This window comes from Streptomyces thermocarboxydovorans (assembly GCF_039524635.1).
Classification (GTDB): domain Bacteria; phylum Actinomycetota; class Actinomycetes; order Streptomycetales; family Streptomycetaceae; genus Streptomyces; species Streptomyces thermocarboxydovorans.
This window is the reverse complement of record NZ_BAAAGU010000029.1, coordinates 44,148-85,115: the sequence shown is the minus strand read 5'-3', so window position 1 is coordinate 85,115 and position 40,968 is coordinate 44,148. Positions and strand designations below refer to the sequence as shown.

Sequence of the window (40,968 nt, the reverse complement as noted above, 5' to 3'; positions counted from 1 at the left end):
GGTCTGGTGCGTGCAGCTGCAAGGCGGAGGAGGGCGCCGATGCGGAGCATCGGCAACCGGTGACAACGCCGCAGATGGGCGTGCCAGACCCCGCGTCCGCGGGCTGATCCAAACGACCTAGACCCCTGGGCTCAGGAAGCCGGCGGTCCCGGCGCTTGTGCAGGACCTCCACCCCCTTTTATAGTCGTCATGACCATAAAGGGGGGTGGAGGTCTTTCCCATGGACGGCTACGACAAGTACGCCTTCGAGCCCTTCGCCGTCACCGTGGACCTCGCCGTCTTCACCATCCGCGACGGCGCGCTGCACGTCCTGCTCGTCGAGCGTGGCCAGGAGCCCTACGCCGGCCGGTGGGCGCTGCCCGGCGGCTTCGTGCAGCCGGAGGAGTCCGCGGATACGGCCGCCCGGCGCGAACTCGCCGAGGAGACCGGGCTGAAGGACGTCTCCGGACTGCATCTGGAGCAGCTGCGCACCTACAGCGAGCCCGGCCGCGACCCCCGGATGCGGGTGGTGTCGGTCGCCTTCACCGCGCTGCTCCCCGACGCCCCCGAGGCGCACGGCGGCAGCGACGCGGCGAAGGCCCGCTGGACGCCGTACGACACCGCGCGGAACCTCGCCTTCGACCACGACCGGATCCTGGCCGACGCCCACGAGCGGATCGGCGCCAAGCTCGAGTACACCTGCCTCGCCACCCGCTTCTGCCCGCCCGAGTTCACCCTCGGCGAGCTGCAGCAGGTCTACGAGACGGTGTGGGGCACGACCCTGGACCGGCCCAACTTCCGGCGCAAGGTGCTCGCCACGCCGGGGTTCGTCGAGGCCGTCCCGGGCGGCGCCCGGCTCACCGGCGGCCGCGGCAAACCGGCCGCGCTCTACCGCGCCGGCCCCGCCACCACCCTGCACCCGCCCCTGCTCCGGCCGACGAGTGAAGGACGCCCCGCATGACCGTCACCGCCACCAAGCGCGCCGCCACCGGGACGCTCACCGGACTCGCCCTCGGGGACGCGCTCGGCTTCCCCACCGAGTTCAACGACGTGCCGTCGATCCTCGCCAAGTGCGGACCCTGGCGCGAGATGCGGCTGCCCCGGCCCGCGATCGTCACCGACGACACCCAGATGACCCTGGCGCTGGGCCGGGCGCTGCGCACCGCCCTGGAACGGGGACCGCTCACCTTGGAGACGCTCGAGGGGCCGCTGCGCGAGGAGTTCGTGGCCTGGTACCGCTCGCCCGAGAACAACCGCGCCCCCGGCAACACCTGCCTGCGCGCCTGCTCCCTGCTGGCCGACCGGGACCGGGCCTGGCAGGACGCCAGTCAGGTCGGCTCCAAGGGCTGCGGCGCCAATATGCGGGTCGCGCCCCTCGGACTGGTCCCCGGCCTCGGTGACGAACAGCGCGCGGGCGCCGCCCAGTTCCAGGCCGCGCTCACCCACGGGCACCCCACCGCGCTCGCCGCGTCCGACCTCACCGCACACGCCGTGCACCTGCTCGCCGAGGGCGCCGAACCCACCGGGCTGGCCGGACTGCTGCGCTCCTACGCCTACGACAACCGCACCCGCTACCACGAGGCCTGGCTCGGCGACCTGTGGACCCGCACCCAGGACCCGAGTCCCGAGCACTTCATCGCCCGCGGCTGGGACGAGTGCCTGGAGATCCTCCGCCGCCTCCAGGACGCCGTGCGCACCGTCTCCCCGGAGACCGACCCGTGCCTGGCCACGGGGGAGGGCTGGATCGCGGAGGAGGCCCTGGCCACCGGTCTGCTGTGCTTCCTGCTCTTCGTCGACGAACCCCTCACCGCCCTGCGCCGCGCCGCCTGCACGTCCGGCGACTCCGACTCCATCGCCTGCCTCACCGGCGCCTTCGCCGGGGCCCACCTGGGCGCGGACGCCTGGCCGGCCGAGTGGGCGGAGCGCATCGAGTACCGGGAGGAGCTGACCGCGCTGGGGCAGCTCTGGGACACGCCCGCGTCCGCGGACTGACCCGATCCGACCGTTCCAGGAAGAGCCCAGGGCCGAGGTCCGGCGGACGCGGAACAGGAAGTCCTCGACGCGGCGGCGGTCCGGCTCCGCCGGCACCGGGCTGCGGTGGAGCGCCTCCTCCGCCTCGGCCTCAAGCCGGCTCAGCCGTGCCTCCACCCCGGCCCGCGGCACCTCGCCCCGCTTGACCGCGAGCAGCGGCTCGCGCTCCTCGCCCGCCTCGATCACCAGCCTGCCCGTGCGCAGCAGGTCGCGGACGCTGATCAGCAGACGCAGCAGATGCATCGCGTGCTTCCAGCGCGGGGCGCCGTGGTTGCGCAGGTCCGCCTCCAGCTTGCGGCGCTGGCCGCGGGCGTAGCCGGTGAAGGTCTCGTGGACCCGCCGGGAGAGGAACGCCCCGCGCAGCGACAGCAGCTCCCGGCCGGTGTCGTCGGCGTACTCCACGAGCGGGGAGTGCAGGCACTCCAGGATGTTCGGATTGGCGCGCAGCGCCAGCTCGCAGAAGCGCTCCAGCTCCCAGCTGAACTGGTCCTCGCCCGGACCCTCGACATGCGTCGGCGGCTTGTCCAGCTGCCAGAACAGGGCCGTGGGCGCGAGGAACACACCCCGGCGGTCGGTGTCGCTGCCCTCCGTGGCCGGCCCGAAGGCGCGCGATCCCATGACGCAGCTGTAGACGGTGTGATCGCGCACCAGCAGTTCGGGCGTCAGGGACGTCAGGGACGTGTCGGTGCGCATGCCCCGGATCGTAGAGAAGGGATCACGCGAGGCGGATCGAATTTCCGTCCACCGTGATCTTCTCCTCGGGCAGCGCCCGGGTCGCCGGGCCGTGCTCCACCGCGCCGTCGGTGATGGCGAACTTGCTGCCGTGGCAGGCGCAGTTGATCGTGCCGCCGGAGACGTTCGCCACGAGGCACTGCCGGTGGGTGCAGATCGCCGAGAAGGCCTTGAAGTCGCCCTGCTCGGGCTGGGTCACCACGACCTTCTCCTTCTTGAAGATCTTGCCGCCGCCCACCGGGATGTCGCCGGTCGAGGTCAGCTGATCCCCGGCGGGGTCGGTGTCGCCGCCGGGGGTCTCGGTCGTGGAGCTCTCTTCGTCGCCGCCCGAGCCGCAGCCCGCCGTGAGGGCCGTCGCGCCCGTCGCCCCTGCCGCGATCAGGACGGTCCGTCGTGTTGCGCCGTGGGTCATGTCGTCACTCCGAGAGGATCCGAGAGGGGAACCGAGGGAAAGAACCGAGGGAAAACCGAGGGAAAACCGAGGGATGTCCGAAGGGAAGGCAGCCCCCGGGGGCCGGCCCTGGCAGTTTCAGCATCCTTGCACCCAACCCGCCGAAGTGCCAGGAAACACGCATCTCGCCCGTCTCGGTGGACGGGCGCCGCACGCTCCGCACGTCCGGGCTGACTAGGCTGGACGCCCAAGCAGCCGATGACGTACGTCAGCAAGGAGCACGCCGTGGCGGTACGAGCGGTCAGGGGGGCCGTCCAGCTGGAGCGGGACGAGGCCGGTCACATGGAGGAGCAGGTCTCGGCGCTGCTCACCGCCGTACTTGAGCGGAACGGCCTGAGCACCGACGACCTGATCAGCATCTGGTTCACGGCCACGCCCGACCTGCACAGCGACTTCCCGGCCGCCGCGGCCCGCAAGCTCGGCATCGTCGACGTGCCGCTGATCTGCGCCCAGGAGCTGGACGTCGAGGGCGCCATGCCCCGCGTGGTCCGCATCCTCGCGCACATCGAGTCCGACAAACCCCGCGCCGATATCAACCACGTCTACCTCGGTGCCGCCGCGGCCCTGCGCAAGGACATCGCCCAGTGAGAACCGCACTCGTCATCGGCACCGGGCTGATCGGCACCTCCGCCGCCCTCGCCCTGTCCCAGCGCGGCGTCACCGTCCACCTCGCCGACCGCGACCCGGAGCAGGCCCGCACGGCCGCCGCGCTCGGCGCCGGCACCGACGAGGCGCCCGAGGGGCCGGTGGACCTGGCGATCGTCGCCGCGCCGCCCGCCCATGTCGCCGATGTGCTCGCCGACGCGATGCGGCGCGGCCTGGCCCGCGGCTACGCCGACGTCGCCAGCGTCAAGGGCGGACCCCGCCGGGAACTGCTCGCCCGCGGCCTCGACCTGTCCGCCTACATCGGCACCCACCCCATGTCCGGGCGGGAGAAGTCCGGGCCGCTGGCCGCCAGCGGGGACCTCTTCGAGGGCCGCCCCTGGGTGCTCACCCCCACCCGGGACACCGACACCGAGGTGCTGAACCTCGCGCTGGAGCTGGTCTCGCACTGCCGCGCCGTGCCGGTCGTCATGGACGCCGACGCCCACGACCGGGCCGTGGCCCTCGTCTCCCACATGCCGCACCTGGTGTCCAGCCTGGTCGCCGCGCGCCTGGAGCACGCCGAGGAGGCCGCCGTGCGGCTGTGCGGGCAGGGCATCCGGGACGTCACCCGGATCGCCGCCTCCGACCCGGGCATGTGGATCGACATCCTCTCCGCCAACCCCGGACCGGTCGCCGACCTGCTCAGCGACGTCGCCACCGACCTGGAGGAGACCGTGCGGGCGCTGCGGGCGCTGCAGTCCTCCGACGAGGACAAGCGCCGGGAGGGCACCACCGGCATCCGGGACGTGCTGCGCCGCGGCAACGCCGGGCAGGTGCGGGTGCCCGGCAAGCACGGGTCCGCCCCGCGGGTCTACGAGACGGTGGCCGTGCTCATCGACGACCAGCCGGGACAGCTGGCGCGGATCTTCGCGGACGCCGGCCGGGCGGGCGTCAACATCGAGGACGTGCGGATCGAGCACGCGACCGGGCAGCAGGCCGGTCTGGTGCAGCTGATGGTGGAGCCCAAGGCGGCCCCCGGCCTGGTGGCGGCGCTGCGGGAGCGGGGCTGGGCGATCCGGCAGTAGGCGCGGGCGGTGCCGTTGCTCACGTCCGGGCCGGGGCGCCGGGACGTGGGCCGAACGGGGGACCGGTACCCAGTAACCTTGTCGTGGGCCTTTGCGCCCCGTCCCCGCCCACCAGGTCCAGGAAGGTATCCCACAGTGGAAAGCGCCACGCCCGTGATTGTCGCCATCGACGGCCCCTCCGGCACGGGCAAGTCGAGCACGTCGAAGGCCGTGGCCGCGCAGCTCGGTCTGCGCTACCTGGACACCGGCGCCCAGTACCGGGCGATCACCTGGTGGATGGTGAACAACGGGATCGACGTCGAGGACCCCTCCGCGATCGCCGCCGTCGCCGGGAAGCCGGAGATCGTCTCCGGCACCGACCCCAAGGCGCCGACGATCATGGTCGACGGCGTCGACGTGGCCAAGCAGATCCGTGAGCAGGACGTCACCTCCAAGGTGAGCGCGGTCAGCGCGGTCCCCGAGGTGCGGGCGCGGATCACCGAGCTGCAGCGCAACATCGCCGCGGCCGCCGCCGAGGGCATCGTCGTCGAGGGCCGCGACATCGGCACCACCGTGCTGCCCGGCGCCGATGTGAAGATCTTCCTCACCGCCTCGCCGGAGGCGCGGGCCGCCCGCCGCAGCGGCGAGCTGAAGAACGCCGACCTGAACGCCACCCGCGAGGCCCTGGTCAAGCGGGACGCGGCCGACTCCAGCCGCAAGGTCGCGCCCCTGGCCAAGGCGGACGACGCGATCGAGGTGGACACCACCGAGCTGACCCTGCAGCAGGTCGTCGAGTGTGTCGTCACCCTCATCGAGGAGAAGCGAGCCGGGAAGTGACTCAGCTCCCCTCCGAGCGGGGCGCCGAGATCGGACGGCGCCTCGGCGTCGGTCTCATGTACGGACTGTGGAAGCCGCGGGTGCTGGGCGCCTGGCGGGTTCCGGCGAGCGGCCCGGTGATCCTCGCCGTGAACCACGCGCACAACATCGACGGCCCCATGGTCATGGGCGTCGCCCCGCGGCCGGCGCACTTCCTGGTCAAGAAGGAGGCGTTCGTCGGCCCGCTCGGCCCGTTCCTGACCGGCATCGGCCAGGTGAAGGTCGACCGCGGCAGCCCCGACCGCACCGCGATCTCCCAGGCGCTCGGCGTGCTGGAGCAGGGTGGTGTCCTCGGGATATTCCCCGAGGGCACCCGGGGCGAGGGGGACTTCGCCTCGATCCGCGCCGGGCTCGCGTACTTCGCGGTGCGCAGCGGGGCGCCGATCGTGCCGGTCGCCGTCCTGGGAAGCTCCGACCGGCCCGGACGGCTGATCAAGGCGCTGCCGCCGCTGCGGTCGCGCGTCGACGTCGTCTTCGGCGACCCGTTCGACGCGGGCGACGGCAGCGGGCGGCGCACCCGCAGGGCGCTGGACGAGGCCACCGAACGCATCCAGAAGCAGCTCACCGCCCATCTGGAGAACGCCAGGGCCCTCACCGGACGCTAGGGTCGGCCCCCGGTGTTGGTGCCGGTGCCGGCGCCGGGGTCGCGCCGCGCCGTGCAACGGATGCCGCCCGGAATTTCCCGGGCGGGCTCGGGGCGGACCCTGCGACACTGAGTAGTGGATCAGCTCCCTGGCCGGAGCGGACCCACCGACCACCACGAAGGAACGACGAGGTACGGACTTCATGAACGACCACAGCCAGCCCGACGGCTCGGCCGCGCACGAGCACGATCACGGGGCGCTCGGCGACGCCGAGTACGCGGAGTTCATGGAGCTCGCCGCGGAGGAGGGCTTCGACCGGGAGGACGTCGAGGGCGCGATCGAGGCGGCCGGTCACGGCCCGCTGCCCGTGCTCGCGGTCGTCGGCCGCCCCAATGTCGGCAAGTCGACTCTGGTGAACCGCATCATCGGCCGCCGGGAGGCGGTCGTCGAGGACAAGCCGGGCGTCACCCGCGACCGGGTCACCTACGAGGCCGAGTGGGCGGGCCGCCGCTTCAAGGTCGTCGACACCGGCGGCTGGGAGCAGGACGTCCTCGGCATCGACGCCTCCGTCGCCGCGCAGGCCGAGTACGCCATCGAGGCCGCCGACGCGGTGGTGTTCGTGGTGGACGCCAAGGTCGGCGCCACCGACACCGACGAGGCCGTGGTGCGGCTGCTGCGCAAGGCCGGCAAGCCGGTCGTGCTCTGCGCCAACAAGGTGGACGGCCCGAGCGGCGAGGCCGACGCCGCCTATCTGTGGTCCCTGGGCCTCGGCGAGCCGTACCCGGTCTCCGCGCTGCACGGCCGCGGCACCGGCGACATGCTGGACCAGGTCCTCGAGGTGCTGCCGGACGCCCCGGCGCAGACCTTCGGCACCGCCGTCGGCGGCCCGCGCCGGGTCGCCCTGATCGGACGGCCCAACGTCGGCAAGTCCTCGCTGCTGAACAAGGTCGCCGGCGAGGAGCGCGTCGTCGTCAACGAGCTCGCCGGCACCACCCGTGACCCGGTCGACGAGCTGATCGAACTCGGCGGCAAGACCTGGAAGTTCGTGGACACCGCCGGCATCCGCAAGCGCGTCCACCTCCAGCAGGGCGCCGACTACTACGCCTCGCTGCGCACCGCCGCCGCGGTGGAGAAGGCCGAGGTGGCGGTCGTCCTGATCGACGCCTCCGAGTCCATCTCGGTGCAGGACCAGCGCATCGTCACCATGGCGGTGGAGGCGGGCCGTGCGCTGGTGCTCGCCTTCAACAAGTGGGACACCCTCGACGAGGAGCGCCGCTACTACCTGGAGCGGGAGATCGAGACCGAGCTCGGCCAGGTCGCCTGGGCGCCCCGGGTGAACGTCTCGGCGCGCACCGGACGGCACGTGGAGAAGCTGGTCCCGGCGATCGAGACGGCGCTGGCGGGCTGGGAGACCCGGGTCCCGACCGGCCGCCTGAACTCCTTCCTCGGCGAGCTGGTCGCCGCCCACCCGCACCCGGTGCGGGGCGGGAAGCAGCCGCGCATCCTGTTCGGCACCCAGGCGGGCACCAAGCCGCCGCGGTTCGTGCTCTTCGCCACCGGCTTCATCGAGGCGGGCTACCGGCGCTTCATCGAGCGCCGGCTGCGCGAGGAGTTCGGCTTCGAGGGCACGCCCATCCACATCTCGGTGCGGGTGCGCGAGCGGCGCGGCAAGAAGAAGTAGCGCCAGGCCGTCAGGCTTTCAGGCAGTGAGGCGGGGCGGTCCCCAAGGGGAGCCGCCCCGTCGTCTGTGTGCTCGTCTGTGTGCTCGTCTGTGTGCCGCTGCCGGGTGGTCGTAGGCCGCTGCCCGGCTACAGGCCCCGGCGTGGCATCGGCGGCAGCCCGGCCGGCACCCGCTGCCACTGCGGCTGGGGGCCGGCGCCGCCCTGCCGGGCGCTGTTGGCCCCGGCGCTGTAGGCGCTGTACGCCCCGCCGCCCAGGGAGCCGCCGATGGAGCCCGAGCCATGACCGCCGTAGGAGCCCGTGCGGTGCGCGAGACTCCCGAAGGATTCAAAGCCGAGCCGCTCCTCACCGCTGCGGTCACCCGGCAGCGAGCGGCGGGACTCGACGTACTCGGCGTAGAGCGCGTCATAGATCGGCGTGGCCGAGGGGCAGCGCCGGGCGTCCCGGACCGGTCCCACGGGGGCGGGGACCGACGGGAGCGGCTGGCGGCGGGAAAGGTCATATGCGTGCACGTATGTGCAAACGACCCCGCCCGGCAAGGGATGCGGTTCCCTGCGGGGCTTTCGCCGGATGCCTGCCCGCGCCCCTTGGGTACCCGCGAGGGACGCTGCCCGCCCGCTGACCGCCGCTCAAGTGTGTTGGGCGTCGGCGGCGGCCGCGTGGCATCGGATGTGCTCCCGGCGCGGGCCACCGGTCAGTTGCCGTTCGCTTGGCGCGCCTCAGGTGTCGGCCAGCGGCAGCGACGGCGCGGCAGGGATGCGGTTCCCTGCGGGGCTTCGCCGGTTACCCGAGTCGCCGCTCAGCTGTCCGTCCGCAGGTCTACCCGCCCCCGGGTGCCCGCCCGCGGCTTGCCCTCGGGGCATGCGCGCGGGTCACCGCTCAGGGTGCCTGCCCGCAGGCCGCAGCTCAGCTGCCTGCCCGCGGGGCGCCGGTCAGTTGCTGCTCGTCTGCGGGGCGCCGGTCAGTTGCTGCCCGTCTGCGGGGCGCTGGTCAGGTGCCGGCGAGTGGCAGGGCGGCGCCGACCAGTTGGCCGCCCTCTGCCGCACGGTCCAGGGCCTCGCGGAGCAGGTCCTCGCGGGGCTGGCGGCCGATGGAGCCGACCGGGGCGGCGAACATCAGCACCTGCTGGTGCTTGTTGGCGGCCGCGCGCCAGCCGTCGGTCACCTGCAGCGGCTGGTGCGCCTGCCACCAGGCCACCGGGCGGCCGCCGTCGGGGCCCGGCTGGAGCACCGCGTGCAGCTGCCCCACGGCCAGCAGCACCGACCAGCCGTGCAGTACCGGCGGCACCGCCGACAGCTCGCTCAGCGGCATGAAGCCCTGCTCGATCAGCAGCGGCAGGAAGTCGTCGCCGGAGCCGTACGAACCGGGGCGGGAGACCGGCGCGGTCGGCTCCACGACCAGGGCCGGGTGCAACTCCCCGGCGATCAGGACCAGTCCGCTGGTCACCCCGAGCACGGCCTGCTGGGGCGCGTTCTGCTGCGCCGCCGGCTGCGGGGCGGGCTCCTGGGCCGCCTGGCCGCCGCTGATGGACCGCACGGCACCCCTCAGCTGCTCCTCGGTGACCTGGACGACCTGCGAGGGCAGACAGGTGGCGTGGGCGAAGGCGAGGACGGCGGTCTCCTCCCCGATGAACAGGACGGTGCTGGTGCGCTCCTGCTCCGGGTCGCCCGGGGTGCGGCACGAGGTGCAGTCGTAACCGCCCGGGGTGGTGTCTCCGGCGAGCAGACGGTCGGCTTCTTCGTCGCCGATCTCGGCGCGTACCTCGTCGCTGACGTCGAGCATGCGCGGCACGGGTGGCTCCCTCGGGATGCGGTGCGTGACGGGACCGGGTGGCTCCCGGCCCGTGGTCCGGGTGGGTCCCCGGCTCATGAAGAAGACAACGGACGATCTGTGGCGGTAGTCACGCCCTTGGACGAACGGAATCGAACCGACCGGCGCACACCGTCACGTTCGGCGCGGAATCGGGCACTCACCGTCAACTGGCCGCAGCTGTAAAGAAGTTGGCAGTGTGAGGTGGGTCACGGAGCGGCGGCCCGAGTGGTCGACAAATCAGGAAATCGGCTGATGAAATGGGTGGCCGAAATTCGCCGCTACCTCGGGTAATGCCCAACTGGCCTGCCCGGACGGGCCGTTGGTTGCTCCGCAGCCGCGAGGCTCCTTACATTCCTCCGCCGTGTGCACCGAGCACCGCCCGGGTACGTCCGCCGACCGCACCATCCCATGCTCCACCGCACCACCCCCCGACAGGCGGACGGGGCGAGCGCGGACCGTGCGCCCCATGGCGCGGCGGGCGGCGCGACGCCCAGGGGGCCCCGGGTTGTTCGAGAGGGAACTACATGTCCGAATGTGCCCATAACACCCACGACTCCCGCGACCCCGGCACCTCCCGCGACACCGGGAGCACCGGAGGCCGGGTCCGTACGACGGCCGTCCTGGCCGGTGCGGCGCTGCTCGCACCCCTGGGGCTGCTGGCCGGCGGCGGCACCGCCGCGGCGGCGGACGGCGGGGTGTGGGACCGCATCGCCCAGTGCGAGAGCGGCGGCAACTGGCACATCAACACCGGCAACGGCTACTACGGCGGGCTCCAGTTCTCCGGCGCCACCTGGCGCGCCTTCGGCGGCACGGCCTACGCGCCGACCGCCGACCGGGCCACCAAGGCCCAGCAGATCGCCGTCGCCACCAAGGTCCAGCGCGCCCAGGGCTGGGGCGCCTGGCCGGTCTGCTCGGCCCGCGCCGGGGCCTCCGGCAGCGCACCGGCGACCGGCCCGGTGAGCGCGAACCGGGCGCCGCAGAAGGCCGCCGAGCCGGCCAAGCCCGCGAAGCCCGCGAAGAAGGCCGCCGAGCCGTCGCAGTCCGCGGCGTCCGCGCGGTCCACCGGACACCCCGACCGTGACCACTCCCGCGGCGACTACACCGTCCGCGCGGGGGACACCCTCAGCGGCATCGCGGCACGGCACGGCACCACCTGGCAGCGGCTGTACGCCGCCAACAAGGCCGTCATCGGCGGCGATCCCGATGTGATCCTGCCGGGCCAGCGGCTCAAACTCTGAGAACAGCCGAGAACAGCCGAGAAACAGCTGAGAACAGCTGAGAACAGCTGAGAACAGCTGAGAACAGCTGAGAACAGCTGAGAACATCTGTGCGAACTGTGCGAACTCTGAACCCTCCGGCCGGGTTCAGATGCCGGGGAGGCGGGCGACCTCACCCGCCTCCCCGGCGAACACGACCGCCCCGCGGCGCAGTTCGTAGACGAACGCGGGACGGCCGTGCAGGGCGGGCGGCAGCCGCTGCTCCGCCAGCACCACACAGGCGTCCAGGGACGCCAGCAGCTCGTACGTGCGGGCCGCGACCGCGGGTGACATGCCCTGTGCCGGCTCGTCCACGAGCAGCACACGCGGCCGGGCCAGCAGGGCGCGGGAGATCGCCAGCATCCGCTGCTCGCCGCCGGAGAGCGTGCCCGCCCGGCGGTCCAGCAGCGGCCGCAGCGCCCGGTAGGCGTCCAGGGCGGGGGAGGGGTCGGGCGCGGCGAGGGCGAGATTCTCCCGCACCGTCAGGGAGCCGAACACCGCCCGCCGCTCCGGCACCAGACACAGCCCCCGGCGGGCCCGTTCGAACGCCGGCATCCGGGTCACGTCTGTGCCGTCCCACACCACCGCGCCGGCCGACAGCCGCACGGTGCCGGCCAGGGCGCGCAGCACGGTCGTGCGCCCGGACCCGTTGCGCCCGAGCAGCACCGTCAGGCCGGGCCCGGGCGCGACGAGGGTGACGCCGTGCAGCGCCTCCAGGGGCCCGTAGCGCACGCGTGCCCGGCGCAGCGCGACGGTGGTGGTCGTCGTCATCGTCCGGGCGCCTCCCCGAGGGTGTCCAGGACATGGCCCGGCGGTCCGGTGGCGACGATCCGGCCGGCCGTCATCACATGCACCACGTCCGCGAGGTCGGCGACCAGGTCGAGGTCGTGCTCGACCACCAGCAGCGCCATGCCGTCGGCGGCCAGCGCCTTCAGGATCCGCGCCAGCGCGGCCACTTCGGCGGTGTCCAGACCTGCCGCGGGCTCGTCCAGCAGCAGCACGCGGGGGCCGCCGGCCAGGGCGCGGGCGAGCTCGACGCGGCGCAGCGTGCCGGTCGGCAGACCGGCGGCGGGCAGCGCCCGCACCGGCCCGTCCAGCCCGAACAGCCGCAGCGTCCGCTCCACGGCGCCGGGATCGCTCACCCGGCCCTGCTCGGCGCCGACCCGCACGTTCTCCGCCACCGTGAGCGTCGGGAACACCGCCAGCTGCTGGAACGTCCGCGCGACGCCCAGCCGGGTGCGCGCGTGCGCGGGCAGCCGCGTGACGTCCCGTGCGCCGAACCGCACGACCCCCCGCTCGGGCCGCAGCGTCCCGGCGAGACAGTGGAACAGCGTGCTCTTCCCGGCCCCGTTGGGCCCCACCACCGCCGTGACCCGCCCCGGCGGCACCCGTAGATCGACCCCGTCCAGCGCGGTGAACCCCCCGTACCGGACGCGCAGCGCCCGCGCCTCGAGCACGGGCACGTCACCCGGCCCGTACGCGGCCGCCGCGCTCGCCCAGCCGGCGGGCCGCTCCGGCCCACCGGGCTCCGCCGTGCCGGAGCGGCCGGGGAATACGAGCCATCCCCGACCGCGCCCGCGCCGGGGCCGTGGCGCCCCGCAGCCGCCTGCCGCCTCCGCGTCGGCCCTGCGTCGCTCACCAACGTGCGCGTCCTCCCGTCCCGCCAGCGGGGTGGTGGAGTCCGTGCTCGGTGTCGGGCGCTCGCGCTCCGTGGGCTGGGTGCCGGTGTCCCGTGCGTCCGGGGCTGCTTCTGTGTCCCGGGGGCCGCCTGCGGGTCTTGCCGGGCCGCCGCCCGCCTTCTCGCGCTCCGTGGGCTGGGTGCCGGTGTCCCCTGCGTCCGGGGCTGCTTCTGTGTCCCGGGGGCCGCCTGCGGGTCTTGCCGGGCCGCCGCCCGACTCCTCCCGCCCCGCCGGCGGGGTGGCGGTGTCGAGGGATGCACCGGTGCTCGGTGTGGGGCGGTCGCGCCACGCGGGGCCCGTGGCCCGAGCCTCCGGAGCTGCCTCCGATCCCCGGACACTGCTCACGGCGCTTGCCGGGCCGGCGCTCGCTGTCGCCGTCGCTGCCGTGGCGCCGGACGGTACTGGTACCGGTGGGGGCTCCTCGGGTGGGCCGTGGAGGCGGCGGAGACGGGTGCCCAGCGGGGTCAGGGACGGGGTGCCGTGCAGGCGTTGAGCGGCGGAGCGGAGGGCCTCGTAGGGGCCGCCGGGGAAGCGGCCCACGAGGACGGCCAGGACGCCGATGACGGCCGCCGCAACGCCGCCCCGGGTGCCCGCGTCGAGGCCGACCAGGAGGGCCGCGGCGAGCAGGGCGCCCAGGGTGCTGTCGGCGCCCAGGACCACCACCGCGGCGAACCACAGCAGGCCCCGCACGGGGTCGAACGCGGCCGGGTCGAAGGCGCGCAGCCCCATGCCGAGCATGCCGCCGCCGAGCGCGGCCAGCGCGGCACCGCAGACGAAGGCGAGCAGCTTCAGGGAGGACACGGGCACGCCCGCCGCGCGGGCCCCGGACTCGTGGTCCCGCATGGCGGCGAGGGCGCGTCCGACGCGGCCCCGGCGCAGCGCGGCCGTCGCCAGCAGCGCGCACACCAGGAGGGCCAGCTCCAGGGCGTAGTACGCGCGGTCGTTGTCGAAGCCGGCGGGGCGGTTCAGGAACAGGCCCGCCGTGGCGTAGGGCTGGGCGAAGACGAAGCGGCTCACGCCCACGCCGACCGCGAAGGTCGCCAGCGCCAGGGCCAGGCCCCGGCGGCCGATCGCCGGCCAGCCGGTGAGCACGCCCAGGGGCGCCACCAGGACCACCGCCACCGCCAGCGCGGCCAGCTCCGGCAGCCGGGGCAGGCCCGGGAAGCGCCCGGCGGCCAGCAGCGCCGTGAACAGGGCGCCCAGGCCCGCGTACGCCGCCTGGCCGAGGGAGATCTGCCCGCCCCGGCCTGTGACCACGACCAGCGACAGCAGCACGACCCCGAGCGCCGGCACCTGCACGGCCGTGTGCAGATCGCGCCCGGCGAAGCCCAGCGGCAGCAGGAACAGCACCCCGGCCACGATCCAGGCGCCCGGCGGTGTCGGCACCCGCGCGGTCGCCGAGCGCGGCAGCGCGTCGCGCGTGCCCACACCGGGCAGCGCCAGCGCGGCGATCAGCAGCGCGACGACGAACAGGTTGGAGCCGAGCGCCTGCACCAGCGGCTGCGCCCAGCCGGACGGATGCAGCCGGGTCAGCTGGCTCTGCGCCACGCCGATACCGAGCGCCACGACGACCGCCACCGACAGGTACCGCATCCGCGCGGCCACCGCGACCGCCAGTACCTCCATCACCAGCAGCGGCAGCCCGTACGGGTCCAGCCGCACGTACGGCGCCAGCAGCACCCCGGTGAGTCCCGCGGTGAACGAGCCGAACGCCCAGCCCACCGCTGCCACCCGGTCCGCGTCCACGCCGCCGAGCACCGCCAGCTGCCGGTCGTCCACCACCGCACGCAGCTCCCGCCCGAACCGCGAGAACCGCACCACCGCCGCCACCCCCGCGGCCAGCACCGCCACCACCGCGAGCTGGCCCCACGGCTCCGCCGCCAGCAGCACCGGCGCGTCGTCCCGCGCCCCCTGCCCCCACAGCAGCGCCGCCCCGCCCACCAGCAGCACGAACACCCCGAGGGAAGCCACCAGCGTCTGCGCCGGATCGCCGCCCAGCACGGACAGCGGCCGGAAGACGAACCGCTCCAGCACCACCCCGATCCCCGGAGCCACGACCACCAGCGCGAACACGGCCGCCCACCACAGCGGCCAGCCCCACTCCACCACGCACTGCCGCAGCACATAGGCGCACACCATGGCGATCGCCCCGTGCGCGAAGTTCAGCACGCCGGTCGCCCGGTACGTCACGATCAGGCCGATGCCGGTGAGCGCCGCGGCGGCGCCGACCGACAGCCCGGCCAGCGTGAGGTCGTACGTCAGCGAGGACATCGGCGGCCGGGCTTCAGTCGTCGTCCCCGGCGGGCTCACAGATCGGGCAGGGCCTCAGCCGGCCGTCCGCCACCAGCACCTTGTCCACCGGCACCGCCTCCGCCTTCCCCGCGACCAGCGGACAGTCGGCGCGGTGCCACAGCGTGCCCTCCGGCACCATCAGCATCTCGCCGCTCACCGCGACCGGCGCACCGGCCGCCTGCCCGGAGACATCCACGTCGGCCGGCTCCGCCTCCACCAGCAGCCCGTACAGCTCCTCCACCCGGGTGGCGGCCAGCGAGTCGCGCCCGTGCGCCAGCAGCGCCGCGCCCGCGATGATCAGCGCCGCGCCGGGGATGGTGCAGGAGGCCAGATAGGGCAGCTGCCGTTCGGCGTACCGCTCGCCGGAGATGCCGTACCAGCCGATGACGCACAGCACCGCGCCGGCGGCGAGGGCCGCCCAGCCGGCCCAGAGGGCGGGGTGCACGGTCCGCAGTCGGGCTGTCCGCATCCTGGCTCCCACATCGCTCGGTTCGTCTCCGCGCATGTGCCGGCCCGCCCGTGTCCCGCGGCCCCCGGGTCCCGGATCCCTGGCCCACTGTCCAAGTCGGGCGTTGGCTTGCACTATGCCTTGTGGAAGCTGACCCTGAAAGAACCGGGCGCACATGGCCCGGACCGACACCCGGTGGTGAGCCAGATGGTTCTCGGCAGCGACCTCAGGCGGGGGACACGAGGAACACGGGGGACCAGGGGAAGGGGACGCGGCCCGCGGCCGACGCGGCGCGGCTCCGCCCTGGCGGCGGCCGTGATCCTGGTACTCGGCCCCGGACTTGCGGCATGCGGCGATGACGACGGCGGCGGCGACTCCAGCCCGCCGCCCACACCGACACCCGAACGGACCACGAGCGCCCCGGCGAGCGCGCCCGCCGACCGCGCGGCCGCCGAGCAGGAGATCCGGCAGAACTGGGAGAAGTTCTTCGACCCCGCCACCTCCCTGGAGGACAAGACGACCATTCTGGAGAACGGCGAGCAGATGTCTCCGGTGCTCCAGGCCTTCAGCGGCGACCAGCGCGGCGGCCAGGTGCAGGCGAAGGTCACCGAGATCACCTTCACCTCGCCCACCGGGGCCGACGTGACCTACACCCTGACCCTCAAGGGCGCCACCGTCCTGCCCGACGCCTCCGGCACCGCCGTCGAGCAGGACGGCACCTGGAAGGTGTCCGCCAAGACCCTGTGCGCGCTGGTGCAGATGAGCGGCAATGGGTCGGCCACGGCCGTCCCGGGCTGCTGAGGTGCCGGCGCCCCGACGGGCCGCGTCCGCCCGGACCCTGCCGCACCGCGGGCGGACGCTCCCGGCCCTGGCGCACCGTCGGTGGACGCTGCCCGCCATGGCGCTGGCCGCCGCCGCGCTCCTCGCCCTGACCGCGGCGTGCGGCAGCCGGCTGCCGGAGAGCGACTTCGGCACCGACGACCGCTCGCCCGCGCCCACCCGGGCCACCGGCGAGCCGCTGCACGTCGGCATCATCACCAGCGCCACCAGCCCGGTCGGCGGCAGCGCCTTCACCGGCCCGCGCGACGGCGCCAAGGCGTACTTCGACCGGCTCAACTCCCGCGGCGGCATCGACGGCCGGCGCGTCGAGGTGCACCTGTGCGACGACGGCGGCAGCGGCGTCGGCAACAACGAGTGCGTGCGCAAGCTGGTCGACGAGCAGAAGGTGGTCGCCCTGGTGGCCACCACCGCCTTCGACTACGCGGGTGCCGCCCGGGTCTCGAGCGCCGGCGTCCCGGACATCGGCGGCCAGCCCATCGGCACCGCCTACGACACCTATCCGCACCTGTACAGCATCTACGGCACCTCGGCGCCCAGGAACGGCACCACCGGCTGGGACGGCAAGCTGTACGGCGGCACCGAGGTCTACCGCTACTTCAAACGCGAGCACGGTGCCCGCACCGCCGCGGTCGTCTCGTACAACCAGTCCGCCTCGGCCGCCTACGCGCGGCTCATCGAACGCGGTCTGAAGGCCGAGGGCTACGACGTGGTCACCGAGCAGGTCGACTTCGCGCTGCCCAACTTCCGCGCGGTGGCCGCCGATCTGAGGCAGCAGGGCGCCGATCTGGTCTTCGACGCCATCGACGCGCACGGCAACGCCCGCCTGTGCCGGGCGATGGACGAGGCCGGCGCGAAGGTCACCGCCAAGGTGACCAATGTGCAGAACTGGACCTCGGCCGTGACCCGCGACTACAAGGCCGCCCCGCGCTGCCGCAACGCCCTGTGGGCGACCGGCCACAGCCGCAACTACGAGGACACCAGCCACCCCGCTGTGCGGGAATTCCGGGACGCCACCGAGGACTTGGAGACGCACTCCCAGTGGCAGCTGGAGGGCTGGGCGGCCGCCCGCTGGTTCACCGACGCCGCCAAGTACTGCGCGAACGAGGGCATCACCCGCGCCTGCGTCGACGCGTACGTCAACCGCGGCGACGGCTACACCGCGGGCGGGCTGCTGCTCCCCGTCAGCTTCAAACCGTCCCCCGACCCGCCGAGGACCAGCAGGACCTGTCTGTCGGTGGCCCGCTGGCAGGACGGCAAGGGATGGGTGAGCCAGGGCGACATGAACCGCACCTGCTTCACCGTCCCGCAGCTCGCCTACGAACCCTGAGACGGTCCCCCGAGGACCGAAGACGCACCAGCTTCAGGACAGAGGCTGTCCGCGACGGCTGGCAGACTTCCCTCCATGTTGGAGACCTCGGCCCGCCTGCTGCGCCTGCTGTCCCTGCTCCAGACCCACCGCGAGTGGTCCGGCGCCGACCTCGCCGAGCGGCTCGGCGTCAGCGCCCGCACCCTGCGCCGGGACGTGGACCGGCTGCGCGAGCTGGGCTACCCCGTCCACGCCAGCCCCGGCACCGGCGGCGGCTACCAGCTCGGCGCGGGCGCCCGGCTGCCGCCGCTGCTGCTCGACGACGACGAGGCGGTCGCAGTCGCCGTCGGCCTGCGCACCGCGGCCGGCGGCGGCATCGAGGGCATCGGGGAGACCTCGGTGCGGGCGCTGGCCAAACTGGAGCAGGTGCTGCCGGACCGGCTGCGCCGGCGGGTGAGCGCCCTGAACGCGTTCACCGTGCCGATGCTGCGCGGCCCGGGCGCCGACGCCGTCGACCCGGCGGTGCTGACCGAGCTGGCCCATCTGTGCCGGGACGCCGAACGGCTGCGCTTCGAGTACCGCGACCACGAGGGCAACTCCAGCCGCCGCACGGTCGAGCCGCTGCGCCTGGTGTGCTCCGAGCGCCGCTGGTACCTGGTCGCCTGGGACCTCGACCGGTCCGACTGGCGCACCTTCCGCGTGGACCGCATCACCCCCAAGCCGCCGCACGGCCCCCGCTTCGAGCCGCGCGAACCCCCGGCCGAGGACCTCGCCGCCTACGTCTCCCAGGGAGTGTCCACCCGCGCCTACGCCACGCACGCTGTGATCCGGCTGCCGGCGCCCCTCGAGCAGGCCGCCGAACGCATCTCACCGAGCGCGGGCATGCTGGAACCGGACGGCCCGGACGCCTGCCTGCTGCGCACCGGCGCCGGCAGCCTGGAGCTGATGGTCCTGCATGTGATGCTGCTCGGCTTCGAGTTCGAGGTGCTGGAGCCGGAGGAGCTTATCGACGCCGTCACTGCGGCTCGGGACCGGCTTGCTCGCGCTTCGGCTCGGGCTGAGGCGTCACGGCCGCGTACTCCGGGTGATGCAGATCGAACGCCGGCGACTCCGAACGGATCCGGGGCAGCGTCGTGAAGTTGTGCCGCGGCGGCGGGCACGACGTCGCCCACTCCAGGGAACGCCCGAAGCCCCAGGGGTCGTCCACCTCGACCTTCCGGCCGTACTTGGCGGTCTTCCAGACGTTGTAGAGGAACGGCAGCGTCGACATGCCCAGCAGGAACGCGCCGATCGTGGAGACCGTGTTGAGCGCGGTGAAGCCGTCCGCCGCGAGATAGTCCGCGTAGCGGCGCGGCATGCCCTCGGCGCCCAGCCAGTGCTGCACCAGGAACGTGGTGTGGAAGCCGATGAACAGCGTCCAGAAATGGATCTTGCCGAGCCTTTCGTCGAGCATCTTCCCGGTGAACTTGGGCCACCAGAAGTAGAAGCCGGCGAAGACCGCGAAGACCACGGTGCCGAACACCACGTAGTGGAAGTGCGCCACCACGAAGTAAGAGTCCGTCACATGGAAGTCCAGCGGTGGCGACGCCAGGATCACCCCGGACAGACCGCCGAAGAGGAACGTCACCAGAAAACCCGTCGCCCACAGCATCGGCGTCTCGAAGGAGAGCGAACCCTTGATCATGGTGCCGCTCCAGTTGAAGAACTTCACCCCCGTCGGCACCGCGATCAGGAAACTCGTGAAGGAGAAGAACGGCAGCAGCGCCGCACCGGTGGCGAACATGTGGTGCGCCCACACCACCACCGAAAGACCGGTGATCGCCATGGTGGCGCCGACCAGCGTGAGATAGCCGAACAGCGGCTTGCGGGAGAACACCGGAATGATCTCCGTGACGATGCCGAAGAACGGCAGCGCGATGATGTAGACCTCGGGGTGCCCGAAGAACCAGAACAGGTGCTGCCAGAGAATCGCGCCGCCGTTGGTCGCGTCGAACACGTGCGAGCCGAACCGGCGGTCCGCCTCCAGCACCAGCAGCGCCGCCGCCAGCACCGGGAACGCCACCAGGATCAGGATCGACGTGAACAGCGTGTTCCAGGTGAACAGCGGCATCCGGAACATCGTCATCCCGGGGGCGCGCATCCCGATGATGGTGGTGATGAAGTTGACCGCGCCGAGGATGGTGCCGAAGCCCGTCAGCGCCAGCCCCATGATCCACAGGTCGGCGCCGATGCCCGGCGAGTACTCCAGGCTGTTCAGCGGCGCGTAGGCGAACCAGCCGAAGGCGGCCGGGCCCCCGGTCACCACCAGCGAGCCGAGCACGATCAGCCCGCCGAACAGGAACAGCCAGTACGAGAACATGTTCAGCCGCGGGAGGGCCACGTCCGGCGCGCCGATCTGCAGCGGCATCAGCTCATTGGCGAACCCGGCGAAGCTGGGCGTCGCGAACAGCAGCAGCATGATCGTGCCGTGCATGGTGAACAGCTGGTTGAACTGCTCGTTGGTGACGATCTGCGTCCCCGGACGGCCCAGCTCGGCCCGCATCACCAGCGCCATCGCGCCGCCGATCAGGAAGAACACGAAGGACGTGATCAGGTAGAGGTGGCCGATCTTCTTGTGGTCTGTCGTGGTCAGCCAGTCGATGATCACACGTCCGCGCCGCGTCGGCGCGGGCGCCGGTGCCGCCTGAACGGTCTGCGTCCCCATGGCTCCCTCGCCCTTTCGCTCTCGCGCACCGGGCCCGCGACGGCCCGTGCCACACGTGCCCGCGGGTCCCGCCACGATGCTCGCCCGGTGGGCGCTCCGACAGGGGCGTGACCGGCCGGACGACGGAATCCGGAAAGGGGACGCGCCGCCCGTATTCGTCCGCGGGTGCGGGTCGGGCCGGGAAAATGCACCCGTGACCCCTTGTCCGGGACTTAATCCCGGGTCGCACCGAGGCTCTCGCGCGACGCGCGGAAGTCACCCTCGAATGCCCGGCGAAGGTGGCGAGAATCGCTCGTTGGTGTGACGGTCTGTGGACCGGTCGGCTGTCGTGATCCTGTGACACAAGCGTGACCGCCGGCAGACACCGGGCCGCCCGGGGAAGGCTGGGGCAAGTCCGGGGAGCCGGGCTTCCCCGCGCACCGGGCAGGGCATAGCGTGGCCGCATGGCACCGATCCCGACACCCTCCGCGGAACCCGACGACAACCCGGACGCCTATGTGGGCCTGACCGCCGGCCGAGCCGAGGACCTGGCGCGCGAGCGCGGCTGGTCGACGGTGCGGGCCCTGCCGCCCGGCGCGATCATCACCATGGAGTACCGGGTGGGCCGGCTGAACTTCGAGGTGAAGGACGGCCGGGTGGCACGGGCCTGGAAGGGCTGAAGGCCCTGCACAGCGGCGGCCCGGATCGGCCGAGGACCTGCACAGCGGCGTTTGGAAGGGCTGAGAACCTGCACAGAGGCCCCGGTTCCACGGAGGAACCGGGGCCTTGGCCTGTGCGGGAACGGCGGCCTCAGGGCCGGCCCGCGGGCGAGGTGCCGCGCGGGTGGTGCCGCTCGGGCTGCGGGCGGCGGCTGCCGGCCGGGGTGACCGGGGTGCGCTCCGCGCGCGTGGTGTGCGGTCCCGGCGCCAGATAGGCGGGCGGACGGCTGCCCGCGCGGCCCGCGCCGACCGGCTCCCGCGCCGGGGCGTCGTCGTGGCCGGACAGCGGCGTGAGCACCACCGGAGCACCGGCGGGGCGGAGCCCGGCGGCCCGGCGGCGGTCGCGCCAGCGGTCCCGCAGGTCGAGGATCCGGGTCTCGGAGCGGGCGATCAGCGGCTCGAACCAGGGCAGCGCCAGCAGGATCAGCAGGCCCGCCGCCCAGCCGAGGAGCACATCGCTCAGCCAGTGCGTACCGAGGTAGACGGTGGCCATGCCCACGCCGAGCGAGGTCACCGCGGACAGCGCCGACAGCCAGCGCCGCGCCCGCGGGGTGGAGGCCAGATAGGCCAGGATTCCCCAGGTCACCACGGCGTTCGCGGTGTGACCGCTGGGAAATATGTCCCCGCCGAGGAACATCTCGTTGGAGCCGATCTCCGTCGCGTAATGCGGCCCAAGGCGCCCCATGCCGTACTTGGCGGCGCCCACGGTGACGTTGAGCAACAGCAGGGAGACCCCGAGCGCGAGCAGCGGGCGCAGCGTGTGCTGCCGCCAGGAGCGCCAGCCCAGCCAGGCCGCCACCATCACCGCGGTCGGACCGCGCTGGCCGAGGACCACGTAGTAGTCCACGAAGGCGTGCAGCTCGGACCACTGCTCGTAGGGGCGGAAGAACATCACCTGCCAGTCCAGCCGGACCAGCCAGGAGGTGTCGAGCACGGCCCACACGATCGCCAGGTAGAAGGCCAGAGTGGCGCCGAAGAGCACCACCCGGTGCCGGCTCATCCGCGGCACGTCGATGTGAGCCGGTCGTTCCGGCTCACGATCCAGCCTCGCGAACACCCGGTCCAGTCGGGTGGGCTTCCGTTCGGTACGCACCCGATCGACGTTACAGCGAGTGAGCGTGGAACCCCGTCGAATCAGCGGCTTTGTGATGACGATGTGATGTGGCATTCCTCTCAGCTGCGCTTTTAATTCCGGCATTTCTGCAATCACCGGAGGCCGTGGCTTTCAATTCTCCTGATCGTTACGGACGGTGAATTGGTTCCGGCTTCTTCAATTGTTCACCATGGCCTGTCCGGGCATTTCCCGGGCCCTCCCGCCCACGTCCGGGGCCCCACGTCCGAGCGCCTCGGGGAGACCCGATCACGGGGGACCCGAGCCGTTCAGCCAGAAGGCCCCGTACACCGCGGAGATCACCGCGAGCGCACCGATCACCGTCGTCGCGGTACGCCTGCCCCGCTTCGCCAGGGCCATGGCCGGGGGCAACAGCAGCGGGAAGGCCGGCAGCAGCAGACGCGGCTTGGAGCCGAAGTAGCTGGACGCACACAGGGCGAGCGCGGTGACGACCCCGGCGTACACCAGGAGCGGGAGCGGCTGGCGCTGCCGTACGCAGACCGCGTACAGCCACACCACCAGCGCCACCCCGGCGACCAGCCCCAGCCCGGCGAGGACCGACGGGAACGAGGTGAGCTTCCCGGCGACGAACCGGGCGAAGGCGTACCCCCCGTCGAACCCGTTCCGCCACCCGGCCTGCACCTTCAGGTAGCCGGACATCCCGTCCCCGGTCCGCCACCCCACCCACAGCACATAGCCGGCCACGCCGAGCGGGGCGAGAGCCATGCCGGGGACCAGCCGCAGCCGGTCGCCGGTGGCGGCGCGTGCCGCCGGCCGGGCGCCGCCGTCCGGTTCCGTGCTGCGGCCCCGCATCCAGCAGACCGCCCCGGCCGCCCAGACGGCCGCCACCACCGCAAGGCCCACCGGGCGGGTCAGACCGGCCAGCGCCGCCAGGGCGCCCGCGGCGACCCAGCGCCCCGTGAGGGCGGCGTACAGGGCCCAGGCGGCCAGCGCGGTGAACAGCGACTCGCTGTACGCCATCGACTGCACCACGCCGACCGGCAGCGCCGCCCACAGCAGGACCGCGCACACCCCCGCCCGGCGGCCGTGCACATGCTCCGCGACCGCGTAGATCCCGCAGGCCGCGGCGAGCGAGGCGAGCAGGCTGACCAGGAAGCCGCCGTCCGCGTACGACAGCGGAGACACCGCCGCCACCAGCCGCTCCAGCCAGGGCAGCAGCGGGAAGAACGCGAGGTTCGAGTGCACGTCCCCGTTCGGCAGCCGCACCTCGTAGCCGTAGCCCAGCTCGGCGACCCGGGTGTACCAGAGCGCGTCCCAGCGGGCCGTCAGCAGGGTGTACGCGCTCTTGCCGCGCGCCTCGCTCCACAGCGCAAGGACGACGAGGCCGAGGGCCCGCACGGCGGCGTACCCGAGGAGCGCCGGGGCGGCCCGGCGCAGGAGCGGGACGGGACGGGCCGCGGCACGCGGTGCAAGATCGGTCACCTGCCCGATTATCGACCGGAACGCCCACCGGTCGGCCCGGCGGGGCCTCATCACCCTCGTGAGTGGCGTACGCCACAGCGGTCTCACAGATGTGATGAGAGGCCCACCACTCGACCACGGCTCTCACTCGCGTACGCTGACGTGTCACTCGCCATGTCGTTGCGCGGGCCGGGGACACCGCTCCTCTCCGGCCGAGCCGCGGGGAGTCCCCACCCCGCGGGCCCGCCGACGCGAGGGAACATCTGGGAGGTACGTACATGTCCGGGACGACCACGGCCGCCACCGCGCTGCGCCGTCGGGCGGCCGGGGCCGGTGCCAACCGCTGGGTGGTGCTCGTCGTCCTCTGCGTCAGCCTGCTGCTGGTCGCCGTCGACGCCACCGTGCTGCACGTGGCGGTCCCCGCCGTCACCGAGGATCTCAGGCCCGGTGCGATCGAGCTGCTCTGGATCGTCGACGCCTATCCACTGGTGTGCGCCTCGCTGCTGATCCTCTTCGGCACGCTCGGCGACCGGATCGGCCGCAGACGCGTCCTCCTGCTCGGCTACGCCCTCTTCGGCCTCGCCTCCGGCATGGCGGCCTTCGCGGACAACGCCCAGGTCCTCATCGTGGCGCGGGCGCTGCTCGGCGTCGGCGGCGCGATGATCATGCCGGCCACCCTGTCGATCCTCCGCCAGGTCTTCCCGGACCGCCGCGAGCGCGCCCTCGCCATCGGGGTGTGGAGCGCGGTCGCCGCGGTGGGCGCCGCCGTCGGGCCGCTGCTCGGCGGCTTCCTGCTGGAGCACTTCTGGTGGGGCTCGGTCTTCCTGGTCAACATCCCGCTGATGCTGGTCAGCCTCCCGGTGGGCCGGATCCTGCTGCCGGAGTCCAAGGGCGACGGCCGGGGCCCGTGGGACGTGGCCGGCGCGCTGATGGCGGCGGCCGGACTGTTCGCCCTGGTCTACGGGGTGAAGCGGCTCGGCAGCGGCGAGCACGTCACCGGCCCGGGCACGGTGCTGCCGCTGCTCGCCGCGGCCGTCCTGCTCGCCGTCTTCGTCCGCCGTCAGCGGCGCCGTGCGCACCCCCTGATCGACCTCAGGACGTTCTCCCGGCCCGCGTTCAGCACCTCGGTGGGCTGCATCGTGCTGGCCATGCTCGCGCTGGTCGGCCTGGAGCTGATCGCCGCCCAGTACCTCCAGCTGGTGCTCGGCCTCTCCCCGCTGGAGACCGGCCTCAGGCTGCTGCCGCTGACCTTCGCGGCGATGGCGGCCGGCCTCGCGGGCGCCAGGATGCTGCGCCGGTTCGGCCCGCGCCGCATGGTGAGCGCCGGCTTCTGCCTGACCGCCGCCGCCGTGGTGGCCCTCACCGCGATGGGCAGCCAGGACAACCCGGCGCTGATGCTGACCGGGTTCGTGCTGCTCGGCTTCGGCCTGGAGACCACCCTGTTCGGGGCGTACGAGTCGATGCTGAGCGAGGCGCCACCGGAGCAGGCGGGCGGCGCCGCGGCGATCGGCGAGACCTCCTACCAGCTCGGCGCCGGCATCGGCATCGCGCTCCTCGGCAGCGTCATGAACGCCGCCTACGCCCCCGGCCTCAGCGGTGTGCCCGGGGTGCCCGAGCGGGCCTCGGCGTCCGCCTCGCACTCGCTGGGCGAGGCCTACGAGGTCGCCGCCCAGCTCGGCGGCCCCGCCGGGACCGCCCTGCGCCACGCCGCCCGCCACTCCTTCGTGCACGGCCTGCATGTGACGCTGCTGGTCAGCGCCGGCCTGCTGCTGCTCGGCGCGGCGATGGCGCTGCGGCTGCCGCGCCGGATGCAGTGCGAGCCGTCCGCGCCGGTCCTGCCCGCTCCCCGCGAGGCCGCTGAGCCCCGGGTCTCCGAGCTGAAGGTGTGACATCTGCCGCGGGGCCGGGCTGGACGTGCGGCGGACGGCGTCGTAACGTCGCCCCGACCGCTTGACTAGCACTGCTAGTCACACCGCCCCGGAGGGTCCCATGTCCTCGAAGTCCGCGAAGCTGCCTCCCTTCGACCCCGCAGACCCGCTCGGCATCGACGATCTGCTGGAGCCGGAGGACCTGGCGATCCGGGACACCGTGCGCGGCTGGGCGGCGGACCGGGTGCTGCCGTACATCGCCGGCTGGTACGAGAAGGGCGAGCTGCCCGGCATCCGGGAACTGGCCCGTGAGCTGGGCGGGATCGGCGCCCTCGGCATGTCTCTCGACGGCTACGGGTGCGCGGGCGCCAGCGCCGTGCAGTACGGGCTGGCCTGCCTGGAGCTGGAGGCGGCCGACTCCGGGATCCGCTCCCTGGTCTCGGTGCAGGGCTCCCTGGCGATGTACGCCATCCACCGCTACGGCAGCGAGGAGCAGAAGCAGCAGTGGCTGCCGCGGATGGCGTCCGGTGAGGTCATCGGCTGCTTCGGGCTCACCGAACCCGACCACGGCTCCGACCCGGCGTCGATGCGCACCTACGCCAAGCGCGACGGCTCCGACTGGGTGCTCAATGGGCGCAAGATGTGGATCACCAACGGCTCGGTGGCCGGGGTCGCGGTCGTGTGGGCGCAGACCGACGAGGGCATCCGCGGCTTCGCCGTGCCGACCGACGTCCCCGGCTTCTCCGCCCCCGAGATCAAGCACAAGTGGTCGCTGCGCGCCTCCGTCACCAGCGAGCTGGTTCTCGACGACGTCCGGCTGCCGGCCGACGCCGTGCTGCCGGAGGCCACCGGGCTGCGCGGCCCGCTGAGCTGTCTGTCGCACGCGCGGTACGGAATCGTCTGGGGTGCCATGGGCGCCGCGCGCAGCTGTTTCGAGGCGGCGGTCGACTACGCGAAGTCGCGGGAGCAGTTCGGGCGGCCCATCGGCGGATTCCAGCTGACCCAGGCCAAACTCGCCGACATGGCGGTCGAACTGCACAAGGGGATTCTGCTCGCCCATCACCTGGGGCGGCGCATGGACGCCGGCCGCCTGCGTCCCGAGCAGGTCAGCTTCGGCAAGCTCAACAACGTCCGCGAGGCCATCGGCATCTGCCGCACGGCCCGCACGATTCTCGGTGCCAACGGGATCTCGCTGGAGTACCCCGTGATGCGGCACGCGACGAACCTCGAGTCGGTGCTCACCTACGAGGGCACCGTCGAGATGCACCAGCTGGTGCTGGGCAAGGCGCTCACCGGGATCGACGCGTTCCGGTAGACGGCCGGACCGGGGGAGGAGGCGGGACCGGTGAGCGGCCTGGAGGCGGTCCTGCCTCAGCTCTGGTTGAAGAAGCCGTCCGCCCGGTGCGCGGCGGGCTCACCGCTGACCACCTCGGTGTCGGCCGGGCTCAGCAGGAAGACCCGGTTGGAGACCCGCTCGATGGAACCGCGCAGACCGAAGATCAGACCCGCGGCGAAGTCCACCACGCGCTTGGCGTCGGCGGCCTCCATGTTGGTGAGGTTCATGACGACGGGCACACCGTCGCGGAACAGCTCGCCGATCGCGCGGGCGTCCCGGAAGCTGTCCGGGGTGATGGTGCCGATGCGGCGGCCCTTCTCCTCGGCGACGTCCGAGGCCACCTTGACCCGCGGATCGGTGGCCCAGGCATCCTCGGACTCGGCCCCGTCGGAGTAGTCGTCGTCGTAGTAACGCTCGTCTTCGGTGTCGTCGACGAGGCCCAGCCAGGCACTTGCCTTGCGTACCGATCCCATGGACGCCTCCTCTCACAGCGGTCTTGTCTTGCTTTCCGCACCCCTATGGTCGTCCATGATGCGGATGGCGCGCCAAGTGGATAGACGCCGCACGGGGGGTTTGTGACGGTACTGGTGCACGACCGATCCGTCGAGAGTCCGTGTTTCCCAAGGGTCTTGATGCAAACGGCTGCTGACTGTGAGTGAAATATGATTCTTCGCGGCGTACGGGTGATGCGCGGTGCGTACGGGTGAATCCACGGCAATGAGAAGGCTCGATACGATGCCGCCGCTCAGCTTGTACTACTGCGACGGGGAACATCGTGTTCGGAATGGTCAGGCCCTGCCGGCACCGGCTGGGGGAGCGGTTCACGGCCCAGTGGATGGCGCACCTGTGCGGATTGTGCCTCGCGCTGCGCGGTGACCACGGTCAGCTCTCCCGCATCGGCACCAACTACGACGGGCTGCTCATCTCGGTATTGACGGAGGCTCAGGCCGGGCCGGCCGAGGCGGGACGGCGCACGGCGGGACCGTGTCCGCTGCGCGGGATGCGCACCGCGTCCGTCGCACACGGTGAGGGCGCCAGGCTCGCGGCGGCCGTCTCCCTCGTGCTCGCCTCGGCCAAGGTGCGCGACCATGTCGCCGACGGCGACGGGCTGCTGGCCCGCCGGCCGGTCGCGCTCGCCGCCCGCCGGGTCGCCGCGAGCTGGGACCGGGCCGGGGCCCGCACCGGTTCGGACGTCGGCTTCGACACGGCCGTTCTGCTCGACGCCGTGGACCGTCAGACGGCTGTGGAGGCCCTCGCCGGGCCCGGCACCTCGATCCTCACGGTCACCGAACCCACCGAGACCGCCACCGCCGCCGCCTTCGCCCACACCGCGGTGCTCGCCGGGCGCCCGCACAACGCCGCGCCGCTCGCCGAGGCCGGGCGCCTCTTCGGGCGCCTCGCGCATCTGCTGGACGCCGTGGAGGACCGGGAGGCTGACGCCGCGTCGGGTGCCTGGAACCCGCTCACCGCGACCGGCACCCCGCTCACCGAGGCGCGCCGCCTCGCCGACGACGCCGTGCACGGCATCCGGCTGGCGCTGCGGGAGGCCGACTTCACCGACCGGGGGCTGGTGCATCTGCTGCTGGTGCACGAGCTCAGGCGCTCGGTGGACCGGGCCTTCGGCACGGTGCCGGTGTGCGCCACCCACCAGCCGGGCCCGCACGGACAGCACCCGCAGAACCCGTACGGTGGCGGCAATCCCCATGGAGGCGGCAATCCGTACGGCGGGGGCACCCCGTATGCGGGCGGCAATCCGTACGGCGGGGGCACCCCGTATGCGGGCGGCAATCCGTATGCCGGCGGCGGGGGAGCGCCCGGTGGCGGCGGTGGCGGTGACTTCGGCGGGTCCGGAGGATTCGGTGGGTCCGGCGGGTTCGGCGGGTCCGGCGGCTCGGGCGGGTTCGGTGGCGGGACCGCGCCTCAGCCGCCGCGGCGGCGTGGCTTCTGGGCCGGGTGCGGGATGTTCTGGCTGCTGTGCTGCACCTGCAAGTTGTGCTGCGCCAAGGAGTACGAGGGGCCGTGGTCGCGCAAGAAGCGCGAGGGCTGCTGCCGTGACTGCGATTGCGACTGCTGCGAGTGCTGCGACTGCTGACGCCGCTGCGTTTCGGCCGGGGAACCCTGAGTGAGCTATGCGGAAGGGCGACTTCCGGACAACCGCGGGTGCGAGGTGTAAGCGCTGACTGCGCCCTGACGTGCGCTGTTCGCAGGTGACTTGGGCCTGGCCAGGGGGCAAGTCGCGCAGATGGTTCAAAGATTGACGGCCGAAAGGCACCCTTGCGTCGAACGGTCGGTCGGCCGAATACTCGCGGTCAGCGCTTGTCAGGGACACAGCGGGTTCGGAATCCGGACACCTTGGGTCCCCGGCTGCGCCTCACGGGCCCGAACCCCACGAGGGCCCCCGACTTCCTTTGTGGAGGAACGAAAAGTGAGGATCAAGCGCACCACCCCCCGCAGCGGCATTTCGAGACGGACCCGGCTGATCGCCGTCTCCACCGGCCTCGTGGCCGCTGCCGCGTTCGCGGTCCCCAGCGCGAACGCGTCCGACACCCCCACCACCTTCAGCGCCTCCGAGCTCAAGAGTGCGAGCAACTCGGTGCTGAAGGCCGACATCCCGGGCACCGCCTGGGCCGTCGACAGCAAGACCAACCGGGTGCTCGTCACCGTCGACAGCACCGTCTCGCGGGCCGAGATCGCCGAGATCAAGAAGCAGGCCGGCGAGAACGCCGACGCGCTGACCATCAAGCGCACCCCGGGCAAGTTCACCAAGCTGATCCAGGGCGGTGACGCCATCTACGCGAGCAGCTGGCGCTGCTCCCTCGGCTTCAACGTCCGTTCCAGCAGCGGCGCCGAGTACTTCCTGACCGCCGGTCACTGCACCGACGGCGCGGGCACCTGGTACTCCAACTCCGGCCGCACCACGGTGCTCGGCAGCACGGCGGGCTCCAGCTTCCCGGGCAACGACTACGGCATCGTCCGGTACACCAACTCCTCCGTCAGCAAGCCCGGTACGGCGGGCGGCGTGGACATCGTGCGCGCGGCCACCCCGAGCGTGGGCACCACCGTCATCCGTGACGGCTCCACCACGGGTACGCACAGCGGCCGGGTCACCGCGCTGAACGCGACCGTGAACTACGGCGGCGGTGACATCGTGTACGGGCTCATCCAGACCACCGTGTGCGCCGAGCCCGGCGACTCCGGCGGCCCGCTCTACGGCAGCAACGGCACGGCCTACGGTCTGACCTCCGGCGGCAGCGGCAACTGCACCACCGGTGGCACGACCTTCTTCCAGCCGGTGACGGAGGCGCTGAGCGCCTACGGCGTCAGCGTCTACTGAGGCCTCGGGCACGGACCGCCCCACCGGTCCCGCCCGTTCCACCGCAACCGGCTCACGGCGAGCCCCCGTACCCGGTCCAGGGCGCGGGGGCTCGCCCCGTACCCGGGGCTGCCACCGAGCCAGGACTGCACCCGGTCCAGGGTGCGGGGGCTCGCCCCTTTTTTGCTTGGATGCCCGTTTTTGGCGGGGTGCGGGGCGGGGTGCGGGGCGGGGTGCGGGGCGGGGCGCGGGTTCGCTGCTGCCTCGGGAGGCTCGGGTGGATCCGGCGCGCCCGCGTGATACCGCGCACCGTTCGGATTCGGATCCGGCGCCGTCGGTTTTCGGCCAGGTGTAGATGGCATGAATCGGGCTGCTGGTTACCCGCTCGTAATGTTTGCAGAGTGAACCGGTCGCCGGGGTCAAGATGTGTCAGGACATAAGGGGCGTACGGCCGTTGTCGTACGCGCGTCTCGAAGTCGACCTTGTGTGCGCCCTGTGAGGTTCGGAAGAGTAGGCGCCGTTCAACCGGTGCGGGCGTGGCCATTTTCTTGCGGGCCGCCCTCGTGACCGTACGCCTTCCGGTTCGTGAAGCCCCCACAGCCTTCCGGACCGTCCCCCCACAGGAGGACGTGAGTTGAAGCACCGACGCATACCCAAGCGGCGTGCCGCCATGGCAGGCGGGGCGGTTGTCGCCCTGGTCGCCGCCGCAGTCACCTTCCAGACTGCGAACGCCAGTGAGACCCCGGCCGAATCCGCGCCCCGCACCCTCTCGGTGACGGCGGCCGGAAAGCTCGCCTCGACGCTCGCCGGAGAACTCGGCTCCGACGCGGCGGGTACGTACTACGACGCCAAGTCCAAGAGCCTCGTGGTGAACGTGGTCGACCAGGCCGCCGCCGAGACCGTCGAGAAGGCCGGAGCCAAGGCGAGAGTCGTCGCGAACTCCCTCGCCGACCTCAAGAGCGCGCGCACCACCCTCAAGCAGGACGCCACCATCCCCGGCACCTCCTGGGCGACCGACCCGGTCACCAACAAGGTCGTCGTCACCGCGGACCGCACGGTCTCCAAGGCCGAGTGGGGGAAGCTCACCGAGGTTGTCGAGAAGCTCGGTGCCAAGGCCGAACTGCAGCGCACCAAGGGCGAGTTCAAGCCCTTCATCGCGGGCGGTGACGCCATCACCGGCAACGGCGGGCGCTGCTCGCTCGGCTTCAACGTCACCAAGGGCGGCGAGCCGCACTTCCTCACCGCCGGGCACTGCACCGAGGGCATCTCCACCTGGTCGGACTCCTCCGGCAATGTGATCGGCGAGAACGCCGCCTCCAGCTTCCCGGGCGACGACTACGGCCTGGTCAAGTACACCGCCGACGTGAACCACCCGAGCGAGGTGAACCTCTACGACGGCTCCTCGCAGGCCATCTCCGGCGCGGTCGAGGCCACCGTCGGCATGCAGGTCACCCGCAGCGGCTCCACCACCCAGGTCCACTCCGGCACCGTCACGGGCCTGGACGCCACCGTGAACTACGGCAACGGCGACATCGTCAACGGCCTGATCCAGACCGACGTCTGCGCCGAGCCCGGTGACAGCGGCGGCTCGCTCTTCTCGGGCGACAAGGCGGTCGGCCTCACCTCCGGCGGCAGCGGCGACTGCACCTCCGGCGGCACGACCTTCTTCCAGCCGGTGACGGAGGCCCTGTCGGCCACCGGCACCCAGATCGGCTGACGCGGGCACCCGCACCACGCGCAGAAGTCCCGCTCCTGGCATCAGGGGCGGGACTTCTCGCGTGTGCGCCGGTGGCCGGCCGGGCGTGCGGTGGTCGTCGGTGGTGGGTGCGGCGGGTGTCAGCCGGCCCGCGGCCGGTCGTCCTCCCTCGTGCGCAGGGCGGCCATCACCAGCGTCACCGCGATGCCCGCCGGCGCCCACGCCGAGAGCACCGGCAGCGAGACGGTCATGCCGTGACCGCCGAAGGAGGCGTCGCGCAGCTTCGGGTCGTGCAGGGCCCCGACGTAGGAGGCGATGAACAGCAGCTGGAGCGCGATCACCCCGGCGACGAGCAGCGTGGCGTGCGGGGTGACGGCGTCCTTCAGCTCGTCGAGGAACGAGCCCCTCCCCGTGCCGGCGCCGGTGCTCTGCGTCATGCCCCCACGGTGCGAGGGGCCGGGTGTTTGCGCAGGTGGGACGGGGCCGAGCGGATGTCGCACACGTATTCGAGAATTGGTCTATGGTGGGGGTGAGGTAGCTGGGAACATTTGTTCGAGAGTCGGTCGCGGCTCACGAGTGCGGGAGGTGCGTGTGCCGGGTTTCACACATCTGCACACCGTCTCCGGGTTCTCCCTGCGCTACGGCGCCTCCCACCCGGAACGGCTGGCCGAGTGCGCCGGCGAACGGGGCATGGACGCCCTCGCCCTCACCGACCGCGACAGCCTCGCCGGGTCCGTCCGCTTCGCCAAGGCCTGCGCCGGGGCGGGTGTGCGTCCCCTGTTCGGCGCGGAGCTGGCGGTGGCCCCGCCCGCGGCCCCGGGCGGTGACGGGTCCGTCCGCAGGGAGCGGCGCCGCACCCCGGTGCGCGGCGGTGCCTTCATCGACGAATCGACACCCCGGGTCACCTTCCTCGCCCGGGCCGGCGCCCGCGGCTGGGCCGATCTGTGCCGACTGGTCTCCGCCGCCCACACCGCCGAGGGGCTGCCGCGGCTGTCCTGGGAGGCCAACCACGCCGACGGCCTGACCGTGCTGCTCGGCCCCGACTCCGACGTCGGCCGCGCGCTGGCGGCCGGCCGCCCCGACCGCGCCGCCCGGCTGCTCGCCCCCTGGCGGGAGGTCTACGGCGACGCCCTGCGCCTGGAGACCGTCTGGCACGGCCGCAAGGGCACCGGCCCCGGCTCCCTGCGCCTGGCCGCCCGCACCCTCGGCTTCGCCGCCGAGCAGCGCGTCCGCCCCGTGCTCAGCAACGCCGTCCGCTACGCCGACCCCGGCCTCGGCCCGGTCGCCGACGTCCTGGACGCCGCCCGCCGGCTGGTCCCCATCGACCCGGCCAAGGGGCTCGACTCGGGCGAGGCCTGGCTCAAGGGCCCGGACGAGATGGCGAGGATCGCCGAGCGGATCGTGGAGGCCGCGGGCTTCCGCCGCGAGGCGGCGCACCGGCTGCTGGAGCAGACCCAGGCCACGGCCGCCGAGTGCCTGGTCGACCCCGAGGACGACCTCGGCATGGGCAGCGTCCACTTCCCCGAGCCGCACCTCGTCGGCGCCGGTCGGCGCACCGCCCAGCGGGCGCTGGCCTCCCGGGCGGCGGCGGGCATGGTGCTGCGCGGCTACGCCGGGCGCCGCGAGTACTGGGAGCGGATGCACCACGAGCTGGACATCATCGCCCACCACGGCTTCGCCTCGTACTTCCTGACGGTCGCCCAGGTCGTCGACGACGTGCGGGACATGGGCATCCGGGTGGCCGCCCGGGGCTCAGGCGCGGGCTCGCTCGTCAACCACCTGCTGGGCATCGCGCACGCCGACCCGGTCGAGCACGGGCTGCTGATGGAGCGCTTCCTGTCCAAGGAGCGGGTGGTGCTGCCCGACATCGACATCGACGTGGAGTCCGCCCGCCGGCTCGAGGTGTACCGCGCGATCATCGACCGGTTCGGCACCGAGCGGGTCGCCACGGTCGCGATGCCGGAGACCTACCGCGTACGCCACGCCATCCGCGACGTCGGCGCCGCGCTGTCCATGGACCCGGCCGAGATCGACCGCGTCGCCAAGTCCTTCCCGCACATCCGCGCCCGCGACGCCCGCGCGGCGCTCCAGGAGCTGCCCGAGCTGCGGCAGCTGGCGGGGGAGCAGGAGAAGTACGGGCGGCTGTGGGAGCTGGTCGAGGCGCTGGACGCGCTCCCGCGCGGGATCGCCATGCACCCCTGCGGAGTGCTGCTGTCCGACGCCTCCCTGCTCACCCGGACGCCGGTCATGCCGACCAGCGGTGAGGGCTTCCCCATGGCGCAGTTCGACAAGGACGACGTGGAGGACCTCGGGCTGCTCAAGCTCGATGTGCTGGGCGTGCGGATGCAGTCGGCGATGGCGCACGCGGTCGCCGAGGTGGAGCGGGCGACGGGGGAGCGGATCGACCTGGACGCGGTGCCCGAGGGCGACCCGGCGACGTATGCGCTCATCCGGTCCACCGAGACGCTCGGCTGCTTCCAGATCGAGTCGCCGGGCCAGCGGGACCTGGTGGGGCGGCTCCAGCCGGCCACCTTCCACGACCTCGTGGTCGACATCTCCCTGTTCCGCCCGGGGCCGGTCGCCGCCGACATGGTGCGGCCGTTCATCGAGGCGCGGCACGGGCGGGCGCCGGTGCGCTATCCGCACGAGGACCTGGCCGGGCCGCTGGAGGGGACGTACGGGGTCGTGGTCTTCCACGAGCAGATCATCGACATCGTCTCGATCATGACCGGCTGCGGGCGCGGCGAGGCGGACCGGGTGCGGCGCGGGCTGTCCGACCCGGAGTCGCAGGGGCGTATCAAGGTGTGGTTCGCCCAGCACGCGGCGGACCGGGGCTACGACGCGGAAACGATTCAGCGGACCTGGGAGATCGTCGAGGCCTTCGGCTCGTACGGCTTCTGCAAGGCGCACGCCGTCGCCTTCGCCGTGCCGACGTACCAGTCGGCGTGGCTGAAGGCCCATCACCCGGCCGCCTTCTACGCCGGGCTGCTCACCCACGACCCCGGGATGTACCCGAAGCGGCTGCTGCTGGCGGACGCGCGGCGGCGCGGGGTGCCGATCCTGCCGCTGGACGTGAACAAGTCGGGGGTCGCCCACCGGATCGAACTGGTGTCTGAATCAGGTGACCCGGGGTCGAAGGTGTGGGGCCTGCGGCTGGCGCTCTCCGACGTGCACGGCATCAGCGAGGCCGAGGCGGAGCGGATCGCCGAGGGCCAGCCGTACGCCTCCCTCCTCGACTTCTGGGAACGGGCCCGGCCCAGCAGGCCGATCGCACAGCGGCTGGCCCAGGTGGGCGCGCTGGACGCGTTCGGCGCCAACCGGCGCGATCTGCAACTGCACCTGACCGAACTGCACCGGGGCGCCCGCGGCGGACGCGGGGACCAGCTCCCCCTGGCCGGCGGACGCAAGACCGCCTCCGCCGGGCTGCCCGACCTCACCTCGGCGGAGCGGCTCAGCGCCGAGCTGGGCGTGCTGTCCATGGACGCCTCGCGCAATCTGATGGACGACCACCGGGAGTTCCTGGCCGAGCTGGGCGTGGTCTCCGCGCGGCGGCTGCGGGAGGCCCGGCACGGGGAGACGGTGCTGGTCGCGGGCGCCAAGGCGGCCACCCAGACACCGCCCATCCGCTCCGGCAAGCGGGTCATCTTCTCCACCCTGGACGACGGCACGGGCCTGGTCGACCTCGCCTTCTTCGACGACTCCCACGACGCCTGCGCCCACACCGTCTTCCACTCCTGGCTGCTGCTGGTGCGCGGGGTGGTGCAGCGCCGCGGCCCGCGCAGCCTCAGCGTGGTCGGCTCGGCGGTCTGGAACCTCGCCGAACTGCTGGAGGTGCGGCAGACGGAAGGGCTGGAGGGGGTCGCGGCGCGGCTGGCGGCGCCCGGCGGTACCGGCGCCGAGGACACCGAGGGGGACGGCGCCGCCCGCAGGCGGCTCGCCGGGTCGGACGGGCGGCCCGCGCCGGCCGGTTCTGCGGCACGGGACCCGATGGAGGCCGGAGAGAGCAAGGAGGAGAGCAGGGAGAACAGGAGGATCCGGATGCCCACGGGGTACGAGATGCACCCCTGGGCCGATCTGCGCCCCGCGGGCGAGGGACCCGCGGTGGGAAGGAAGTTGTGGCATCAGAGTCCGGGGAGTGCGGGATGACCATCCTCTGCGTACGTTTCCAGCTGCCGTCGGCGCACGAGGCGGCCCTGCCGGGGCTGCTCGGGCTGCTGGAGGAGTTCACCCCCGTCGTCCAGGCCCTGCCGCCGGACGGGGCGCTGGCCGATCTGCACGGCGCCGAGCGGTACTTCGGGCGCACCGCGCTCGAACTGGCCTCGGTGATCCGGGTCCGCGCCCTCGCCCTGCACGGGGTCGACTGCGTGATCGGCGCCGGGCCGGGACCGATGCTGGCCAGGATGGCGCTGCGGGACGCCCGGCCCGGAGTGACCGGCGTGGTGCCGGAGGACGCCGTCGCGGAGTATCTCGCCGACAAGCCCGTGGCCGCCCTGCCCGGGGTCGGCGCCAGGACCGCCCGCACGCTGTGCGAGTACGGCCTCGACACCCTCGGCCGGGTCGCCGGGGCACCGCTGTCCACGCTGCAGCGGCTGCTGGGCGCGCGCACCGGCCGTGAGCTGCGGGAGAAGGCGCAGGGCATCGACCGCGGCCGGGTCGTCCCGAACGCCGTCTCCCGGTCGCTGGCCACCGAACGCCCCTTCGGCCGCGACGAGCTGAGCCCCGAACGGCACCGCCGCGCCCTGCTGTCGGCCGCCGAGGAACTGGGCGCCCGGCTGCGCGCCGTGGACAAGGTCTGCCGCGCCCTCACCCTCACCGTGCGCTACGCCGACCGGTCGGCGACCACCCGCACCCGCACGCTGGAGGAGCCGACGGCGCACTCCGCCGCGCTGACCCGGGCCGCGTACGCCCTCTACGAGGCGCTCGGGCTGCAGCGCGCCCGGGTCCGCGCGATGGCCCTGCGCGTGGAGGGGCTCGACCCCGCCGAACAGGCCGCCCATCAGCTCACCTTCGACCCGGTGGACGAGAAGGTGCGCCGCCTGGAGGAGGTCGCCGACCGCGCGCGGGCCAGGTTCGGACCCCGGGCGGTGATGCCCGGCTCGCTCGCCGCGTAGTACCCGGGAAGGCGGGGCTCGGGGCGACGGGGCTCGGGGCGACGGGGTTCAGCGGGCCCACGGAGGCGCGATCCGCGTCCCGTCGGCCAGCTCCGCCTCCAGACCCACCGAGGTGGTGACCCAGGTGGTCGCGGGCCGGTCGGCGGGGTTGGCGAGGGCGAACGTGGTACCGGCGCCCACGATCACGGTGTCGCCCGCGGCGATGTGCTCGGTGCGGCCGTCCAGGGTGACGCGCAGTTCGCCGTCGAGCAGATGGAGGATCTCCTCCCGGCTGACGGTGTGGGCGGGGGCCTCGGTCCCGGCGGGGATCTCGCCCCGCCAGGCGCACAGCTCCCTGCTGCCGGTGCGGGGTGCGGCGCAGGAGACGAAGCGGACGCCGTGCAGTTCATGGGTGACGGTGTCGGCAGGGCGGACGACGGGCATGGCTGTCTCCCGGTTCATGAAGGCTGAGAGGCGGTCTGGATGGTCAAGCTACTTGACTATATGGTCAAGCTGCTTGACCTTCTCGTCAAGGGTGTTTCAATGCCTCCGTGCAGAACTCCGAGGCCATGGCCCTGTCCGCCGCCCTGCTCGCCGCCGCGGGCGAACTCGTCCAGCGCATCCATGAAGGCGTGACCGCCCGCGGGTTCGAGGGGGTGCGGCCGGTGCACGGGTTCGCCTTCGCGCGGCTCGCCCCGGACGGGGCGACGGTCACCGAGCTGGCCGCACATCTGGGGGTGACCAAGCAGGCCGCCAGTCAGCTGGTCGAGGAGATGGTGCGCCGAGGGTACGCCGAGCGTCGGCCGCATCCGGTGGATGCGCGGGCGCGGCTGGTGGTGCTGACCGAGCGGGGGCGGGCGTGCACGCGGGCCGCCGAGGAGGCGGCCGCGGAGGCGGTGCGGGGGTGGAGTGAGGTGCTGGGCGAGGCCGACCTGAGGCTGCTGTGGGAGCGTTTGGCGCGGATCGCGCCCGACGGGCCCATCCGGCCTGGTTGGTGATGCGCTGTCAGGTTCGATCCACTGTTGGTTATCACTGGAAGTTTTTACCGACACGTAACTTCCCACCGTGGCTACTCGCCCGTAACTTGACGAGTGAACAGCATCCTCGTGATCCGGATCACAGGTCGTAAGGACCCCACCCTTCGCAAGGAGATCACGCGATGCTGCCCTGGAAACGCCTCTTCAGACCACTCGCCGCCCTGATCCTCGCCGCCGCGGCCGTCACCGTTCCCACCGCCACCAGCGCCCAGGCCGCCGAGTCCGCCCCCAGCCGCGGCTGGAACGACTACCGCTGCAAGCCCTCCGCCGCCCACCCCCGGCCCGTCGTCCTGGTCCACGGCACCTTCGGCAACTCCGTCGACAACTGGCTCGGCCTCGCGCCCTACCTCAAGCACCGCGGCTACTGCGTCTTCTCCCTCGACTACGGGCAGCTCCCCGGAGTCCCCTTCTTCCACGGCCTCGGCCCCATCGAGAAGTCCGCGGAGCAGCTCGACGCGTTCGTCGACAAGGTGCTCGCCGCCACCGGCGCCGACGAGGTCGACATCGTCGGCCACTCGCAGGGCGGCATGATGCCCCGCTACTACCTCAAGTTCCTCGGCGGCGCCGACGAGGTGAACGCCCTCGTGGGCATCGCGCCCAACAACCACGGCACCACCCTGCTGGGGCTCGCGAAGCTGCTGCCGTACTTCCCGGGCGCCGAAGACCTGCTGAGCACCGCCACCCCCGCCCTCGCCCAGCAGATCACCGGCTCCGACTTCCTCACCAAGCTCAACGCGGGCGGCGACACCGTCCCCGGCGTGAGCTACACCGTCCTCGTCACCCGGTACGACGAGGTGCTCACCCCGTACCGCAACCAGTTCCTCAGCGGCCCCGATGTGCGCAACGTCCTGCTCCAGGACCTGTGTCCGCTCGACCTGTCCGAGCACGCGGCCATCGCCCTGTTCGACCGCATCGCCTTCCACGAGGTGGCCAACGCCCTCGACCCGGCCCACGCGAAAAGAACCACCTGTGCCTCGGTCTTCAGCTGACACGTGTATACGGCCGGCTGACACGTGTAGCTGCCCTGGCCCGTGCGGCTGACACGTGTCAGGGCGCGGGACGCACATGGGGGCCTGTCCGGCCTGAGCCGCCGGACAGGCCCCCCGGTCATCCGGTCATCCGGCCGGCTCAGCGGCCGTGCCGGCCCGCCGCGCGCCGCCGGGTGGAGGCGAACAGCGCCGCCGATCCGAGCGCCAGCGCCGCCGCCCCGCCGACCATCAGGTACGGGGTGTTGGCGTCACCGCCGGTCTCCGCGAGGTTCTGCCCCGCGGCGGCCGCCTTCGGCTGGTTGGCGCCGGCGGCGGCCGCCGCGGGAGCGGAGGCGCCGGAGGCCTCGCCCGCCTTCTCCTTCTCGGCGGCCGGTGCCGCCGAGGTCTTCGGGTCGTTGTCGCCGTGACCGTGGTTCTCCACCGTCGACTTGGCGGCGCCCTCCTTGATCTGCCGCTCGGTCGGCGCGGAGGCGGCCGGCGCGGGCGCCTTCTTCGGCGCGTCACCGGAGCCGGCCGCGGAGTTGCCGCCGCCGAAGGTGACGTCCGAGCAGGAGTAGAACGCCTCCGGGCTGTCCGAGCGCTGCCAGATCGCATACAGCAGCTGCTTGCCGGACCGTTCCGGGAGGGTGCCGCTGAAGGTGTAGAAGCCGCCGGACGCGGCCGGGTCGGTGGCCGTCGCCACCGGGTTCGCCAGGTCCAGGTCGTCCCAGGACAGCGGCTTGGACGGGTCGTAGCCCGGCTTGGTGATGTACACCTTGAAGGTGCCCTTGTGCGGGGCCGTCACCCGGTACTTGAAGGTGTACGAGCCGGCGCTCACGCCGGTCGCCGGCCAGTCCGCGCGGGCCAGGTCGAGACCCTTGAACTCCTCGTTGCCGGCGCTGCACAGCTTGCCGTCCGGGATCAGCTCCTGGTGGCGCCCGCCCGCGTCGCCGATGCGGATGCCGTTCCAGTCGTAGAGCGCCTGGGTGCCGCCCGCCTCGACGGCCGCCTTGCACGCCGCCGACTTCGGGCTCTCCGGGCCCTCGGCGTAGCACTGCGAGACCCGGCTGACCGGGTCGCCCATCGAGCCGTGCGCGGACGCCGGTGCGGCGGACAGGGCGGTCAGGGCGAGCGGGACGAGACCGGCAGCGGCGACGGCGGCCTTGCGGCGTGCGGGCATGGGGAAGCAACTCCTCGAAACGATCACTGACGGTGGGGAGCCCGTGCGGGACGGGGGCGTCCCGCAGGGGCGGAACCCGTGAACGGATCCCGTGGGGGTGCATCAGAAGCTAGCCCCGGAAAGCCGGGAAATCGCCTGGCCAAGGCCCTGATCGGGAATCCTTATGGCCGCGTTAAGGGAGTGCTCAGGCTCAGATCAGACAGCTACCGTGCGCACACGAAGGACCACGCGGAACCGCCCGCGGTGGCCGGGGACTTCAGCCCTCGGGCCACCAGGTGCGGGCGATGTCCCTGCGGATCTCCGGGCGGCCCGAGGGGTGCTCCTCGGCCTCCTCGCGGACCCGGCGGGCGTCGGTCTTCTTCAGGGGCTTGTGCACGGTGACACGGCGCATGGCTGCCTCCTCCAGGTCCTCCGGACTTCCGTGTCGTGTGCTCACGGAGGTGGACCTTTCGGGCGAGAGTTCCTCATCGGTCCCGGTCTGTCTGTGGCCCCGGTCACGAGGGGACTGTCAGTGGCAGGTGTCACTCTGGGCGGCATGACCTACGACAGCGCCTTCGACTGGGACGCCGCGGCCGCCGCCTTCGACGAGGAGCCGGACCACGGGCTGCGCGATCCGCGGGTGCGTGCCGCCTGGGCCGGCCGGCTGCGCGACTGGCTGCCCGCGGCCCCCGCCGACGTCCTCGACCTCGGCTGCGGCACCGGCAGCCTGTCGCTGCTCGCCGCCGAGCAGGGGCACCGGGTGACGGGTGTCGACCGGTCGCGGGCCATGGTGACGCCGGCCCGGGAGAAAACCTCGCCGGAGTGAGGCCAGGTCGCCTGGCGGCTCAGGATTCGAGACCCGGTCACCTGGGCGGGCGCCGGGGTCGGGAGCCGGTCGCTACGGTGGCCGAAGCCGAGGCCCGCTCACTGCGGCGGACGCCGGAGTCGAGC

33 protein-coding genes and 4 pseudogenes are annotated in these 40,968 nt (G+C 72.9%); 22 read left to right on the top strand and 15 right to left on the bottom strand.

Annotated features, from left to right (window positions below):
- The first annotated feature begins 220 nt into the window (after positions 1-220).
- Together ABD198_RS15515 and ABD198_RS15510 are read left to right on the top strand one after the other, a co-directional pair.
- Positions 221-940: an NUDIX hydrolase gene (locus ABD198_RS15515; RefSeq protein ID WP_344001498.1), complete on the top strand. Its 720-nt coding sequence runs from the start codon at positions 221-223 to the stop codon at positions 938-940.
- On the top strand, positions 937-1,971 hold the full coding sequence (locus ABD198_RS15510; RefSeq protein ID WP_344001490.1) for an ADP-ribosylglycohydrolase family protein: 1,035 nt from the start codon (positions 937-939) through the stop codon (positions 1,969-1,971). The genes ABD198_RS15515 and ABD198_RS15510 overlap by 4 nt, the downstream gene beginning before the upstream one ends.
- On the opposite strand, the pseudogene ABD198_RS15505 reads toward ABD198_RS15510, so the two are convergent.
- Together ABD198_RS15505 and ABD198_RS15500 are read right to left on the bottom strand one after the other, a co-directional pair.
- Positions 1,954-2,676: pseudogene (locus ABD198_RS15505) on the bottom strand (nucleotidyltransferase domain-containing protein); the annotation flags it as partial. The gene ABD198_RS15510 and the pseudogene ABD198_RS15505 overlap by 18 nt on opposite strands.
- 49 nt (positions 2,677-2,725) lie before the next feature.
- The gene (locus tag ABD198_RS15500; protein WP_344001488.1) at positions 2,726-3,154 is read right to left on the bottom strand and encodes a Rieske (2Fe-2S) protein; all 429 of its coding nucleotides are present in this window, start codon (positions 3,152-3,154) and stop codon (positions 2,726-2,728) included.
- A 264-nt stretch (positions 3,155-3,418) separates the two neighbouring features.
- On the opposite strand from ABD198_RS15500, the gene aroH reads away from it, so the two are divergent.
- From aroH to der, 5 genes are all read left to right on the top strand, one after another.
- Positions 3,419-3,781, top strand: coding sequence for a chorismate mutase (gene aroH / locus ABD198_RS15495; RefSeq protein ID WP_344001496.1), 363 nt, complete (start codon positions 3,419-3,421; stop codon positions 3,779-3,781).
- Positions 3,778-4,863 carry a prephenate dehydrogenase gene (locus ABD198_RS15490; protein ID WP_344001486.1) on the top strand — a complete coding sequence of 362 codons (1,086 nt, stop codon included), beginning with the start codon at positions 3,778-3,780 and terminating at the stop codon, positions 4,861-4,863. Before aroH ends, ABD198_RS15490 begins: the two co-directional genes overlap by 4 nt.
- Before the next feature lie 135 nt (positions 4,864-4,998).
- The gene (cmk, locus tag ABD198_RS15485; RefSeq protein WP_344001485.1) at positions 4,999-5,679 is read left to right on the top strand and encodes a (d)CMP kinase; all 681 of its coding nucleotides are present in this window, start codon (positions 4,999-5,001) and stop codon (positions 5,677-5,679) included.
- On the top strand, positions 5,676-6,323 hold the full coding sequence (locus tag ABD198_RS15480) for a lysophospholipid acyltransferase family protein (RefSeq protein WP_344001484.1): 648 nt from the start codon (positions 5,676-5,678) through the stop codon (positions 6,321-6,323). Before cmk ends, ABD198_RS15480 begins: the two co-directional genes overlap by 4 nt.
- A gap of 181 nt (positions 6,324-6,504) precedes the next feature.
- Positions 6,505-7,983: a ribosome biogenesis GTPase Der gene (der, locus tag ABD198_RS15475; protein WP_344001482.1), complete on the top strand. Its 1,479-nt coding sequence runs from the start codon at positions 6,505-6,507 to the stop codon at positions 7,981-7,983.
- A gap of 127 nt (positions 7,984-8,110) precedes the next feature.
- Here der and ABD198_RS15470 read toward each other — a convergent pair whose 3' ends face one another.
- Together ABD198_RS15470 and ABD198_RS15465 are read right to left on the bottom strand one after the other, a co-directional pair.
- Entirely contained in the window at positions 8,111-8,494 is a 384-nt protein-coding gene (locus ABD198_RS15470) for a hypothetical protein (protein ID WP_344001480.1), read from the bottom strand.
- A gap of 478 nt (positions 8,495-8,972) precedes the next feature.
- Positions 8,973-9,773, bottom strand: a complete 801-nt coding sequence (locus tag ABD198_RS15465) for a hypothetical protein (protein ID WP_344001478.1) — start codon at positions 9,771-9,773, stop codon at positions 8,973-8,975.
- Between the two features lie 545 nt (positions 9,774-10,318).
- On the opposite strand from ABD198_RS15465, the gene ABD198_RS15460 reads away from it, so the two are divergent.
- A complete protein-coding gene (locus tag ABD198_RS15460) occupies positions 10,319-11,032 on the top strand; it encodes a transglycosylase family protein (RefSeq protein ID WP_344001476.1) in 714 nt (237 codons plus the stop codon).
- Positions 11,033-11,158: 126 nt separating this feature from the next.
- On the opposite strand, the gene ABD198_RS15455 is transcribed toward ABD198_RS15460, so the two are convergent.
- Genes ABD198_RS15455 through ABD198_RS15445 form a run of 3 tightly spaced genes read right to left on the bottom strand, consistent with a single transcriptional unit; the run spans position 11,159 to position 15,490 of the window.
- On the bottom strand, positions 11,159-11,821 hold the full coding sequence (locus tag ABD198_RS15455; protein WP_344001474.1) for an ABC transporter ATP-binding protein: 663 nt from the start codon (positions 11,819-11,821) through the stop codon (positions 11,159-11,161).
- Positions 11,818-15,000 carry an ABC transporter permease subunit gene (locus ABD198_RS15450; protein ID WP_344001472.1) on the bottom strand — a complete coding sequence of 1,061 codons (3,183 nt, stop codon included), beginning with the start codon at positions 14,998-15,000 and terminating at the stop codon, positions 11,818-11,820. Before ABD198_RS15450 ends, ABD198_RS15455 begins: the two co-directional genes overlap by 4 nt.
- Before the next feature lie 13 nt (positions 15,001-15,013).
- Positions 15,014-15,490, bottom strand: a complete 477-nt coding sequence (locus ABD198_RS15445; protein ID WP_344001470.1) for a hypothetical protein — start codon at positions 15,488-15,490, stop codon at positions 15,014-15,016.
- Between the two features lie 186 nt (positions 15,491-15,676).
- Between ABD198_RS15445 and ABD198_RS15440 the strand changes: the two genes are divergently transcribed.
- The 3 genes from ABD198_RS15440 (at position 15,677) to ABD198_RS15430 (ending at position 18,752) form a co-directional block, all read left to right on the top strand.
- On the top strand, positions 15,677-16,270 hold the full coding sequence (locus tag ABD198_RS15440; protein ID WP_344001468.1) for an MTB12 C-terminal domain-containing protein: 594 nt from the start codon (positions 15,677-15,679) through the stop codon (positions 16,268-16,270).
- A 97-nt stretch (positions 16,271-16,367) separates the two neighbouring features.
- A complete protein-coding gene (locus tag ABD198_RS15435) occupies positions 16,368-17,636 on the top strand; it encodes an ABC transporter substrate-binding protein (RefSeq protein WP_344001466.1) in 1,269 nt (422 codons plus the stop codon).
- A 75-nt stretch (positions 17,637-17,711) separates the two neighbouring features.
- Positions 17,712-18,752 (top strand): helix-turn-helix transcriptional regulator, encoded by a 1,041-nt coding sequence (locus ABD198_RS15430; protein ID WP_344001464.1) that lies wholly within the window; start codon positions 17,712-17,714, stop codon positions 18,750-18,752.
- Here the strand turns inward: ABD198_RS15430 and ctaD are convergent.
- A pseudogene (gene ctaD, locus ABD198_RS15425) lies at positions 18,637-20,319 on the bottom strand (aa3-type cytochrome oxidase subunit I); the annotation flags it as partial. The gene ABD198_RS15430 and the pseudogene ctaD overlap by 116 nt on opposite strands.
- A gap of 443 nt (positions 20,320-20,762) precedes the next feature.
- Between ctaD and ABD198_RS15420 the strand changes: the two are divergent.
- Positions 20,763-20,978: an I78 family peptidase inhibitor gene (locus ABD198_RS15420; RefSeq protein WP_344001462.1), complete on the top strand. Its 216-nt coding sequence runs from the start codon at positions 20,763-20,765 to the stop codon at positions 20,976-20,978.
- A gap of 130 nt (positions 20,979-21,108) precedes the next feature.
- On the opposite strand, the gene ABD198_RS15415 is transcribed toward ABD198_RS15420, so the two are convergent.
- Together ABD198_RS15415 and ABD198_RS15410 are read right to left on the bottom strand one after the other, a co-directional pair.
- Positions 21,109-22,110 carry a phosphatase PAP2 family protein gene (locus ABD198_RS15415; RefSeq protein ID WP_344001461.1) on the bottom strand — a complete coding sequence of 334 codons (1,002 nt, stop codon included), beginning with the start codon at positions 22,108-22,110 and terminating at the stop codon, positions 21,109-21,111.
- A 267-nt stretch (positions 22,111-22,377) separates the two neighbouring features.
- A complete protein-coding gene (locus ABD198_RS15410; protein WP_344001459.1) occupies positions 22,378-23,571 on the bottom strand; it encodes a glycosyltransferase family 39 protein in 1,194 nt (397 codons plus the stop codon).
- A 257-nt stretch (positions 23,572-23,828) separates the two neighbouring features.
- Here ABD198_RS15410 and ABD198_RS15405 point away from each other — a divergent pair, with 257 nt between their 5' ends.
- On the top strand, positions 23,829-25,439 hold the full coding sequence (locus tag ABD198_RS15405; RefSeq protein WP_344001457.1) for an MFS transporter: 1,611 nt from the start codon (positions 23,829-23,831) through the stop codon (positions 25,437-25,439).
- Positions 25,440-25,539: 100 nt separating this feature from the next.
- A complete protein-coding gene (locus ABD198_RS15400) occupies positions 25,540-26,733 on the top strand; it encodes an acyl-CoA dehydrogenase family protein (protein WP_344001455.1) in 1,194 nt (397 codons plus the stop codon).
- 56 nt (positions 26,734-26,789) lie between these two features.
- On the opposite strand, the gene ABD198_RS15395 is transcribed toward ABD198_RS15400, so the two are convergent.
- Positions 26,790-27,227, bottom strand: a complete 438-nt coding sequence (locus tag ABD198_RS15395; protein ID WP_344001453.1) for a cell division protein SepF — start codon at positions 27,225-27,227, stop codon at positions 26,790-26,792.
- Between the two features lie 302 nt (positions 27,228-27,529).
- On the opposite strand from ABD198_RS15395, the gene ABD198_RS15390 reads away from it, so the two are divergent.
- From ABD198_RS15390 to ABD198_RS15380, 3 genes are all read left to right on the top strand, one after another.
- The gene (locus ABD198_RS15390; protein ID WP_344001451.1) at positions 27,530-28,846 is read left to right on the top strand and encodes a DUF5685 family protein; all 1,317 of its coding nucleotides are present in this window, start codon (positions 27,530-27,532) and stop codon (positions 28,844-28,846) included.
- 333 nt (positions 28,847-29,179) lie between these two features.
- On the top strand, positions 29,180-30,088 hold the full coding sequence (locus ABD198_RS15385) for a S1 family peptidase (RefSeq protein WP_344001449.1): 909 nt from the start codon (positions 29,180-29,182) through the stop codon (positions 30,086-30,088).
- Positions 30,089-30,701: 613 nt separating this feature from the next.
- Complete coding sequence (locus tag ABD198_RS15380) at positions 30,702-31,784, top strand: S1 family peptidase (protein ID WP_425580483.1); 1,083 nt, start codon at positions 30,702-30,704, stop codon at positions 31,782-31,784.
- A gap of 239 nt (positions 31,785-32,023) precedes the next feature.
- On the opposite strand, the pseudogene ABD198_RS15375 reads toward ABD198_RS15380, so the two are convergent.
- Positions 32,024-32,200 (bottom strand): annotated as a pseudogene (locus ABD198_RS15375) (DUF3533 domain-containing protein); the annotation flags it as partial.
- A gap of 154 nt (positions 32,201-32,354) precedes the next feature.
- On the opposite strand from ABD198_RS15375, the gene ABD198_RS15370 reads away from it, so the two are divergent.
- Positions 32,355-35,909: a DNA polymerase III subunit alpha gene (locus ABD198_RS15370; protein ID WP_344001447.1), complete on the top strand. Its 3,555-nt coding sequence runs from the start codon at positions 32,355-32,357 to the stop codon at positions 35,907-35,909.
- The gene (locus ABD198_RS15365) at positions 35,906-36,874 is read left to right on the top strand and encodes a DNA polymerase Y family protein (RefSeq protein WP_344001445.1); all 969 of its coding nucleotides are present in this window, start codon (positions 35,906-35,908) and stop codon (positions 36,872-36,874) included. Before ABD198_RS15370 ends, ABD198_RS15365 begins: the two co-directional genes overlap by 4 nt.
- 48 nt (positions 36,875-36,922) lie before the next feature.
- Here ABD198_RS15365 and ABD198_RS15360 read toward each other — a convergent pair whose 3' ends face one another.
- Complete coding sequence (locus tag ABD198_RS15360) at positions 36,923-37,297, bottom strand: cupin domain-containing protein (RefSeq protein ID WP_344001443.1); 375 nt, start codon at positions 37,295-37,297, stop codon at positions 36,923-36,925.
- Positions 37,298-37,404: 107 nt separating this feature from the next.
- On the opposite strand from ABD198_RS15360, the gene ABD198_RS15355 reads away from it, so the two are divergent.
- Positions 37,405-37,851: a MarR family winged helix-turn-helix transcriptional regulator gene (locus ABD198_RS15355; RefSeq protein WP_344001440.1), complete on the top strand. Its 447-nt coding sequence runs from the start codon at positions 37,405-37,407 to the stop codon at positions 37,849-37,851.
- 161 nt (positions 37,852-38,012) lie between these two features.
- Positions 38,013-38,879: an esterase/lipase family protein gene (locus tag ABD198_RS15350; RefSeq protein ID WP_344001438.1), complete on the top strand. Its 867-nt coding sequence runs from the start codon at positions 38,013-38,015 to the stop codon at positions 38,877-38,879.
- Positions 38,880-39,018: 139 nt separating this feature from the next.
- Here the strand turns inward: ABD198_RS15350 and ABD198_RS15345 are convergent, their stop codons facing one another.
- Together ABD198_RS15345 and ABD198_RS15340 are read right to left on the bottom strand one after the other, a co-directional pair.
- Positions 39,019-40,038, bottom strand: a complete 1,020-nt coding sequence (locus tag ABD198_RS15345) for a lytic polysaccharide monooxygenase auxiliary activity family 9 protein (RefSeq protein WP_344001436.1) — start codon at positions 40,036-40,038, stop codon at positions 39,019-39,021.
- 256 nt (positions 40,039-40,294) lie between these two features.
- Positions 40,295-40,429 carry a hypothetical protein gene (locus tag ABD198_RS15340; RefSeq protein ID WP_344001434.1) on the bottom strand — a complete coding sequence of 45 codons (135 nt, stop codon included), beginning with the start codon at positions 40,427-40,429 and terminating at the stop codon, positions 40,295-40,297.
- A 144-nt stretch (positions 40,430-40,573) separates the two neighbouring features.
- On the opposite strand from ABD198_RS15340, the pseudogene ABD198_RS15335 reads away from it, so the two are divergent.
- Positions 40,574-40,828, top strand: a pseudogene (locus ABD198_RS15335) (class I SAM-dependent methyltransferase); the annotation flags it as partial.
- Positions 40,829-40,968: the final 140 nt, after the last annotated feature.

What these genes read in the sequence shown, in the direction of transcription:
- ABD198_RS15345 (WP_344001436.1), bottom strand. Translation starts at nt 40,038, where the DNA reads ATGCCCGCACGCCGCAAGGCCGCCGTCGCCGCTGCCGGTCTCGTCCCG.
- ABD198_RS15435 (WP_344001466.1), top strand. Translation starts at nt 16,368, where the DNA reads ATGGCGCTGGCCGCCGCCGCGCTCCTCGCCCTGACCGCGGCGTGCGGC.
- ABD198_RS15460 (WP_344001476.1), top strand. Translation starts at nt 10,319, where the DNA reads ATGTCCGAATGTGCCCATAACACCCACGACTCCCGCGACCCCGGCACC.
- ABD198_RS15350 (WP_344001438.1), top strand. Translation starts at nt 38,013, where the DNA reads ATGCTGCCCTGGAAACGCCTCTTCAGACCACTCGCCGCCCTGATCCTC.
- ABD198_RS15420 (WP_344001462.1), top strand. Translation starts at nt 20,763, where the DNA reads ATGGCACCGATCCCGACACCCTCCGCGGAACCCGACGACAACCCGGAC.
- ABD198_RS15365 (WP_344001445.1), top strand. Translation starts at nt 35,906, where the DNA reads ATGACCATCCTCTGCGTACGTTTCCAGCTGCCGTCGGCGCACGAGGCG.
- ABD198_RS15445 (WP_344001470.1), bottom strand. Translation starts at nt 15,490, where the DNA reads ATGCGGACAGCCCGACTGCGGACCGTGCACCCCGCCCTCTGGGCCGGC.
- ABD198_RS15400 (WP_344001455.1), top strand. Translation starts at nt 25,540, where the DNA reads ATGTCCTCGAAGTCCGCGAAGCTGCCTCCCTTCGACCCCGCAGACCCG.
- ABD198_RS15510 (WP_344001490.1), top strand. Translation starts at nt 937, where the DNA reads ATGACCGTCACCGCCACCAAGCGCGCCGCCACCGGGACGCTCACCGGA.
- ABD198_RS15515 (WP_344001498.1), top strand. Translation starts at nt 221, where the DNA reads ATGGACGGCTACGACAAGTACGCCTTCGAGCCCTTCGCCGTCACCGTG.
- der (WP_344001482.1), top strand. Translation starts at nt 6,505, where the DNA reads ATGAACGACCACAGCCAGCCCGACGGCTCGGCCGCGCACGAGCACGAT.
- ABD198_RS15500 (WP_344001488.1), bottom strand. Translation starts at nt 3,154, where the DNA reads ATGACCCACGGCGCAACACGACGGACCGTCCTGATCGCGGCAGGGGCG.
- ABD198_RS15360 (WP_344001443.1), bottom strand. Translation starts at nt 37,297, where the DNA reads ATGCCCGTCGTCCGCCCTGCCGACACCGTCACCCATGAACTGCACGGC.
- ABD198_RS15395 (WP_344001453.1), bottom strand. Translation starts at nt 27,227, where the DNA reads ATGGGATCGGTACGCAAGGCAAGTGCCTGGCTGGGCCTCGTCGACGAC.
- ABD198_RS15450 (WP_344001472.1), bottom strand. Translation starts at nt 15,000, where the DNA reads ATGTCCTCGCTGACGTACGACCTCACGCTGGCCGGGCTGTCGGTCGGC.
- ABD198_RS15405 (WP_344001457.1), top strand. Translation starts at nt 23,829, where the DNA reads ATGTCCGGGACGACCACGGCCGCCACCGCGCTGCGCCGTCGGGCGGCC.
- ABD198_RS15455 (WP_344001474.1), bottom strand. Translation starts at nt 11,821, where the DNA reads ATGACGACGACCACCACCGTCGCGCTGCGCCGGGCACGCGTGCGCTAC.
- ABD198_RS15440 (WP_344001468.1), top strand. Translation starts at nt 15,677, where the DNA reads ATGGTTCTCGGCAGCGACCTCAGGCGGGGGACACGAGGAACACGGGGG.
- ABD198_RS15430 (WP_344001464.1), top strand. Translation starts at nt 17,712, where the DNA reads ATGTTGGAGACCTCGGCCCGCCTGCTGCGCCTGCTGTCCCTGCTCCAG.
- ABD198_RS15340 (WP_344001434.1), bottom strand. Translation starts at nt 40,429, where the DNA reads ATGCGCCGTGTCACCGTGCACAAGCCCCTGAAGAAGACCGACGCCCGC.